Origin of the sequence: Paucibacter sp. TC2R-5 (assembly GCF_025717605.1) — a bacterium.
GTDB lineage: Bacteria > Pseudomonadota > Gammaproteobacteria > Burkholderiales > Burkholderiaceae_C > Paucibacter_A > Paucibacter_A albus.
Genome location: NZ_JAJIRQ010000003.1, coordinates 510,557 through 565,271, shown reverse-complemented (window position 1 = coordinate 565,271; position 54,715 = coordinate 510,557). Strand labels below are relative to the sequence as shown.

58 protein-coding genes and 2 tRNA genes (2 of these 60 cut by a window edge) are annotated in these 54,715 nt (G+C 61.3%); 34 read left to right on the top strand and 26 right to left on the bottom strand.

Annotated features, from left to right (window positions below):
* From LNV08_RS09550 to flgB, 8 genes are all read right to left on the bottom strand, one after another.
* Positions 1-1,030, bottom strand: partial view of a flagellar basal body P-ring protein FlgI gene (locus tag LNV08_RS09550; protein ID WP_263533457.1) — the 5' portion only. 110 nt of this gene lie to the left of the window's left edge; the window shows 1,030 of its 1,140 coding nt (coding positions 1-1,030); the start codon lies at positions 1,028-1,030; the stop codon falls past the left edge of the window.
* 43 nt (positions 1,031-1,073) lie between these two features.
* Positions 1,074-1,772 (bottom strand): flagellar basal body L-ring protein FlgH, encoded by a 699-nt coding sequence (locus tag LNV08_RS09545; RefSeq protein ID WP_263533456.1) that lies wholly within the window; start codon positions 1,770-1,772, stop codon positions 1,074-1,076.
* A gap of 8 nt (positions 1,773-1,780) precedes the next feature.
* Positions 1,781-2,563 (bottom strand): flagellar basal-body rod protein FlgG, encoded by a 783-nt coding sequence (gene flgG / locus LNV08_RS09540; protein ID WP_263533455.1) that lies wholly within the window; start codon positions 2,561-2,563, stop codon positions 1,781-1,783.
* A gap of 24 nt (positions 2,564-2,587) precedes the next feature.
* Positions 2,588-3,313, bottom strand: a complete 726-nt coding sequence (gene flgF, locus LNV08_RS09535; RefSeq protein ID WP_263533454.1) for a flagellar basal-body rod protein FlgF — start codon at positions 3,311-3,313, stop codon at positions 2,588-2,590.
* 148 nt (positions 3,314-3,461) lie between these two features.
* Positions 3,462-4,835 carry a flagellar hook protein FlgE gene (gene flgE / locus LNV08_RS09530; protein WP_263533453.1) on the bottom strand — a complete coding sequence of 458 codons (1,374 nt, stop codon included), beginning with the start codon at positions 4,833-4,835 and terminating at the stop codon, positions 3,462-3,464.
* Positions 4,836-4,871: 36 nt separating this feature from the next.
* A complete protein-coding gene (locus LNV08_RS09525; protein ID WP_263533452.1) occupies positions 4,872-5,531 on the bottom strand; it encodes a flagellar hook assembly protein FlgD in 660 nt (219 codons plus the stop codon).
* A gap of 22 nt (positions 5,532-5,553) precedes the next feature.
* Positions 5,554-5,970 (bottom strand): flagellar basal body rod protein FlgC, encoded by a 417-nt coding sequence (gene flgC, locus LNV08_RS09520; RefSeq protein WP_263533451.1) that lies wholly within the window; start codon positions 5,968-5,970, stop codon positions 5,554-5,556.
* Positions 5,971-6,008: 38 nt separating this feature from the next.
* Positions 6,009-6,422 carry a flagellar basal body rod protein FlgB gene (flgB, locus tag LNV08_RS09515; protein WP_263533450.1) on the bottom strand — a complete coding sequence of 138 codons (414 nt, stop codon included), beginning with the start codon at positions 6,420-6,422 and terminating at the stop codon, positions 6,009-6,011.
* Between the two features lie 357 nt (positions 6,423-6,779).
* On the opposite strand from flgB, the gene flgA reads away from it, so the two are divergent.
* The 3 genes from flgA to LNV08_RS09500 all read left to right on the top strand — a co-directional run bounded on the left by flgA (position 6,780) and on the right by LNV08_RS09500 (position 8,445).
* Positions 6,780-7,397: a flagellar basal body P-ring formation chaperone FlgA gene (flgA, locus tag LNV08_RS09510; RefSeq protein ID WP_263533449.1), complete on the top strand. Its 618-nt coding sequence runs from the start codon at positions 6,780-6,782 to the stop codon at positions 7,395-7,397.
* 213 nt (positions 7,398-7,610) lie between these two features.
* The gene (gene flgM / locus LNV08_RS09505; RefSeq protein WP_263533448.1) at positions 7,611-7,940 is read left to right on the top strand and encodes a flagellar biosynthesis anti-sigma factor FlgM; all 330 of its coding nucleotides are present in this window, start codon (positions 7,611-7,613) and stop codon (positions 7,938-7,940) included.
* A gap of 103 nt (positions 7,941-8,043) precedes the next feature.
* A complete protein-coding gene (locus LNV08_RS09500; protein ID WP_263533447.1) occupies positions 8,044-8,445 on the top strand; it encodes a hypothetical protein in 402 nt (133 codons plus the stop codon).
* 61 nt (positions 8,446-8,506) lie between these two features.
* Here LNV08_RS09500 and LNV08_RS09495 read toward each other — a convergent pair whose 3' ends face one another.
* A complete protein-coding gene (locus LNV08_RS09495; RefSeq protein WP_263533446.1) occupies positions 8,507-8,941 on the bottom strand; it encodes a DUF1841 family protein in 435 nt (144 codons plus the stop codon).
* Between the two features lie 129 nt (positions 8,942-9,070).
* Here LNV08_RS09495 and LNV08_RS09490 point away from each other — a divergent pair, with 129 nt between their 5' ends.
* The gene (locus tag LNV08_RS09490) at positions 9,071-9,712 is read left to right on the top strand and encodes an AAA family ATPase (protein ID WP_263533445.1); all 642 of its coding nucleotides are present in this window, start codon (positions 9,071-9,073) and stop codon (positions 9,710-9,712) included.
* A gap of 131 nt (positions 9,713-9,843) precedes the next feature.
* Positions 9,844-10,587 (top strand): response regulator, encoded by a 744-nt coding sequence (locus tag LNV08_RS09485; RefSeq protein WP_263533444.1) that lies wholly within the window; start codon positions 9,844-9,846, stop codon positions 10,585-10,587.
* Positions 10,588-10,599: 12 nt separating this feature from the next.
* Here the strand turns inward: LNV08_RS09485 and LNV08_RS09480 are convergent, their stop codons facing one another.
* The 4 genes from LNV08_RS09480 to LNV08_RS09465 form a co-directional block, all read right to left on the bottom strand.
* Positions 10,600-11,484, bottom strand: coding sequence for a segregation and condensation protein A (locus LNV08_RS09480; protein ID WP_263533443.1), 885 nt, complete (start codon positions 11,482-11,484; stop codon positions 10,600-10,602).
* A 14-nt stretch (positions 11,485-11,498) separates the two neighbouring features.
* Positions 11,499-11,702, bottom strand: coding sequence for a DUF3460 family protein (locus tag LNV08_RS09475; protein WP_263533442.1), 204 nt, complete (start codon positions 11,700-11,702; stop codon positions 11,499-11,501).
* Positions 11,703-11,771: 69 nt separating this feature from the next.
* Entirely contained in the window at positions 11,772-13,817 is a 2,046-nt protein-coding gene (gene metG, locus LNV08_RS09470; RefSeq protein ID WP_263533441.1) for a methionine--tRNA ligase, read from the bottom strand.
* Positions 13,818-13,967: 150 nt separating this feature from the next.
* On the bottom strand, positions 13,968-14,165 hold the full coding sequence (locus LNV08_RS09465; RefSeq protein WP_263533440.1) for a hypothetical protein: 198 nt from the start codon (positions 14,163-14,165) through the stop codon (positions 13,968-13,970).
* Between the two features lie 647 nt (positions 14,166-14,812).
* Here LNV08_RS09465 and minC point away from each other — a divergent pair.
* From minC to minE, 3 genes are all read left to right on the top strand, one after another.
* Positions 14,813-15,706 (top strand): septum site-determining protein MinC, encoded by an 894-nt coding sequence (gene minC, locus LNV08_RS09460; protein WP_263533439.1) that lies wholly within the window; start codon positions 14,813-14,815, stop codon positions 15,704-15,706.
* A 70-nt stretch (positions 15,707-15,776) separates the two neighbouring features.
* Positions 15,777-16,592: a septum site-determining protein MinD gene (gene minD, locus LNV08_RS09455; protein ID WP_263533438.1), complete on the top strand. Its 816-nt coding sequence runs from the start codon at positions 15,777-15,779 to the stop codon at positions 16,590-16,592.
* Positions 16,593-16,602: 10 nt separating this feature from the next.
* A complete protein-coding gene (minE, locus tag LNV08_RS09450) occupies positions 16,603-16,860 on the top strand; it encodes a cell division topological specificity factor MinE (RefSeq protein WP_263533437.1) in 258 nt (85 codons plus the stop codon).
* Between the two features lie 2 nt (positions 16,861-16,862).
* On the opposite strand, the gene LNV08_RS09445 is transcribed toward minE, so the two are convergent.
* Positions 16,863-17,114, bottom strand: a complete 252-nt coding sequence (locus tag LNV08_RS09445) for a VF530 family protein (protein ID WP_263533436.1) — start codon at positions 17,112-17,114, stop codon at positions 16,863-16,865.
* Positions 17,111-17,701 carry a 1-acyl-sn-glycerol-3-phosphate acyltransferase gene (locus tag LNV08_RS09440; protein ID WP_263533435.1) on the bottom strand — a complete coding sequence of 197 codons (591 nt, stop codon included), beginning with the start codon at positions 17,699-17,701 and terminating at the stop codon, positions 17,111-17,113. The genes LNV08_RS09445 and LNV08_RS09440 overlap by 4 nt, the downstream gene beginning before the upstream one ends.
* A gap of 253 nt (positions 17,702-17,954) precedes the next feature.
* Between LNV08_RS09440 and LNV08_RS09435 the strand changes: the two genes are divergently transcribed.
* From LNV08_RS09435 to LNV08_RS09425, 3 genes are read left to right on the top strand one after another with little or no spacing between them, the layout of a single operon-like run.
* Positions 17,955-18,488, top strand: a complete 534-nt coding sequence (locus LNV08_RS09435) for a hypothetical protein (RefSeq protein WP_263533434.1) — start codon at positions 17,955-17,957, stop codon at positions 18,486-18,488.
* A 4-nt stretch (positions 18,489-18,492) separates the two neighbouring features.
* Complete coding sequence (locus LNV08_RS09430; RefSeq protein WP_263533433.1) at positions 18,493-19,401, top strand: response regulator; 909 nt, start codon at positions 18,493-18,495, stop codon at positions 19,399-19,401.
* A gap of 17 nt (positions 19,402-19,418) precedes the next feature.
* Positions 19,419-20,588: a hypothetical protein gene (locus LNV08_RS09425; protein WP_263533432.1), complete on the top strand. Its 1,170-nt coding sequence runs from the start codon at positions 19,419-19,421 to the stop codon at positions 20,586-20,588.
* Between the two features lie 33 nt (positions 20,589-20,621).
* Here LNV08_RS09425 and LNV08_RS09420 read toward each other — a convergent pair whose 3' ends face one another.
* Entirely contained in the window at positions 20,622-20,906 is a 285-nt protein-coding gene (locus LNV08_RS09420; protein WP_263533431.1) for a 2Fe-2S iron-sulfur cluster-binding protein, read from the bottom strand.
* 94 nt (positions 20,907-21,000) lie between these two features.
* On the opposite strand from LNV08_RS09420, the gene LNV08_RS09415 reads away from it, so the two are divergent.
* From LNV08_RS09415 to LNV08_RS09385, 7 genes are all read left to right on the top strand, one after another.
* Positions 21,001-22,881, top strand: coding sequence for a M3 family metallopeptidase (locus LNV08_RS09415; protein WP_263533430.1), 1,881 nt, complete (start codon positions 21,001-21,003; stop codon positions 22,879-22,881).
* 7 nt (positions 22,882-22,888) lie between these two features.
* Positions 22,889-23,398 (top strand): M48 family metallopeptidase, encoded by a 510-nt coding sequence (locus tag LNV08_RS09410; RefSeq protein ID WP_263533429.1) that lies wholly within the window; start codon positions 22,889-22,891, stop codon positions 23,396-23,398.
* A 104-nt stretch (positions 23,399-23,502) separates the two neighbouring features.
* Entirely contained in the window at positions 23,503-24,432 is a 930-nt protein-coding gene (locus LNV08_RS09405) for a tRNA dihydrouridine synthase (protein WP_263533428.1), read from the top strand.
* Entirely contained in the window at positions 24,429-24,821 is a 393-nt protein-coding gene (locus LNV08_RS09400) for a translation initiation factor Sui1 (RefSeq protein WP_263533427.1), read from the top strand. The genes LNV08_RS09405 and LNV08_RS09400 overlap by 4 nt, the downstream gene beginning before the upstream one ends.
* A 164-nt stretch (positions 24,822-24,985) precedes the next feature.
* Positions 24,986-27,070, top strand: a complete 2,085-nt coding sequence (locus LNV08_RS09395) for a TonB-dependent receptor plug domain-containing protein (protein WP_263533426.1) — start codon at positions 24,986-24,988, stop codon at positions 27,068-27,070.
* 62 nt (positions 27,071-27,132) lie between these two features.
* Complete coding sequence (locus LNV08_RS09390) at positions 27,133-27,681, top strand: YfiR family protein (protein WP_263533425.1); 549 nt, start codon at positions 27,133-27,135, stop codon at positions 27,679-27,681.
* Positions 27,678-30,269 carry an ATP-binding protein gene (locus tag LNV08_RS09385; protein WP_263533424.1) on the top strand — a complete coding sequence of 864 codons (2,592 nt, stop codon included), beginning with the start codon at positions 27,678-27,680 and terminating at the stop codon, positions 30,267-30,269. Before LNV08_RS09390 ends, LNV08_RS09385 begins: the two co-directional genes overlap by 4 nt.
* An 11-nt stretch (positions 30,270-30,280) precedes the next feature.
* Here the strand turns inward: LNV08_RS09385 and LNV08_RS09380 are convergent, their stop codons facing one another.
* Positions 30,281-32,038 carry an ATP-binding protein gene (locus LNV08_RS09380; RefSeq protein ID WP_263533423.1) on the bottom strand — a complete coding sequence of 586 codons (1,758 nt, stop codon included), beginning with the start codon at positions 32,036-32,038 and terminating at the stop codon, positions 30,281-30,283.
* Positions 32,039-32,240: 202 nt separating this feature from the next.
* Between LNV08_RS09380 and dbpA the strand changes: the two genes are divergently transcribed.
* Positions 32,241-33,665 (top strand): ATP-dependent RNA helicase DbpA, encoded by a 1,425-nt coding sequence (gene dbpA, locus LNV08_RS09375; RefSeq protein ID WP_263533422.1) that lies wholly within the window; start codon positions 32,241-32,243, stop codon positions 33,663-33,665.
* A 187-nt stretch (positions 33,666-33,852) separates the two neighbouring features.
* Positions 33,853-34,122, top strand: a complete 270-nt coding sequence (locus LNV08_RS09370; RefSeq protein ID WP_263533421.1) for a hypothetical protein — start codon at positions 33,853-33,855, stop codon at positions 34,120-34,122.
* Between the two features lie 16 nt (positions 34,123-34,138).
* Here LNV08_RS09370 and LNV08_RS09365 read toward each other — a convergent pair whose 3' ends face one another.
* The 5 genes from LNV08_RS09365 to LNV08_RS09345 form a co-directional block, all read right to left on the bottom strand.
* Complete coding sequence (locus LNV08_RS09365; RefSeq protein ID WP_263533420.1) at positions 34,139-35,926, bottom strand: glutamine--tRNA ligase/YqeY domain fusion protein; 1,788 nt, start codon at positions 35,924-35,926, stop codon at positions 34,139-34,141.
* A gap of 88 nt (positions 35,927-36,014) precedes the next feature.
* Positions 36,015-36,845: a LytR/AlgR family response regulator transcription factor gene (locus tag LNV08_RS09360; RefSeq protein WP_263533419.1), complete on the bottom strand. Its 831-nt coding sequence runs from the start codon at positions 36,843-36,845 to the stop codon at positions 36,015-36,017.
* Positions 36,842-38,026, bottom strand: a complete 1,185-nt coding sequence (locus tag LNV08_RS09355) for a sensor histidine kinase (protein ID WP_263533418.1) — start codon at positions 38,024-38,026, stop codon at positions 36,842-36,844. Before LNV08_RS09355 ends, LNV08_RS09360 begins: the two co-directional genes overlap by 4 nt.
* Entirely contained in the window at positions 38,013-38,540 is a 528-nt protein-coding gene (locus LNV08_RS09350) for a DUF6622 family protein (protein WP_263533417.1), read from the bottom strand. Before LNV08_RS09350 ends, LNV08_RS09355 begins: the two co-directional genes overlap by 14 nt.
* A gap of 109 nt (positions 38,541-38,649) precedes the next feature.
* Positions 38,650-40,179 (bottom strand): DUF853 domain-containing protein, encoded by a 1,530-nt coding sequence (locus LNV08_RS09345; protein WP_263533416.1) that lies wholly within the window; start codon positions 40,177-40,179, stop codon positions 38,650-38,652.
* Positions 40,180-40,267: 88 nt separating this feature from the next.
* On the opposite strand from LNV08_RS09345, the gene LNV08_RS09340 reads away from it, so the two are divergent.
* From LNV08_RS09340 to rng, 8 genes are all read left to right on the top strand, one after another.
* Positions 40,268-40,993: a YebC/PmpR family DNA-binding transcriptional regulator gene (locus LNV08_RS09340; protein WP_263533415.1), complete on the top strand. Its 726-nt coding sequence runs from the start codon at positions 40,268-40,270 to the stop codon at positions 40,991-40,993.
* 16 nt (positions 40,994-41,009) lie between these two features.
* Positions 41,010-42,290: a phosphoribosylamine--glycine ligase gene (purD, locus tag LNV08_RS09335; protein ID WP_263533414.1), complete on the top strand. Its 1,281-nt coding sequence runs from the start codon at positions 41,010-41,012 to the stop codon at positions 42,288-42,290.
* Positions 42,287-43,222, top strand: a complete 936-nt coding sequence (hemF, locus tag LNV08_RS09330) for an oxygen-dependent coproporphyrinogen oxidase (protein WP_263533413.1) — start codon at positions 42,287-42,289, stop codon at positions 43,220-43,222. The genes purD and hemF overlap by 4 nt, the downstream gene beginning before the upstream one ends.
* Entirely contained in the window at positions 43,213-43,836 is a 624-nt protein-coding gene (nadD, locus tag LNV08_RS09325; RefSeq protein ID WP_263533412.1) for a nicotinate-nucleotide adenylyltransferase, read from the top strand. Before hemF ends, nadD begins: the two co-directional genes overlap by 10 nt.
* A 7-nt stretch (positions 43,837-43,843) precedes the next feature.
* Positions 43,844-44,596 (top strand): ribosome silencing factor, encoded by a 753-nt coding sequence (gene rsfS, locus LNV08_RS09320; protein ID WP_263533411.1) that lies wholly within the window; start codon positions 43,844-43,846, stop codon positions 44,594-44,596.
* 14 nt (positions 44,597-44,610) lie between these two features.
* Positions 44,611-45,078: a 23S rRNA (pseudouridine(1915)-N(3))-methyltransferase RlmH gene (gene rlmH, locus LNV08_RS09315; RefSeq protein WP_263533410.1), complete on the top strand. Its 468-nt coding sequence runs from the start codon at positions 44,611-44,613 to the stop codon at positions 45,076-45,078.
* 20 nt (positions 45,079-45,098) lie between these two features.
* A complete protein-coding gene (locus LNV08_RS09310) occupies positions 45,099-45,710 on the top strand; it encodes a Maf family protein (protein ID WP_263533409.1) in 612 nt (203 codons plus the stop codon).
* Positions 45,711-45,785: 75 nt separating this feature from the next.
* Positions 45,786-47,273: a ribonuclease G gene (gene rng, locus LNV08_RS09305; protein WP_263533408.1), complete on the top strand. Its 1,488-nt coding sequence runs from the start codon at positions 45,786-45,788 to the stop codon at positions 47,271-47,273.
* Positions 47,274-47,284: 11 nt separating this feature from the next.
* Here rng and LNV08_RS09300 read toward each other — a convergent pair whose 3' ends face one another.
* Genes LNV08_RS09300 through LNV08_RS09290 form a run of 3 tightly spaced genes read right to left on the bottom strand, consistent with a single transcriptional unit; the run spans position 47,285 to position 49,688 of the window.
* Complete coding sequence (locus LNV08_RS09300) at positions 47,285-48,661, bottom strand: GGDEF domain-containing protein (RefSeq protein ID WP_263533407.1); 1,377 nt, start codon at positions 48,659-48,661, stop codon at positions 47,285-47,287.
* A 17-nt stretch (positions 48,662-48,678) separates the two neighbouring features.
* Positions 48,679-49,329 carry a chemotaxis protein CheC gene (locus LNV08_RS09295; RefSeq protein ID WP_263533406.1) on the bottom strand — a complete coding sequence of 217 codons (651 nt, stop codon included), beginning with the start codon at positions 49,327-49,329 and terminating at the stop codon, positions 48,679-48,681.
* A complete protein-coding gene (locus tag LNV08_RS09290; protein ID WP_263533405.1) occupies positions 49,326-49,688 on the bottom strand; it encodes a response regulator transcription factor in 363 nt (120 codons plus the stop codon). The genes LNV08_RS09295 and LNV08_RS09290 overlap by 4 nt, the downstream gene beginning before the upstream one ends.
* 271 nt (positions 49,689-49,959) lie before the next feature.
* On the opposite strand from LNV08_RS09290, the gene tolB reads away from it, so the two are divergent.
* The 6 genes from tolB (at position 49,960) to LNV08_RS09260 (ending at position 53,967) form a co-directional block, all read left to right on the top strand.
* The gene (gene tolB, locus LNV08_RS09285; protein WP_263533404.1) at positions 49,960-51,297 is read left to right on the top strand and encodes a Tol-Pal system beta propeller repeat protein TolB; all 1,338 of its coding nucleotides are present in this window, start codon (positions 49,960-49,962) and stop codon (positions 51,295-51,297) included.
* A 129-nt stretch (positions 51,298-51,426) separates the two neighbouring features.
* Positions 51,427-51,957, top strand: a complete 531-nt coding sequence (pal, locus tag LNV08_RS09280; RefSeq protein ID WP_414858713.1) for a peptidoglycan-associated lipoprotein Pal — start codon at positions 51,427-51,429, stop codon at positions 51,955-51,957.
* 7 nt (positions 51,958-51,964) lie between these two features.
* On the top strand, positions 51,965-52,750 hold the full coding sequence (gene ybgF / locus LNV08_RS09275; RefSeq protein WP_276595319.1) for a tol-pal system protein YbgF: 786 nt from the start codon (positions 51,965-51,967) through the stop codon (positions 52,748-52,750).
* Between the two features lie 92 nt (positions 52,751-52,842).
* Positions 52,843-53,646, top strand: a complete 804-nt coding sequence (locus tag LNV08_RS09270; protein WP_263533401.1) for a tRNA threonylcarbamoyladenosine dehydratase — start codon at positions 52,843-52,845, stop codon at positions 53,644-53,646.
* A gap of 39 nt (positions 53,647-53,685) precedes the next feature.
* Positions 53,686-53,761: transfer RNA gene (locus LNV08_RS09265), tRNA-Lys, on the top strand.
* Between the two features lie 130 nt (positions 53,762-53,891).
* A tRNA-Lys gene (locus LNV08_RS09260) sits at positions 53,892-53,967 on the top strand.
* A 236-nt stretch (positions 53,968-54,203) separates the two neighbouring features.
* Here LNV08_RS09260 and istB read toward each other — a convergent pair.
* Positions 54,204-54,715, bottom strand: the 3' portion of a protein-coding gene (gene istB / locus LNV08_RS09255) for an IS21-like element helper ATPase IstB (protein WP_263533400.1). 232 nt of this gene lie beyond the right edge of the window; only the last 512 of its 744 coding nucleotides appear in the window; its start codon lies beyond the right edge, outside the window; it ends in the stop codon at positions 54,204-54,206.

Sequence of the window (54,715 nt, the reverse complement as noted above, 5' to 3'; positions counted from 1 at the left end):
CGGCCAATTTGGCACCGGCCGGCAGTTGGATCAAGTTGCCGGGTTCTTGTTTGATGGCGATGTCGGTCTTTTCGCTGACCACCGTCTGCCCGCCAGACAAGGCATTGGGCTGGCTGATCACCGGTGTTGAACTGATCGTCACCGACAGGCTGCCGTGGGCCACCGCGCAGGCTGCCAAAGTCACGGCCTGGTTGATGACCACCGAGCCGGTGCGGGCGTTGATGATGATGCGGGCGGCGGGCTCGGACAGCTCGAAGCTGAGGTTCTCCATATCGGCCATGAAGTTGACGCGCTCGTCCGCATCCATCGGGGCGCGCACGCGGACCACTCGGCCGTCGAGGGCTTGAGCCACACCGGCGCCTTTGGCCTTGTTGATGGCCCGTGCAACCGCGCGTGCGGTGGTGAAGTCGATGGAGTTCAGGTCGAGCTGGATGAAGTCGCTGTTTTGCAGCGGTGTGGCCACGCTTCGCTCGACCAAGGCGCCCGCCGGGATGCGGCCGGCGCTGAGGTGATTGACCTGGACCTTGGAGCCGCCGGCTGCGGCGCCGGCGCCGGCGATGATCAGATTGCCCTGAGCCATTGCATAGACCTGACCATCGGCACCGCGCAGAGGCGTCGAAATCAAAGTACCGCCGCGCAAGCTCTTGGAGTTTCCGATCGAAGCCACGGTGATGTCGATCTGCTGGCCCGGTTGTGCAAAGGCTGGCAGTTGCGCGGTCACCATCACGGCGGCCACGTTCTTGGGCTGAATCGTCACGCCCGGCGGCAGGGTCACACCAAACTGCTGCAGCATGGCCGACAGGCTCTGGCCGGTGTAGGGGGACTGGGTGGTCTGGTCGCCGGTGCCGTCCAGGCCCACCACCAAACCGTAGCCGGTCAAGGCATTGTTGCGAACGCCCTGGACGGAGGCGACCTCTTTGATGCGGGCCGCTTGGGCCGGCTGTGACCACCCAAGCACGCTGCTGAGCAGCAGGGCCGTGATGATCGGGCCAAAGGCGCTGAAAGAGGGGGTTTTTGAGGAGGTTTGCATGATGGTCGTGAAGGGGGACTTCTACGACCGATTCTGCGCAAACTTAAATCGGAGAAAGGTTCAAAAAGAAGCGTGAGAACCAGCCTATTCCATGTATGTCGGCGGTCGCTCCGCGGCCCTTTTGTTCGATCCGAACATTGGCGACCGAGGCCGACGCAATGATGTTGCCCTGCGTGATCATGTGCGGGTCAACCTGGCCTGAGAAACGTAGAACATCGACGTTATGGTTGACGCCAATTTGTTTCTCACCGCTGATCAACAAGTGGCCGTTGGGCAGCACGGCCGTCACCACCGCGGTGATGCTGCCGGAGAAATTGTTGGAGTTCTCGTTGCTGCCTTTGCCGGCCGCGACAGTGGCCGAAGTGCCGGCGGTCGAAGCGCGCGCGAAGGCCTTGGGGCTGACGAAGGGAATGGCGGTGACCTCGCCGCTGACCGTGCCGCTCTTGTTCAAGGCGCTGGTCGAACTTTGGCTGGCGCTGATTTTCTCGACGATCTGCACGATCAAGGTGTCGCCGGCGATGCGTGCGCGGTGGTCCTCAAACAGCGGGCGGTAGCTGGCTGCCTGATAAATCGACCCGTTGCTGGGGCTGTTTTGCGGCAGCGAAGGCAGCGTCACCACCGGACCGGGCTGTAGGTCGACTTGGGGCACGGGGTAGAGCGTGCCGCAAGCGCTCAGAGCAGCGCTGAGTCCGAGTGCCAGGCTGATCTTGGCCGAGCGTCGAAAGAATCGAGTGTTAGTCATGATGCGCCTCAAATTTGTGCGAGCTTTTGCAGCATCTGGTCCGAGGTCTGTATGGCCTTGGAATTCATTTCATAGGCGCGCTGGGTTTGAATCATCGCCACCAACTCTTCCACCACATTGACGTTGGACGTCTCCACATAGCCTTGCTGCAACACGCCTAAGCCGTCCGAGCTTGGCGCGCCGTTGGTCGGCGTGCCGGAAGCGGCTGTTTCGGTGAACAGGTTTTGGCCCTTTGGGTCCAGGCCGGCCGGATTGATGAAATTGGCCAGCTGAATCTGCCCGACGGTTTGCGGTGTCGGATTGCCGGGCACAGTGATGCTGACCGTGCCATCGGTGCCTACGGTCACGCTCTGCGCATTATTGGGAATGGTGATGCCCGGCAGCAGCGTGTAGCCGTTGTTGTTGACGATCTGGCCGGCCGAGCTGAGCTGAAAGGAGCCGTCGCGGGTGTAAGCGGTGGTGCCGTCCGGCTGCTGGATCTGGAACAAGCCGCTGCCCTTGATGGCAATGTCCAGATTATTGGTGGTTTGCTGCAAATTGCCTTGACTGTAGATGCGCGCAGTCGCCACCGGACGCACGCCCAGGCCAATCTGCAAGCCCGTGGGCAGCTGCGTTTGCTCGGTCGTGTTGGCCCCGCTTTGGCGCAAGTTCTGGTACATCAAGTCCTCGAAAATGGCATGCGAACGCTTGTAGCCATTGGTCGCGACGTTGGCCAGATTCTGCGAGATGGTGTCCAGCTGCGTCTGCTGGGCTTCCATGCCGGTCTTGGAGATGTAGAGGGAGCGAATCATGATGACTGTCCTTGAATATCGACGTTAGGTGGAGCCGAGCAATTTGGCCGACTGCTGGCCCTGTGTCTGGGCAATCTGCAGCAACTTCATCTGCTGCTCAAACTGACGGGCGGCGGCAATCATGCCGACCATGGTCTCGACCGGGCTGACGTTGGAGCCTTCAAGCGCGCCGTCTTGCAGGCGTGCGTCAGCATTGGCGGTCAAGTCGCCTTCTGCGGCCCTGAACAGACCATCCGGTCCACGCGTTAGCGGCGCCTCCGGTGTCACGAGCTTGAGCTTGGCGACGGTGCTGGTCTTGCCCTTGCTGTCTTTGGCGCTGATGGTGCCGTCGGTGCCGATGGCGAGTTCGGTGTTTTGCGGCACGGTGATGGGTCCGCCGTCGCCGATCACCTGCAGGCCATTGCGCATCACCAGCAGGCCTTCGGCATTGACATCGAGAGAGCCGGCGCGGGTGTAGGCCTCGGTGCCGTCCAGGCCTTGCACGGCCAACCAGGCGTTGTCCTTCATGGCCACGTCCAGATTGCGCCCGGTCGCTTGCACCGGCCCGCCGTTGGGGTTGTAGCCGACGGTGGTTTCAAGTGCATAGGCGCGTGTGCTGGCGCCGTCGCCATTGACCGGCACTGCACGGAACGCCTGCAGCTCGGCGCGAAAGCCATTGGTCGAGACATTCGCTAGGTTGTTGGCAAGCACGTCCTGGCGCTGCATCGAGGCCTTGGCGCCGGCCATCGAGAGGTAAATCATGCGGTCCATATGGGGCCTCCAGTTTGGCCAGGCAGTGCACTTGTGGCGCACCACCGGTCTGACTGCGCTGAGCCCCTGGAACCGGCTTTGCCGGGCCAGTGGGCTCTGCCCCCTTGAGGGGGTGGCGCGAAGCGACTAAGGGGGTGGGCCATGGTTATCAACGCAGGTTGACGATGGTTTGGAGAACCTGGTCCTGCGTTTTGATGGTCTGCGCGCTGGCTTGGTAGGCGCGCTGCGCCGTCACCATATTGACGAGTTCGGCGGTGAGGTCGATATTGGATTCTTCCAGCGCGCCGGATTGAATGCGTCCCAGATTGCCGTCACCGGCCACACCCACGACCGCTTCACCCGAGGTCAAGGTGCGCGCCCAGCGATTGCCGCCCAGCGGTTGCAGGCCCTGCGGGTTGATGAAATTGGCCAATTCGACTTGACCCGCAGGCTTGGATTGACCGTTCGAGTAACGCGCCGTCACGACCCCCGTTCCCTCGACCACGATGCCGGCCAACTGGGCCGGTGCATAGCCGTTTTGGGTCAAATTCGTCACGCCAAAGCTGGAGCCGTTTTCGCTGGCACCCAGCACGTTCAGCGAGATACCGAGGATCTCCAAGCTCGACCCTGTCACTGTGGAAGTGGCCGGTATTTGCATCGCCAATTCTGTCAAGGGTGAAATCGGCTTGCCCCCTTTGGGGTCGAATTCGAGCGTGGTGTATGGTGAAATCATCCGCGCCACGGTCGGCGGGATGGCGGCCGGATCTCCCGGCGTTGTGAGGATGGGATTACCGGCCGAGTCTTTGGTGAAGAACTCACCATTGGCGGTCGCAAACACATTCCATTTGGTGGTTTCCAAGGGGTCAACCGGGTCGGTCGGCGGGTCAGCCAAGGGGCCTGTGACCGGCTGAACTTTCTGGAAGTAAAAGGTCACCGCAACGTTTTGTCCCTTGGCATCAAAGGCGGTCATCGACGTGGCGTTGTTATAGGTCTTGGCGTCTTTCAGGTTGATGCCTGGGTCTGTTGTCTTGCCTGTATAGGAAGCCCGGGAGTCAAGATTGAACTCCATCTTGACTTCGGTGGTGGGCTTGGGCGCGATGCCGGCGGTCGGCAAGCGCAAGGTCTGTGCCAAGCCCGGTTGAATGACGCCGGTGGCATCGGCCGGATAGCCCAGCAATTTGAAACCTTCGCCGTTGACGATAAAGCCTTCTTGGCTGACCTTGAATTGCCCATTGCGCGAGTAAGACACCGGACTCTTGCCGTCACCGACTTGGAAAAAACCACCGCCATTGATGGCCAGATCCATGGGGTTGTCGGTGGACGTGATATTGCCCTGCGTGAACTGCTGGGAGACCGAGCCCAGTGTCACGCCGATGCCGATAGGGCTGCCCCCGGCGCCGCTGAGCGCACCGGCATAGACCTCCTTGAATTCGGCCCGCGAAGACTTGGCGCCATAAGTGCCGGCATTGGCGATATTGTTGCCAATGACATCGAGGTTCTTGGCGGCGGAGTTGAGACCGGATAGACCTTGTTGGAAACTCATGATGGTTCCTTGTTCTGTGCTGCGTTGGGAGTGAAATCAGTCGAAAGTCTTGACGCTGCTGTAGTCAACCAGGCCAGCGTTTTGGAGCTGCAACTGCAGCTTGGCGCCGCCGGTATTCACGGCAAGGACCTTGTCAAGGCTGTAAGTGGTGTTGGATACGGGGGCTGTTCCCTTGGTGGCGGTGATGCGGAAGTTGTACTTGGCGCTCGGGTCGTTTTCGCTTGGCTGCCAGTCGAAGCTATGCCGTCCGGCCCCTTGGGCACCGAGTTGCACCGTGTCGATCACATTGCCGCCGGGGCTGAGGACTTCCAGCTTGACGGCGTCTGCGGGCGCGCTGATTTCGAACACGCCGGTGCCGACGCCTTGGTCCATCTGCAGACGATTGCCTTCGACGCTGACGTCGCGGCCGACCAGCGAAACGCTTTGTAGTGCCTGCATCTGCACGAACTGCGCTGACAGCGATTTGATGCTGGTGTCCAGATTGCTGACGCCGGTGACCGTCTGGATCTGCGCCATCTGACTGGTGACCTGCGCGTTATCCATCGGGTTCATCGGGTCCTGGTTTTTCATCTGAGCGATCAGCAGCTTCATGAAACGGTCCTGCGTTTCGGCCGCATTCTTGCTGCCTTGCGGCATCAGCGAGTCCGTGGAAGCCTTGGTGGTCGTCGTGGTGTTGGAGACAGCGCTTGCAGCCATGATGAGCTTTCTGATTCAGTCCTCAGGACTGACCGAGTTGCAGGGTTTTGAGCAAGAGGCTTTTTGCCGTGCTCATCACTTCGATATTGTTTTGATAAGAGCGCGAGGCCGAAATCATGTTGACCATCTCTTCGACCGTGTTGACATTGCTATAGGTCACATAGCCTTCGGCATCGGCCTTGGGGTGTTTGGGGTCATGCACGCGCCGACCCGGTGTTTGGTCTTCGCTGATGGTGCTGACGCGCACGCCGGCGCTGGCCGGGTCATTGCCCGCACCCATCAAGGCGGTCTGAAACACCACTTGACGTGCTTTGTAGGCCTGGCCGTCAGGGCCCGCCACGGTTTCGGCATTGGCCAGGTTGCTGGCCACCACATTGAGGCGCTGGCTTTGGGCGCTGACCGCGCTGCCGGCGACATTGAAGATTTGGAACATTGACATCGAGGACTCCTGTTCTCAAGTAAGCAGATCAGGCGGCGTTATGCCGAGTTATGCGACTTCATCGCATCCAGCGCGGTGCGCACCGAGCCACTGATGAAGCGCAGCGTCGCTTCGTACTTCACGGAGTTGTCGGCGAAGTTGGCGCGTTCGCGGTCCATGTCGACGGTGTTGCTGTCCAAATTGGTTTGTGCCGCCGTGGAGTACAGCTTTTGCGACTCGCTGCGCGCACCGGCCGGCGGCGCCATATGGCCGCTTTGCGTCGTCCGCAGCGCGCCCGGTTGGGCATTCTCGGAACTTGCCTCGCGCAGAGCTCGGGCGAAATCCATGTCTTTGGCCTGGAAGCCCGGCGTATCGGCGTTGGCGATATTGCTGGCCAGCAGACGCTGCCGCTCCGACCGCAGGGTCAGGGCCTGGGTCTGGAAGTTCAGGGCATCGGTAATTCGGTTCAGCATGATCGGCTCCTAGGGGTCGCGGCCGGCACAAGTAGAGGCTTGTGCCCTGCATTCCTCGATTTGGCCGCGGGCCGAAAAGGGGGAATAGGCGATGTGAACGGATTGTGTTGGTGGCCCTTTGAAAACATTAGCGAAATAAGCAGGCGCTTTGCTGTGCATATCGCGGCAAGGTCAGGGCAGGGTGAGGTCTAAAGTCCAAACATGTTCAAGCTTCGCCCAACCCCCCTCCAATTGCGAGCCCACCGTGTGGCCCGCATGCTGGGTCGGTGCAGGCGCTTTTTGTTGGGCTTGGCTGTCTGCTCCTCAACTGGCATGGCCCAGGACATGCGTGGCCTGAGTACTGAGCTGAGCACCGAATTGAGCGCGCAGGTGCAACAAATCGCTCAAGCGGGCGCCCGGGCAGGCATGCCGGCGCAGGCTCGAGTCGATGTACAAGTCGGCCGGCTGGATCCGCGGTTGAAACTTGCACCCTGTCAGCAGGTGCAAGCCTATTTGCCACCCGGCCTGCCCATGTGGGGCCGCACGCGTATTGGCATCCGCTGCCTAGACGGGACGGTGCGCTGGAATGTCAGTCTGCCGGTGACGGTCAAGGTCTATGCGCGCGCCTTGGTTGCCGCCGACGCCTTGCCGGCCGGGGCTGTGCTGACTCAAGCTCTGCTTGGTTCAGCCGAAATAGATATAGCGGCCGAGGCGGGGGCGGTATTTTCGGATGCCACCAGCCTGGTCGGACGTACGCTCCTCCGTCCCTTGGCGGCCGGGGAAGCCGTACGCAGCAACAGTTTGAAGGTGCGTCAGTGGTTTGCCGCTGGGGACACCGTGATGGTGCGGGCCGTGGGCTCGGGCTTTGCGGTGGCCAGAGAAGGGCAAGCCATGACGGCGGGACTGGAAGGACAGAGCGTCAAGGTTCGTTTTGAAAATGGCCGGATCATTTCCGGCCGGGTGGTTGGTGAACGTCATGTGGAGATGCTGCTATGAGCACCGCAATCCCGCTACGTTGGCCGGCCGCTTGGCAGTCTCGTCGCCATGGCTTGGCCGCCATGACGCAGGGGTGTTATTTTGTCGAATGTTCTAAAGTATTCTTTGCCCGCGTCGATATACCGAAAAAGCCGCTCAGTTTCGAGAGAATCTGCGCTTGCTTGATCAAAACCTGGAAAGGCTTGGGCGTTTGCCAAGTCTGTGGAGAGCACCATGAAGATCGGTAACAGTCCTGAACTCTCGTCAACCCCGGTGGGGGTAGACAAACCCGCTGCGGCCCAAACGGGGCGGACAGCGGCCAATGGCGGCGGCGCTCCGGTCGGAGGCAAGAAAACGCCCGAGGCGAGTGCCAAGCTGGAGTTGTCCACCAACGCGACACAGCTTTTGCAAGGTGTGCCCGATGACGGCAGCTTTGACGCGGCCAAGGTCGGACGCATTTCTCAGGCGATCACGGAAGGGAAATTCACCGTGAATGCCAATGTGATTGCGGAAAAATTGATCGCCAATGCGCAAGAAATGCTTGGGCGAATGACGCCGCATTGAAGCCAGGCCGTGGTGCAAGCCGCGGCACATGGGTTGACTCGAATTTCTCTTTGACCTGAACGCTGGATCAGCGCGTTCTCAACGCCTTATGGCGGGGACTGTCATGCAAGCTTTGCCCACCTCAGACTCAAACGCCGCGGCGGTCAGCCAGCAGCTTGAACAGCCCTTGTTGGAGGTGGAGAGCTGCTTGAATTTGCTGGGCGACGCCTTGCTGCGCCGCGACACCGGCGCGATCGAACAATATGCAGCCAAGCTGCACCAGGCCCTGGCGCAAGCAATTTCGTGCTTCAGTGACGCGGCCCGCAGTGGCTCGGTGCCGCCTAATTTGCGCCATCGTTTGGCGCTGGCAGGTGGTCGTGTGGCGGCTCAGCGCGAGTCACTGGCTCGCGCCACGGCAGCGTTGGACCGAGCCATTGATGTGTTGATGCCGGGTGAAAGCACCGGCCTGTATTCGGCCTCGGGCAAGAGCGAACGCAAAGCCTTGGGAGGTTCCATCCAGGTCTGATGAGACTTGAATGGGCGCCAAACAAGAGCGCGGGAACACGCTTCCGATTCAAAAAGCCACGCTAGCGACGCGTGGCTTTTTTGCTGACGCAGTCCAGATATTGATGACCATCTGGGGGCAAGCCACTGCGCTGCGAGGCCCAAATCATTTCCCCCAAGCATTCCATTGCCGCGTGATGCGCTTCATGCAAAGAGTTGCGTCTGGCGGCGAGTAATTGGATTGCCTGCGCGATGCCGTGGGGCTGATCGATCGACTGCTGCTCACTGATGGTCAGATGCATCGACAGGTGCAAAAAGGGGTTGGTGCGGCCGTCCTCGACGCTGTAGACAGCCGCCAAGGCGGCGTCCTCATCGGCCAGCTCGGCATGGTATTCGGGATGCTGCTCTATCCATTCGGCCGCGATCGCCTCCATCGGAATCAGGGGCAACTGCTCGCGCAGCTTGCGATAAGTGGCGCAAAAAAAACGTCGAACGTCGAGTTGGGAGGGGGCAAACATGGGGCTATTGTCGCAGCATGCGCTGTGCGTCTGTGCCCAGTCCAGCTCGTCATGCCGCATGAATCACCAGTGCCGAGCGCGCGGGCGGCTAACATTGCCGGCCTGAATCGGAAGCTAGGAGTACTTGTCATGCCTGTGATCTTGATCGCCAATCCCAAGGGCGGTGTGGGTAAAAGCACGGTCGCCACCAACACGGCCGGGTATTTGGCGCGGCGCGGTCATGCGGTGATGTTGGGTGATGTGGATAAGCAGCAGTCGGCGCGCCGCTGGCTGGCGCTTCGCTCGGCCGATTTGCCCACTATCCAGGGCTGGGACTTCGACGGCGAGCAAACTGTCAAACCTCCCAAGGGCGTCAGCCATGTGGTGATGGACAGTCCCGCGGGCCTAAGCGGCAAAAAGCTGCGCGCGCTCTATAAGCTGGCGGACAAGATTTTGATCCCCTTGCAGCCGAGCTTGTTTGATATCCAGGCTACCTACGATTTTGTGAACAGGCTGCAGGAGCTGCGTGCCGAAAGCGCTGGGGCGGACCGACATCCGCAACTCGCCATCGTCGGCATGCGCGCCAAGGAAGGCACTTTGTCGGTACAACAGTTGCAAGATTTTTTGCCCGAGCTGGCGGTGCCGGTGTTGGGCCTGCTGCGTGACACACAAAACTATGTGCAGTTGGCGGCGCGTGGGCTGACGATCTGGGACGTCGCGCCCAGCCGCGTCGAGCGTGATCTGCAGCAATGGCAGGCTTTGACTGCTTGGCTGGAGGGCGCTTCTGCCTGAGTTGACGAGCGCCCCATCTCACTCAAGATCAGCTCAAATCACACAAGAGGGCGAGGCCCAAAGTGAGCGGCCTGACCTATCATTTGCACCCATATGAATACACAGACACAAAGCCAGCAAAAGGGGAGAGCATGAAGGTCTTGCTCATTGATGATCACCCCTTGATCTTGTCGGCGCTGAAGACCGTCATTGAGGGACTGGACGAAAGCGTCGAGGTGATAGGCGCGGACAGCGCCGCCGCCGCAAGGCTGGAGCTCGGCAAGCACGCAGATTTTGATTTGGTGTTGCTGGATTTGCAGTTGGGGGACGCCAGTGGCTTTGACGTGCTGGATGAATTCCGGGCCGCCTATCCGGCCCTGCCCGTGGTGGTTATTTCGGCCTCGGACCGTGCCAGCGATGTGATTCGCGCCATCGACCAAGGCGCCATGGGTTTTGTGCCCAAACGCGCCGGCACCGAGCTGCTTTCCCAGGCGCTGAAATTGGTGATGGCCGGCGGTATTTATGTGCCACCGATGAATTTGGGAGCCGAGCCCAGTGTTGCGGCTAGCGGCAAAGCGGGCAGCACGCAAGCCAAGCTGGCGCAAATTCAGCAGCAGGCGATGGCCTCGAATTACCAGGCGTCAACCGGGCTTGAAAGCCTGGCCCTGACGCCTCGCCAGACCGATGTGTTGGCACTGCTGTTACAGGGCAAGCCCAATAAAATCATTGCGCGCGAATTGGGCATTACCGTTGAAACGGTCAAAGATCATGTCGCTGCCGTGTTGAAAGCCCTTGGTGTGGGATCGCGCACCCAGGCGGTGCTGGCGGTAGGTCAAATGGTTCAGCACCAACCCGAAACCATGTTCTCCACCTGGCGTGGTGGCACCGCGTCTTGAGGGGGCGGGCTTTCAACTAGGGCTGTAGGCCAGCCGCACATAGATGGGCGCAAAGGCCTCGGCCTGGGTAATTTCCAGCAGGCGCTCACGTGCCAATTCCAGCATTGCAATGAAGGTCACCACCAGCACCGCCTGGCCGCGGCTGACGTCGAACAGGTGTTCGAATTCCAGAAACTTCTGACCCTGCAGGCGGCGCAGCACGATGCTCATATGCTCGCGAACAGACAGCTGCTCGCGGGTAATTTTGTGATGTTGGTTGAGCTTGGCACGGCGCAAGATATCGGCCCAGGCATCGCGCAAATCATTGGCGTTGACGTCCGGGAAGCGCGGCTGCAGCGACTGTTCAATATGCACTTGCGCGAGCTGAAAATCGCGCCCGGCCACCGGCAATGCGCCCAAGCGGGCAGCAGCCAGCTTGATCTGCTCATACTCCAGCAAGCGTCGCACCAACTCGGCCCGGGGGTCTTCCGGCTCTGAGCCGTCGTCGGTCTTTTTGGGCGGCAGCAACATGCGAGACTTGATCTCGATCAGCATCGCCGCCATCAGCAAATACTCGCTCGCCAACTCCAGATTGTGCTTGCGCAACTGGTCGACATAGCTCAGATATTGCCGCGTCACATCGGCCATCGGGATGTCCAGAATATTGAAATTCTGGCGCCGAATCAGGTAGATCAGCAGATCCAGCGGGCCCTGGAACGCTTCTAGAAACACCTCCAGCGCGTCCGGCGGGATGTACAGATCCAGCGGCATCTGGAACAGGGGCTCGCCGTACAGTCGCGCGACGGCCACGCTGTCCACCGTCTCGGGCAAGCCGGTCAAGGCGGGCGCCAAGGGGTCGAGCTCGGGCAAGCTCAGCAGGGCTGCATGGGCTGCCGTGCTGTCGGGGGCGGCGCTCATTCGCCGGACAACACTTACTTGGCGCTGGTCTGGTAGACGTAGGCCTGTTGTGCGACCCGCGCGGCGCGGAAGTCCGCTTGCTCGGCGCGGTCCACCTGCTTTTCCCACAGCAGCGCACGACCGGCGCGCTGTTCTTGCTCCAGCGTTGGCTTCTTGGCCTTCAATTCATCGATGAAGCTGCTGACTTCGGACTTGTAGGGTTTCCAGAACAATGGCATGGCGGTGGCTCAAAAGCGTTAGTGGTTGTTGGGAGTTTAGCCTTGCGAAGGCTTGGCCAGCCGTGCGCCTTAGCGCACACGCATACCGGGTTGCGCGCCAGGGAAGGGCTCCAGCACAAAGATGCCGGGGTTGACCTTCTCGTCGGCATGCGATGCGGCCAGCACCATGCCTTCGCTGATGCCGAACTTCATCTTGCGCGGCGCCAGATTGGCCACCAGCACGGTCAGCTTGCCTTCCAACTGCTCGGGCTTGTAGGCACTCTTGATGCCGCTGAAGACATTTCTCATGCGGCCTTCGCCGGCGTCCAACGTCAGGCGCAGCAACTTGTCCGAACCCTCCACATGCTCGGCCTTGACGATTTTGGCTATGCGCAGATCGACCTTGGAGAAATCATCGATCTTGATCTCGGGTGCGAGTTCCTCACCACCTGGCACGACCTTGGGCGCTTCGGGCGCCTCAAACAAGGCGTCCAGCAACTTGGCATCGACGCGCTGCATCAGGTGCTGATAGCTGCCGATCTGGTGCGGGCCCATCGCACGCGCCGCGTCGGCGAACTGCAAGGGCTCGATGCGCAGAAAGGCCTCGACCTTGGCCGCCAGTTCCGGCAAGACCGGCTTCAAGTAAATCGTCAGCAGGCGGAAGGCCTCGATGCAGACGCTGCAGACATCGTGCAGCACCGCGTCCATGCCTTCTTTCTTGGCCAAATCCCAAGGCTTGTTCTGGTCCACATACTCGTTGACCCGGTCGGCCAGCAACATGATCTCGCGCAGTGCCTTGCCGAACTCGCGTTCCTCGTACAACTCGGCGATCGTATCGGCTTGAGCGCGCAGGCCGTCCAGCAGCGTGCGGCCCTCGACGCCGAGGTCGCCCGACAGATGCCCGTCAAAACGCTTGGCCAGGAAGCCGGCCGCGCGGCTGGCGATATTGATGTACTTGCCGACCAGATCGCTGTTGATGCGGGCGCAGAAATCTTCCGGGTTGAAGTCGATGTCCTCGACCTTGGCGTTCAGCTTGGCCGCGATGTAGTAGCGCAGCCATTCGGCGTTCAAGCCCAAGCCCAGATATTTCAAGGGGTCGAGGCCGGTGCCGCGGCTCTTGCTCATCTTCTCGCCGTTGTTGACGGTCATGAAGCCATGGACATAGACATGGTTGGGCGTTTTGCGGCCGCTGAAATGCAGCATCGCGGGCCAGAACAGCGTGTGGAAATAGGTGATGTCTTTACCGATGAAGTGGATCTGCTCCACCGTCTCGTCGGCCATATAGGCGTCAAAGTCGCCACCGGTCTTGGCGAAATAGTTTTTCAGCGAGGCCAGATAGCCGATCGGCGCGTCCAGCCAGACGTAGAAATACTTGCCCGGAGCGTCCGGAATCTCGATGCCGAAGTAGGGGGCATCACGGCTGATGTCCCAGTCGCCCAGGCCGCCTTTGCCCTCTTCATCTTTGGCAAACCATTCCTTGATCTTGTTGAAGACCTCGGGCTGCAAGCGGCCCGGGGTTTGCGTCCACTCTTCCAGGAAGGCGACGCAGCGTGGGTCGCTGAGCTTGAAGAAGTAATGCTCGGAGCTCTTCATCACCGGCGTCGCACCGGACAGTACCGAGAACGGGTTCTTCACCTCGGTCGGCGTGTAGACCGCGCCGCAGACCTCACAGGAGTCGCCGTACTGATCCTTGGCGCCGCATTTCGGGCATTCGCCCTTGATGAAGCGGTCGGGCAGAAACATCTGCTTCTCGGGGTCGAAGAACTGATCGATGGTCTTCACATCGATCAATTCGTTGCGACGCAGCGCGCGGTAGACGTCGCGGCTCAGCTCGTGATTCTCCGGCCCGTCGGTCGAGTGCCAGTTGTCGAAGCTGATGTGAAAGCCGTCGATATAGGTCTTGCGGCCCGCGGCGATATTGGCGACGAAGGCTTGTGGCGTGATGCCGGCTTTTTCGGCCGCGATCATGATGGGTGCGCCATGCGCGTCGTCGGCGCAAACAAAATTCACTTGCTGGCCGCGCATGCGCTGGAAACGAACCCAGATATCGGCCTGGGTCCACTCCATGATGTGGCCAATATGGCAGTTGCCGTTGGCGTAGGGCAGGGCGGTCGTGACGAAGAGCTTACGGGTCATGGTGTCTTTGCGGTCCCGACAGCAGTGCCGGGCAGGCCGGCATTTTAGGGCCTGCGCGAGCCAGGTCTTGGCTTCACCGCGTTAAAACACCGGGCCTAGCTTTGCGACCGGGTGATCAAGACCCGGCCAAGTCTCACCCAGGATTGATGCTCAGGTGGCAGCGGGAGGGGTGTCCGGGTTCGCAGTGGCTTCGCCTGCTGCGTCGCCTTCAGCGGTCTCGCTGCCCTCGGCAGGCTGGCCATCGCCGTCAACCTTGCCGCCGATCTTGCGCTGGCGCTTTTCTTCAACCTTGCGCTTCTTGGCCAATTCGCGCTGGCGTTTTTCGTATGAGTAGTTGGGTGTTGCCAATGCTGTGCTCCTGCAAGAGTCCGCGAGGCGCGGATTTGCCTTCACTGTAACCGCTGCGAGCGCTTATTCCCGCTGTCGATGTTTGCGCAGCGCCTCCTTTTGGCCTTGTTGACTTAGCGTCGAATGCTCCATTTGAGTTGAGACACGCGGCTTAAGTCTATGATTTTTAAGGGCTTCAAAGGCTATCCACCTTTGCTGTGGATAACTTTGTGGACAAGCCTTGTCTGCCGGCGTCAAGCCCTTGAAATGACGCGCTTGGGCTTAGCCTGCCTCATTTCGAAGCACTGTGCCCAGTCTTATATAAATCAAGCACTTAGCGTGCTCGCCTCGCTCCACTTCGGGCTGTTACAAAAATCCCTCCCCGGCGCTTGACCTTGGCGTGAAATGGGGATAAGTCAAGGCTGCAGTGGCAAATGTCACGAAAAACGGTGACACATGGTGTGCAAAGGCGACTGTTTTTTCCACATTGCCTGTGGATATTTATGTGGGTTGCTTCCGCAAAGGCGCGCTAAGTGCTTGATAGCGTTGGAACTTTGTTGCCTTGCCTGATTTTGTCGCAAATGTATGACGCGGCTTGGGGGCAACGCCTAGGGATGCTGGCGTGCGGCGCGGCTAAAATCGCGCCCTTTGCACAACAGCAGCACTCGATGTCTCAGGCACAGCAAGGTACACAGCAAGGTCGGACGGCGTCAAAAATAGCCGATGTATTCGAGTTGAAGAGCGCTTCTTTGAGCCTGCTCTCCTTGGTTCTGAAGTCGGCCGATTTGAGCGTGCTGGCAGCTGCCCTGCATGCGCGCTTGGGCGACACGCCGGATATGTTCAACCACGAACCTTTGCTGATCGATCTGACCCACCTCGTGCGGGCAGACGCTGCGGTGGCGGGCGATGCTGCGACGCCGACGCAAATGAATCTTGACGACGCGACGCAAGGCGGCGGGCTCGACCTCGCCGGCTTGCTGGATTTGCTGCGTGGCTACAAGATGCAGCCGGTGGCGGTGCTCGGCGCCAATGCGGCAGAACTGGCGCAGGCGCTGGCGCTGGGCCTGGCGGATTCGCCGGAAGCCGACTTCGTTCAAGGCAACGCTGCGCTTTCAATGGCTGAGCTTGAGCCGACTGAGGCGGGTGAGCAGGTGAGGGAAGTGCGGGAGGTTCGGGTCGAGGTGATCCGCGAAGTGATCCGTGAAGTTGCGGTGCCGGCTGAGGCGGCCAAGACCATGATCATCGACAAGCCCTTGCGCTCGGGCCAGCAGATCTACGCCAAGGGCGGTGATCTGGTGGTGTTGGCGCTGGTCAATCATGGCGCCGAGGTCATTGCCGATGGCAGCATCCATGTTTACGCACCGCTGCGCGGCAAGGCGATTGCCGGCGCCAAAGGCAATACCGATGCGCGCATTTTTGCCACCAGCATGGAGGCCGAGCTGATCGCGATTGCGGGCACCTACCGCACGACCGAGAACCCTTTGCCTGATACGGTGTTTGGCAAGCCGGCGCAAATTCGCCTGGAAGGCGAGAAGCTGGTGATGGAGCCGCTCAAGCTTTGAAATGAATGCAAGCAGGTCGCCGAACTTTTTGGCGGCGCATGGAACTATCAATTTTTAAGGATTTGATTCGATGACAAAAATCGTCGTAGTGACTTCGGGCAAGGGCGGCGTAGGCAAGACCACCACCAGTGCCAGCTTCGCAACTGGCCTGGCCCTGCGCGGCCACAAAACCTGCGTGATCGACTTTGACGTCGGTCTGCGCAACCTGGACCTGATCATGGGCTGCGAGCGCCGTGTGGTCTATGACCTGATCAACGTCATCAATGACGAGATCAAACTCAACCAGGCGCTGATCAAGGACAAGCAACTGGACAAGCTGTTTATCCTGGCCGCTTCGCAAACGCGCGACAAAGACGCGCTATCGGTCGAAGGCGTCGAGCGGGTGCTGGAAGAACTCAAGGCGATGGACTTCGAGTTCATCGTCTGCGACTCACCGGCCGGCATCGAGACCGGTGCTTTGATGGCCATGCATTTCGCCGACGAGGCGATCGTCGTGACCAACCCCGAGGTCTCCTCGGTGCGCGACTCGGACCGCATCCTGGGCATGCTCAATAGCAAGACCAAGCGTGCCATCGAAGGCAAGGAGCCCGTCAAGGAGCATCTGCTGATCACGCGTTACAACCCCAACCGGGTTGAGGGCGGCCATATGCTGTCGCTGGAAGACATTCATGAGATTTTGCGCACGCCGCTGATCGGCGTGATTCCTGAGTCCGAGATCGTGCTGCAGGCGTCCAACCAGGGCTCACCAGCCATCCATATGGCGGGCAGTGATGTGTCCGAGGCCTATAAGGACGTGGTGCGCCGCTTCCTGGGCGAGGAGCGTCCGATGCGCTTTGTCGAGGCGATCAAGCCGAGCTTGTTCAAGCGCTTGTTTGGCGGCAAGTGAGGAGTTTGAGATGGGATTTCTGAGCTACTTCCTGGGCGAGAAGAAGACCACCGCCAATGTCGCGAAAGAGCGTTTGCAGCTGATCTTGGCGCATGAGCGCAATGGCCGCACCGCCAGCCCCGACTACCTGCCGCAATTGAAGAACGAGTTGCTGGTGGTGATCTCCAAATACATGAAGATCGACCCGGATGACATCAAGGTGAGCCTTGAGCATCAGGGCGATTTGGATGTGCTGGAGCTGAAGATCGAGCTGCCCGACGGGCGTTGAATTTAGTTGCGTTGCTCGCGAGCTTGCTCGCGCAGCATGAACAAGTACAAGCTCTCCACCTTGGTGCGGGCCCAAGGTGTTTTGCGCAAGAACTTCAGGCTCGAGGCCACGCTTGGGTCGATCACAAACGACCTGATCTCGATGCGCTGCCCCAGCTCTTCCCAGCCGAAATAGTCGACCAAAGCGGTCACGATGGCCTCCAGCGTCAGGCCGTGCAGCGGGTCTTTGGACTTGATGGGGTTGTTCTGGTTCATTGATGGTCGAACTGTTGCCAGTTCTTGCCCTTGAATTGCGCGTAATAGGCCTTGATGCGGACCATGTCTGCCTCGATGTCACCGGTCGGGGTAAACACGGGCCCGAGGCCGCTGAGTTTGCGAGGGTAGTCCATGTACGCCATCACGATCGGGACTTGCGCGGTGTGGGCGATCCAATAAAAACCGGTCTTCCAGTAGCGGGTCTTGCTGCGCGTGCCCTCGGGTGGCACGATCAGCTGCACTTGGCCATCAGCGGCCACCAAGGCGGCGGCGGAGGCGGCGACTAGATTTGTCGACTGCTCCCGGTTCACCGCAATACCGCCCAGCCAGCGCATCAAGCCACCAAAGGGCCAGCGAAAAATCTGGCTCTTGCCCATCCAATACGGCGTTAGCCGCAGCGCGAAGGCCACCATCAAGGTGTAGGGCAAATCCCAGTTGCTGGTGTGCGGCGCGGCGATCAACACGCATTTGGCTTGGCCAGGCTGCAGGCTGCCTTCGATCTTCCAGCCCTTTAGCTTGAGGAAGGCCAGCGAGGCGCCGCGCAGCAAGCTGTTGATGACAGGCGTGGTGAAAATGGTTCGGTGCATGGGGCGAGCCGGTTGGCGATCAAATCAACGGGGCCATCAACAAATTGCGCCGGCCACGCAAGAGGCAGGGATTATCCAGTGCCCGCCGCACCCGCTGCGCAGTTTTCGGGTGCTCGATTCATATCCCTGGATAGCGAGTATTGGTGAGCAAGGGCGCAGTGAAAGCCCAAACAGCCTGCCTAGCCCGCAACTCCTCGGCGTTTGCGGCGCGCCGGAATCGGTGCACACTGCGCATTCGCCACGGAGTGTTCGCGTGCAAGCAGCGGTCGTCGCAACAAAATTAACCGATGTATGGGCGGGCTTGAGCGGCAAGACCTGCCCTTTTGTCGCGGCCGCTTGCTTGCCGAGTTTGCGGGCCGACGACGCCTGTTTTTCTCTGCCCATTGCCGATTGCATCACCGGTTTTTCCAGCCACCCACATGCCTTGGTTTTGCTGATGCTGGGCGCGGCCGATGCGCAAGCACTTGCCGCGGCCATGTTTGGCTTGCCCAGCGAGCAATTGCAGCCCGCCGACGTGCAAGATGCCGGGATGGAACTGTGCAATATTCTCAGCGCCTGTTTGCTGCAATGCCTGGAGGACAACAGTCTGACCAGCTTGGGTCTGCCCGAAATGCTCAGCCAGCCGCAATGGCAGGCCTTCAGTCATTCGGGCGAAACGCGCGCTTTGTTTGTTTCCGCTGACCAGGCCCAAAGGCTGGCGGTGATGCTGACCGATATTCATGCCCAAAGGGACGACGCATCCGCCAGCGATGCGAGTCAAGCGGGCGGCCTTTCTAGCGAGAACTAAAACCATGCAAACAGCCACACATGCTCCGCTGCGTGTCCTGATTGTTGATGACAGTCGGGCCATTCAAGCCATCATCCAGCGGGTCTTGCAAACCGGGGGGCTGGGGCCCTTGATGATCGAGTTGGCCATGGACGGGGAACAAGCGCTGCGTCTGGTGAGTGCATTTGAGCCCGACCTGGTGATCTCCGATTGGCATATGCCCAAGATCGGCGGCCTGGAATTGCTGCAGACGCTGCGCCAAATTGGCCGGCATGAAATCAAGGTCGGTTTCGTCACCACCGAAACTGCCACCCGTCACCTCGATCAGGCGCGCAGCAACGGCGCGCTGTTCGTGATCAACAAGCCCTTCAAGGACGAAGATTTGCTGCGCGAGGTGAAGAGCGCCTTGGCGCCGCGCTTGGCCGAGTTGCAAGCGCCGCCCGGTCCAGCGCCGGCCCTGGCTTCGGCCGAAGCGCTGAGCGGCTTGGTCAAGTCTTTTTTGCATGACATTCCGTTTCGGCTGATCCCCGCCCCGGGCCAGCAAATGAGCGATCTCAAGCTGCCCCACAACTTGGCTATGTATGTGGCGGCCGGTCACAAAACGCCGCATGCGCTGGGCGTGCTGGACGTCAACTGCTGCTGCATCCTGGGCGGCGGCGGGGCACAGATGCAGCCCGCGCCGGTGCGGGCGTCCATGCAGGTGGGCGCGCCCACGGCCGAGATGATGAAGTTCGCCGATCAGTTCATGCATTCCGCTGCGGGCCTGTTGGTCAAGTCCAAGGGCTCGCCCGAGGTGGCGCTGAAGGTGGCCAATTTGATGAGCAAACCGTTCGAGAAGATGGGGGCTTTGATGGCGCGCGGCCATGGGCGCAGCGACTACCGGCTTTCGGTGCCGGGTTACGGCGAAGGCCGGCTCGCTTTTGTGTTGATCTGACCCCGGAGACTTGCGAAATGGCGCTCACGCTTGAAAACCTCGCGGCCTTGTCGCTATTCCTGGCCAATGTGATTGTGATCATCGTGGTCATTGGCACTTATTGGCGCATGACCCGCTACGAGGAAAGCAATCACATCCATATCGTCAATGCGCTGCGGGAAACCCGCGAAGCCGGCCGAGCGATGAAGTCGGCCTCGAATGAATTGATGCGGGTGGCAGAGCGCGGTTTGGGCGGGGGCTCAGGGGGCGCCGGTGGAGGCGATTATTTTTCCCCGGCAGACATGCGTGGCTTGACCGAGCTGCCCTTGCTGATGCGGCAGTTGCTCAATACCTTCGGCGTGGACGGCAGTACGGATGCAGCCGGGGCCGACAAGGACGGGGTGGACCGTCTGCCCTGGCCCGAACATGCCAGCGATATGAATGAAGAGGGTTTGGAGGCGCTCAAGCGCAGCCACCGCAATGAGGTCGAGCGTATGCTGGCGCAGCGCCGCCGCGTGCAGCTGGAGTTGGCGCAGGCCCGCGAGCGGCTGGAGGAAAGCTCGCGGCTGCTCAACAACTTTCGTTCCCGGACCAGCCAGACACTCAATGATCAGGCTGAGATCAACGCGGCCCGCCAACGCGCCGAACAAGCGCGCGCGCAGATGCAGCAGTGGCAGGAGAAGCACGGCATGGCGGAAACCCGCGCCGAGCGGGCCGAGCGGACTGCCGCGCGCTTGCAGCGCGAGTTGGAGACTCTGGCCCTGAACCCCGACGCGACTGCGGCCAGCCCAAGCGTGGCAGCCGCAGCGGTGGACCCTGGTGCCTTGAAAAAGCTTGAGCGCGAAGCCAAGGCGCAGCGCGAGCAACTGGCGCAGGCCGGGGAGACGATCGAAAAACTGCGGCGCGATCTGGCCGTTTTGTCGGCCGACCCACCGCAGCACGATGGGGAAGAGCCCGATCAAAACCAACCGAGCGATCTCGACGATGCCCGCAAGCATTTGGAGAAGGAGATCGAGAAATTGAACGGCCGGGTCGAGGAGCTTGAAGACTCCTTGCGCCGCAATTTGGTGGAGAAGAACTTCATCGAAGAACATTACCTGGCGGAAACCCGCAAACAGCGCGAGGAAGAAGCCGCCGCCATGGAGGCTGCTACCTTGGCCGCGCCTGCCGCCGCGCAAGACGCACCGACTTCGCAAGCTCAAACCTGATGGCCTGAGCATGAGCCTGGGCCTGCGGCTGGATCAGGCTTCGGTAGGCCGCAGCAAAATCAGGTCGCTGCGGGCCTGCGCGACGCAGGGCAGAAACCAGCCCTCGGCCTTTTCTTCGGCGCTCAGCCCTGGCCAGTCGATCACATAGGCGATCTCGCCTTCCAAGAGCCGGCAGCGGCAGGCGCGGCAAGTGCCGTTGCGGCAGGAGCTCAGCAGCCCACCGCCACCTCTGAGCGAAGCGCGCAAGACCGTCAGGCCGGGCTCGGCCCAGAAGACGGTGGATTCGCCCGCCAGCGTGATTTTGAAACCTTTTGCCATTGCCGTCATCATCCCAGAAATGCCGAAAATGCCGGAAATGGCCGGCAGGCGCTATGCTCTCGGCCCTCGCAGACTCCACAAGAGCATCGCCTTCATGCAGACCGCCCAAGCAACAGCCCGTGCATTCTTCCAACAACTGAACAGCGACTACAACGCGGTCCACAAGACCAAGGAAGACCTGTTTTGGGCCACCTATATGGCCACCAGCGACGACCAGGCCGGTTTTGCCGTGGCCGAAGGCGCTTACAAGGATTTCATCTCCGATCCGGCCAAACTGAGCCGTACGCGGGACCATATCGCGGCGCTGCAAGCCTTGCCTGCGGCGGAGCAAGACGCGCCACTGCTGCACGGGCTGAAGGGCTGGCTGGCGCTGTTCGAGGCCAATATCATCGACAACGACGCCGCACGCGCGCTGATGAGCGAGATCATTCAAGCTGAGGCGGCTCTGTTTGCCAAAAAGCGCGATTTGCAGCCCACGCACCTGAACCAGCAAGGGCAAACGGAAGTTGCCTCGCTGACGATGCTGGCCACCAATTTGGCGACCAATCCGGTTGAGGCCAGCCGGCGCAGCTCGTTTGCGGCTTTTCAGGCGATCGAGAATTGGGTCTTGGCCAACGGCTTTTTGGACTTGGTCAAGCTGCGCAACCGCTTCGCGCGTGCCCTTGGCTTCGACAACTATTTCGAGCTCAAGCTGCGTAAGAACGAGCGCATGACGCCGGCGCAGCTGAGCGCCATCCTGGATGACTTTGTCGCCCGCACCGATGAAGCGCATGCGCGCACGCTGGGCGATCTGCAGGCCAGCCACGGCGCGGACGCGTTGGCGCCCTGGAATCTGCGTTTTTATTCCAGCGGCGACGTCGTGCGCCGCATGGACGAGTACATGCCTTTCGGGCCGGCCTTGCGGCGCTGGGTCGAATCGTTTCGGCGCCTGGGCATTCAGTACCGGGGGGCGACCATGCAGTTGGATCTGCTGGAGCGCAAGGGCAAGTATCAAAACGGCTTTTGCCACGGGCCTGTGCCCAGCTATGTGAATGAGCAGGGCGAGTGGGTGCCGGGGCAGATCAACTTCACCGCCGAGGCCAAGCCCGACCAGATGGGCAGCGGCCTGCGCGCCATCAACACCTTGTTCCACGAGGGCGGCCACGCCGCGCATTTCGCCAATGTGGCGCAAAACTCGCCTTGCTTCTCTCAGGAGTTCGCTCCGACCTCGATGGCTTATGCCGAAACGCAGTCGATGTTCTGCGACAGCCTGCTCGGTGATGCCGATTGGCTCAAGCGTTATGCCAAGAATGCGGCCGGTGAGGTCATCCCTGATCAGCTGATCCATGACCGCATCGCCAGCAGCCAGCCCATGCGAGCTTTTGATGAACGTTCGATTGCGGTCGTGCCCTATTTTGAAGCCGCGCTCTATGCCATGGCTGATGAGGAACTGACGGCGGAGGCTGTGCTGGCCTTGGCCCGCGCGACCGAGCACCGGGTGCTGGGTGTGGTCAGCCCACGCCCATTGCTGGCGATCCCGCATCTGCTCAATCAAGAGTCGGCGGCCAGCTACCAGGGCTATTTGCTTGCCCATATGGCGGTCTATCAAACCCGAGCCTTCTTTTTGCGTGAGCATGGCTTTCTGACCGACAACGGGGCGATTGGCCCTCAATTGGCCGAGCATTACTGGCAGCCCGGCAACAGCATTGACCACGACGCAACACTACGCAGCTTGACCGGTGAGGGCTTCTCGGCCCGCTATCTGGCCGAGGCTTGCAACCAGTCGGTTGACTCTTGCTGGGTTCAGGCGCAGGCCAGCTTGGCTGCAGCGGCAACGCGCGCCTATTCCGAGGCGGTGCCGGCCACGCTCGATGCGCATATCCGCATCGTCCACGGCGAACAGTTGCTGGCCGACAGCAGCGCCGGCGAAGCCGCCATGTGTGAGCGTTTTGAGTCCTGGATCGGCGAAAACTACGAAGTCCCCGCAAAACCCTAAGGTCGCAGTGAAGTCATTGAAGTATCTGGTCGGCTATCCGGCCGAAACGCTGCAGCAAGTTCAAGCCCTGATCGACGCCGGGCGGCTCGGTGAGCTGCTGGCGCGTCGCTACCCGCTTGGGCACGAGGTCCGCAGCGACAAGGCCTTGTTCGACTACACGCAGGACTTAAAGCTGCGCTATTTGCGCAATGCCGAGCCGCTGAACAAGGTCTGTTTTGATGCCAAGCTCAAGGTCATTCAGCATGCGCTGGGCACGCACACGCGGGCCTCCCGCGTGCAGGGCAACAAGCTCAAGGCCAAGCGCGAAATTCGCATCGCCGGCCTGTTCAAAGAGGCGCCGGCCGAGTTCCTGAAGATGATCGTCGTGCACGAATTGGCGCATCTGAAGGAACTTGATCACAACAAGGCTTTTTATCAGCTCTGCCAGCATATGGAGCCCAGCTACGGGCAGCTGGAGTTCGACTTGCGCCTGTATCTGACCCAGCAAGACATTGCCGCTGCGCAGGAGCAGGCATGATGGGGTCGAGCGCCGGGCCGCCCCAAGCCGACCCTCATCCCCTCGGGGGATCGCCCGCCCTTCCTGACGTCCGCGGTGGGCGAGGGGTCATTCTTCTAGCACCTATGGAAGGGCTGCTCGATCACATGCTGCGCGATGTGCTCACACGCGTCGGCGGCATTGACCGCTGCGTGTCCGAATTCATCCGCATCACCGATCGCTTGATGCCTAACCGTGTATTCACGCGCATCGTGCCTGAGCTCCTCAACGGCGGATTGACGCCTGCCGGTGTGCCCGTGCGCGCGCAGCTGCTGGGCTCGGACCCGGTCTGTATGGCGGAGAACGCCGCAAAATTGGCGGCGCTCAAGCCCGCCGGGATTGATTTGAACTTTGGCTGCCCGGCCAAGAACGTCAATCGGCACCGCGGCGGGGCGGTGCTTTTGGATGAGCCCGAGTTGATTTTGCAGATCGTCAGCGCCGTCAAGCGCGCGATGCCGCATGGCATGCCGCTGTCGGCCAAGATGCGGCTGGGCTATATGGACGACTCGCGCACGCTCGAATGTGCGCAGGCCATGGTGGACGGCGGCGCCGAGGAGTTGGTGATCCATGCTCGCACCAAGGCTGACGGCTACAAACCGCCCGCCTACTGGGAGCGTATTGACGCGGTCAGAACGAAGGTAGAGGTGAGCGTGGTCGCCAATGGCGAGGTCTGGACGGCTGCCGATGCACGCGCTTGTTTGCAGCAGTCCGGCTGCAGCGCCCTGATGCTGGGGCGCGGCATGGTGGCCGACCCAGGCTTGGCGCTGGCCATCTGCAGGCCCGCTGCTGCCGCCTTGAGCTGGCAGGAGCTCTTGCCTTTGATGCGGCTGTTTTGGGGCCAGGTGATGGTGCATATGCCGGCCAAACACCAGGCCGGGCGGCTCAAGCAATGGTTGCACTATCTGCGTCGCCGTTACCCCGAGGCCGAGGAAGCCTATTTGCGCGTGCGCACCATCAATTCGCCGTTTGAGTTGCACCTGCAACTGTTCGGCATGCCAGCGGAGGCCCCGATATGAAATCCAACAAACCCTTGAACGGTCTGGGCGCATTGGGCGCTTTGAGCGGCCTGGTCTATTCCACCGAAACGGGCCGCACCTGCCCCGACTGCCGCCAAGCCAAGGCCGACTGCCGCTGCGGCCGCCCGGTGTTACCCAAGGGTGACGGCGTTGTGCGCGTCTCCCGCGAAACCAAGGGCCGGGCCGGCAAAGGCGTCACTCTGGTCAAGGGCGTTCCGCTGGATGCCGAAGGGCTGGTCGCGCTGGGCAAGGAGCTGAAGACCGCATGCGGCTCGGGCGGCACGGTCAAGGACGGCGTGATCGAGGTGCAGGGCGACCACTGCGAGCGAGTGGTCGAGCTCTTGAAGAAAAAAGAGCCCAAGTGGCAGGTCAAGCGCGCCGGCGGCTGAGCCGGCAAAGAATGGGCTGACTCTGGGGATACACCACCGGCAAATAGCTGGCAAATAGCTGGAAAACGCCCCCTATATCGCCGATTCCCTGTAATGGTATTTTTACCCCTTTGCGGGTCGGCGCTATAGACTTGAATCCTGCTCATTCGCGGGGTCGGTCCATCATGAAGCACCAAGGATTGCTGCGGTCGTTCACCTTGCTCAGCTTGGGAGCCCTCGGTGCACTTCAGGGGCGTGCGGCCTCTTTGTTGGACCTGGACATTGACGCCTTGTCGCAGCTGGACGTGCGCAGTGCGACCGGCTTCAAGATGCCCGCACGCGAAGCGCCGGCGATCGTCGCCATCGTCACCGCCTCTCAAATCGAGGCTATGGGCGCGCGTACGCTCGAAGAGGCCCTGACCGGCGTGGCCGGCTTGCACATCTCGCCAAAGAATCGGCAGCCGCTGTTCGTCATCCGCGGTATGTATACGTTTGACAACCCGCAGGTCTTGGTGACGCTGAACGATGTGCCGATCAACCAGGTGTTTACCGGCGCTTTGGGGGCTGGCGTGCGCTTGCCTCTTGCCGGTGTAGAACGTATCGAAGTGGTGCGCGGGCCCGGTTCCGCCGTCTTTGGGGCCGATGCCTTTGCGGGCGTCATCAATATCGTGACGCGCGACCCCATGCGCGAACCCGAGACGGCCGCAGGTGTCAGCGCCGGCGCCTTCAACTCGGCCGGGCTGTGGGCGCGCAAGACGAGCAAGTTCGCCGACTGGGGCTTGATGCTTTCGGCCGAGGTGCAACGCAGTGACGGTGACCGCGCACGCCGCATCCCGGCCGATCAGCAGACCGAGTTTGACGGTATTTTTGGCAGTCAGGCCTCACTCGCCCCGGGGGCGCTGGATACCCAGTACCGCTTGAGTAATGTGCATGTCGAGCTGGCCCGTGCGGACCTGCAGCTGCGCCTTTGGCATTACCGCGCCGACAAAATGGGCGCCGCCTGGGGTATTGCCGGCGCATTGGATCCCAGCTCGCAATCCGAGGCGCGGCAGTCCTTGGCCGAGCTGCGCTGGCAGTTGCCGGGTGGCAGCGACGCGCTGCGCTCGGTGCTGAGGGCGTCTTGGGGCCAGCATTGGTTCGACGCAAACTACCGCGTCTTCCCGGCCGGTGCGGTGTTGCCGGTGAATACGCGTGGCGAGCTGTTCGGCGCGGGCGAGTCAAGCCTGTTCACCTTCAAGGACGGCGCAATCGGCAACCCCGGCTCAGAAGAGAACAGCTACCGCTTGGACTGGGAGTCGCAGTATTTGGGCTGGGATGGCCATCGACTGAGGTTGGCTTTCGGGGTCAACCGGCAAGATTTCCATGCCTGGGAGAGCAAGAATTTCAGCAATGGCGGGCCTGTCGGCATCCTGGTGGATGTGACCGGCACGCCAGCTGTTTATGCGCCCGATCTGTCGCGCAGCACGCGTTATATGTCGCTGCAAGATGTGTGGCGGCTGAATGACGCCGCTGAGGTGACGCTGGGCCTGCGCGCCGACCGTTTCAGTGACTTTGGCACGACCATCAACCCGCGTGCCTCGCTGGTGTGGCGACATGCGCCCGAGTTGGTCAGCAAATGGTTGTATGGCAGTGCTTTTCGCGCGCCGTCCATGAAGGAGCAGTTCGTCGCGTCCAACCCGGTGAACATCGGCTCAAAGACCTTGCGCCCGGAAAAGGTCGACACCCTGGAGTGGCAAATCGACTGGACGGCGGGGCCAAGCTTCAATCCGCGCCTGGCCTTGTTTTATTACGAAATGAAGGACTTGATTCGACTCGTCCAGGGCACTTACAAGAACGTGGGCGAGTTGTCGGCGCCCGGCGCCGAGTTGGAGCTGGATTGGCGCGCGACGGAGAGTTCGCGCTTGGCATTCAACTACGCTTATCAGCGGGCCAAAGACGGCAATGGCGACCCCGCGCCTTTTGCGCCGCGTCACAGCCTGAGTTTGAGTCTGGATCAGCGTTTGCTGCCTTCCTTGACCGCGAATGGTCAGGCACGCTGGGTGGGGGAGCGGCCGCGACCCGCGGGCGTGACAAAGTCGCCTTTGCCGGCCTATGCCTTGCTCGATCTGGGGCTGCGTTGGCAGGCGCCGGGCGAGCCCTGGTCTTGTTCAATGGGCCTGAAGAATGCGCTGAATGCCCGTGCCACCGAGCCACTGGACTCGCAGGCCATACCGGGGGACGCACCGATGCCGGGTCGGGAGTGGCGACTTGATTTCAGGATGGCGTTTTGAGCTGGGCCAAGCCAAGTTGCAAGCAAACATGTAAAGCGAATGCGCGTCGCTTGCATCTGGGTGTGTTGTGGCTGTTCGCTTGGATCGGCGCAGCCCTGCAGGGTCAGGCTGCCTATGCCGCGCCCGATGAATTGCCCAGCGAATATCGCCTGAAGGCAGCGTTTCTTTACCGCATCGGGCAGTTCGTGGAGTGGCCCGAGACCCCGCAGCGCGCTGGGGACTCGGCATTCACCATCTGCGTGCTGGGCAGCAACCCCTTCGGAGAAAGTCTGCGCGAGCTCAGCACCCGTTCCTTGGGCGCGCGCCCGATAGCTTTGCTCTACCCCAGCTCGGCCTCCGAAGCGCGCCTGTGCCAGATTGTCTACACCGATCTCCCGACCAAGAAGACCGTGCTTGAACTCAGTGCCCTGTTGGCCGACTCGCCCGTGCTGACCGTGGGAGGGGCGGCCCAGTTTGTCGACGCGGGCGGCGGTATTGGGTTTGTGGTGGTTGACGGCAAGCTGCGTCTGGAGATCAATCTGGACGTGCTCAAACGCGCCAATTTGAAGCCCAGTGCCAAGCTGGTCGAGGTTGCGGTGCGCACCGTTGGCGGCGCGAAAGGGCGGCCATGAAGCGGCTGGCGAATATGCCGATTCGCAGCCTCAGCGTCATGCTGATCATGGCGGTTTGCGTGGGCACCTTGCTCTTGTCCAGCCTCATTCACATTGCCTACGAGTCGCGCAATGCAAAGCAGGCCTTGGGGCTTGAGCTCACCACGGTGGCTACATTGCTGGGCAACCGCAGCACGGCGGCGATTGCCTTTGATGACCGCAAGACCGCCAACGAAAACCTGGCCAGCTTGCGCGACGTGCGGCATGTGGTGCTGGCCTGCCTTTACGGCGATCAGGGCGAGTTGTTTGCGCAGTACCAACGTGATGACCCATTGGTGGCGCCGAATAAGCGCTCTATGTGCCAGCCAGCACCGCCGCCGGAACAAGATTTATTGCAGATTCAAGCCGAGGCTATCCGGGTGCGCTTCCCCGTGAGCATTGACCAGCAAAGGCTGGCGCAGCTGTTCATTGATTCCTCGCTCGAAACGGTCAACGCGAGCATCCTGAGGCAGTTGAAGTTGCAGATCGGCGTGGTGCTGCTGGCTGCGGTGTTGGCCCTGTTGGCGGCCTTGCGCATGCAGCGTTTGATTTCTCACCCGATTCAAGACCTTAGCGGCGTGGCCAGAGCGATCGTCAGCACACACGATTATTCCTTGCGGGCAAGCCCGGCGGGTCCTGTCGAATTGATCGCGCTGGCGAGTGCTTTCAATCGTTTGATCGCCACCATCGAGCAGCAAAACGCGGAGCTTGAATCCGGGCGCATCGCCGCGCTGGGTCGCTTCGAGCGTTTGCGTGCCGACCAGGCGGTGCTGTCCGAACTGGCCAAATCTTCGGCCGCTACGGGCGCCGATGTGGCCTTGTTGGCGGGTCTGATGTGTCGGCGTTTGCTGGGCTTTTTTCAGCTGGGGCGCGTCAGCGTAGGCGTGCATAGCGAGGCCGATGGCTATGACTGCTTCGAGACGGCCAGCAAAGCAGCAGGCAGCGTCGCCCCGCAAAAGGCGGGTGAGGGCGTTTTGCGCCTCGGGATTGCTCACTGGGCTGCCAGTGGCGAGCGCTATTTGGCCGTGTCTGACTGCGGCTCGGAGTCGCGTCTTGGTCCGAATGAGCAGCTGCTGCTGGGCGCCTCGGGGCCGGCGAGCTTTTTGTGGGCGGCTGCGGGCAGCAGCCAATCGGGGCAGTTGAGCTATGTCTGCTTTGAGGTGTTCGGCCCTGAAGCACGCAGTTGGAGCAGCGACGACATCGCCCTGGCCTGCGAACTGGCCGACCTGATTGCCTTGGTCGAGCGAGACAGTCGCCGTCGCCGTGCCGAACGCTCTTTGCGCGCCAGCGACGCCTACAACAAATTGCTGTTTCGAGAGTCTTGTATGCCGCAAGGCATTTTGGATCCGACGGCGATGCGCTTTGTGGATTGCAACCGGGCCGCTTTGGCCGTGTTCGGGTTCTCGCGGCCTGCGCAGCTGTTGGGTTTGTCGCCCGCCGAGGTTGCGCCGGCCTTGCAGGCCGATGGCGGGGCTTCTGCCGACTTGTTGGTGGCGCATATTCGCGCGGCCTTGCATGGCGAGCTCAGTGTTTTTGAGATGCAACTCTTGCGCGCCGGGCAGCCGCCCTGGGAGGCGGAAGTGCATCTTGACCGCTTTGAGTCCGAGACGGCCACGCTGGTCCAGTTCAGCTTGATCGATATCTCGACCCGGGTGCAGGCGCAGCGCGCGATGGCCTCGCTCAATCAGGAGTTGGAGCTGCGGGTGGAGCGGCGCACTGCCGCCTTGTCCGACGCCAACCAACAGCTCTCCGACACCTTGGAAACCTTGCAAGAAACCAAGGACGAGTTGGTCCGCAATGAGCGGCTGGGCTCGCTGGGTGCCTTGGTGGCCGGCGTTGCGCATGAGCTCAATACACCGATAGGCAACAGCCTGGTGGTGGCCTCGACGCTGCAAGACGGGGCCGGCACACTGGCCGCAGAGGTGGCCGCAGGTACGGTGCGCCGCTCCAGCATGGCGAGCTATCTCGACATGGCCAAGGAGAGCAGTGCCCTGCTGATGCGCAATCTGCAAAGGGCGGCCGAGTTGGTGTCGCGTTTCAAGCAGATGGCGGCGGACCAAACCAGCGGTCAGCGCAGGCAATTCGAGCTGCGATCGACGGTGGAGGACATGGTCAATGCCCTGCAATCGCAGTTTGCAGCCACACCCCACAAGCTGCTTGCCGACATACCTGTTGGCATCCACATGGACAGCTGGCCCGGTGATCTGGAGCGCGTGTTGACGCAACTGGTGGGCAACACCTTGGTGCACGCGCATCAGGGTGAGAAAGAGGGCTGCACTCGAATCAGCGCCAGCTTGCATGACAAGGGGCAGCGTGTGCGTTTGATCGTTGCCGACGATGGCCGGGGCATTGACCCCAAAAGCCTGCCGCGCATTTTTGATCCTTTCTTCACCACGCGCTTGGGCTCGGGCGGCAATGGCCTGGGCTTGCACACGGTGTTTAGCTTGGTCACCAAGTCCTTGGGCGGGCGTATCTCGGTCGAGAGTGAGCTGGGCCAAGGCAGCCGCTTTATTGTGGATGTGCCCTGCGTCGCGCCCCAAGCCTCGCAGTACCGAGACTTCCCACATTGAAACGGCCAAATTCAGGCGCTTAGCAAGGGCACGGTCAAGGTGAATCTGGCGCCATGGCCGAGTTCGGACTTGACCACCAGGCTGCCATGCATCGCCTCGGCCAAGCCGCGTGACAGGGCCAGCCCAAGGCCCGTGCCGCCATGCTCGCTGCTGATTTGCGCATTGGCCTGGCGGAATTTCTCGAAGATATGCTCCTGCACTGCCAGTGGGATGCCGGGCCCGGTGTCATCGATATGAAAGGCCAGCAAGCCGTCCGAGATGCGCTCCACCGATAGCGTGACGGCGCCGCTAGCAGTGAATTTGATCGCGTTGGAGAGCAGGTTGTTGAGGATTTGCTTCAGGCGCAAACCGTCGCAGCGCAAATGGCTTGGCGCGTTTTCATCCACCCGTACCTCCATGGCCAGACCCTTGTTGCTGGCGCTGAGGGTGAAGAAGTCGGCACAGCCCTGCACCAGGGGACGCAGCTCATGCTCTTCCAGCGCCAGTTTCAGGCCTCCGGCCTCGACCTTGGAGAGATCGAGAATTTCGGTCAGCAAGGTGTTCAGGTGCTCGGCGCCTTTGCGGATCAGCCCTGCTTGCTTGCGAAATTTGGGGTCCTCCAGGCGCTGTTCCATCAACTCTGCAAAACCGCGAATGCTGGTCAAGGGGGTTCGCAGCTCATGTGACATCGCAGCCAAGAATTCACTCTTGGTTTGATTGGCGGCTTGCGCCTTGGCTTCGCTCGCACGCAGCGCTGCCATGCTGTCGTGCTGGCGGCGCAGGCCGGTCAACAGAGTGGCGGCGGCGCCTATGATGGCGGCCGACAGCAGCAGGGTCAGACCGAGGGCGGCATTGCGGAAGTGGCGCCATTCGTTCAGCGCTTCGTCCAGTCCGGTCGCTACCAGCAGGTAGAGCGGGTAGTTGCTGATCTGGCGTGAGGCAATGATGCGGTTGGTGCCGTCCACCGAGCCGACCCCCATGAACAGACTCTCGGGCTTGCCCAAGCCTTCGCGGGCAAAGGCCGAACTGGCGTCCAGGGTGGCTCCCGGCTTGGCGCTCACGCCGCCGATCACGCGGGCGCGGATGTTCAGGTCGGCGCCAATCAAGGTCATTGCACCGGCGCTGCCGAGATCAACCCGGCGGTAAACCTCCTCGAGATAGGCCGGGTCCAACGAGGCGACCACCACGCCCAGAAAGCTGCCGTCGGCGGCGATGATGCGGCGGGATAGTTGAATCGTCCATTTGTTGGACACCTTGCCGAGCACCGGTTTGCCAATGAAGAGCTGATCCGGGTCGGCCAGGCGCGGTACTTCTGGCGGTGTCTGTTTGGGCAGATGGATCTTGATGTGCTCTCTATCGGAGAGATTGACGGCCGCGCCTTTGCTGCCGTCGGGATCGAGATTGCTGGCCAATGGCCGCCCCGCCTCATTGACCCAGGCGAGTTGAACCAAGATTTTCGGCGCCAGCCCGGTTTCGTTGGCGTAGCGGATCAGATCCTCACTTGATGCCTTGCCCACCGCCACTTGATCGCGCCAGCGTATCGTTGCCTGGTCTATGGTGGCCAGCAGCCGTTCGGTTTGCGCGTCGAAGACCCTTGCCAAGTTGGTATTGGCCTTGATTTCATTGTCGAGTTCACCCCGACGCAAAACCAGCAGCAAGGCGATGACGATGGTCCAAGCCAAGATCAGCCCCAAGACGCAGCCGCCGATGATGACCCGGCGCAGCTTGGTGCCTGCTTCTGGGCCTTGGCCTTCCGGCCGCGATGCGGCTGCGGGGTCTGCTTGGCGCATGGGCACTTCCCTATGAAGACTTGGGGCTTGAACTTGGCCAAGCCTGCGGCTGGGAGCCAATTTTTTCGTTCTTGATAATAGTTATCTTGACCTTTGCTTGGCCAGCAAACTGGCTGGTGATTCGAGGCTAGATGTTTGGTTGCCGCATCGCCGGGCGCGACCGGCAGGTACTCGCGGCGGGCGGTGCAGGGATAATCGGTCGATGAATGCACCCCTCAACGACAAGCTATCCTTCGCTCAACTCCCCTTGAGCGCCGCCATGCAGGCCAATTTGGCTCAGCTTGGCTACACCGAAATGACGCCCATCCAGGCCGCCAGCCTGCCGCTGGCGCTGGCGGGGCAGGATCTGATCGCGCAGGCCCAAACCGGCAGCGGCAAGACCGCCGCCTTTGCCCTGGCGCTGCTGCACAAGCTCGATGCGGCGCGCTTTGACGTGCAGGCCTTGGTGCTGTGCCCGACCCGCGAGTTGGCCGATCAGGTCACGCAAGAGATCCGTCGTTTGGCGCGCGCCGCCGACAACGTCAAGATCCTGACCCTGTGTGGTGGCTCGCCGATGAAACCGCAAATGGACAGCTTGGGCTTCGGTTGCCATATCGCCGTGGGCACGCCGGGTCGGGTGATGGACCATCTGGAGCGCGGCAGCCTTAACTTGAGCGCGCTGAACACGCTGGTGCTCGATGAAGCCGACCGCATGCTGGACATGGGTTTTTTCGATGACATCGTCACCGTCGCCAAGCAGGCGCCCAAGAAGCGCCAAACCCTGCTGTTTTCGGCCACCTACCCTGAAGGTATCGCCAAGCTGAGCGCCCAGTTCATGCGCGAGCCCAAGGAAGTCAAACTCAATGCGTCTGCGCTGCAAGCGCCGACCAGCATTCGGCAACTCGCTTTTGAAGTGACGGAAGGCGAGCGCCTGCATGCGGTGTCGCTGCTCTTGAATCATTTCCGCCCGGCCAGCACGATCGCGTTTTGCAATACCAAGGCGCAATGCCGCGATCTGGTTGATGTATTGGTGGGCCAGGGCTTTGTGGCCATGGCCTTGCACGGCGACCTGGAGCAGCGGGACCGCGATCAGGTGCTGATCCAATTTGCTAACCGCAGCTGCTCAGTCTTGGTGGCGACCGATGTGGCCGCGCGAGGCCTGGACATTGCCCAGCTGGAATGTGTGATCAACGTCGAGGTAACGCCGGACATGGAGGTGCACACCCACCGCATCGGCCGCACCGGTCGTGCCGGTGCCGATGGCTTGGCGCTGAGCCTGGCCAGTCTGGACGAGATGGGCCGCATTGGCCGCATCGAGCAGATGCAAGGCTATGCCTTTGTCTGGCAAAAGCTTGAAACCCTGATCCCCGCTCCCGGCAATGTGATGCAGCCGCCTATGGACACGCTGCAGATTCTGGGTGGGCGCAAAGAAAAGATCCGCCCCGGCGACATCTTGGGCGCGCTGACCGGCGAGGCCGGCTTCAAGTTCGAGCAGGTCGGCAAGATCAATATCACCGAATTTCACAGTTATGTGGCGGTGGAGCGCAGCATTGCCCGCGAGGCCGTCAAGCGGCTGTCCGAGGGCAAGATCAAGGGCCGCAAGGCCAAGGTGAGGCGCATGGCCGATTTGGCCGATCTGGCCGACTGATGCCCGACTGATGGGCGCAAGCCATAGCCTGTTTGTGTGACATTTTCTTGTCAGTAAAAGTCTTAGTCCACCGCGAGTGTTCTTCCGACGTTATTTCGAGACGTATGCACATGGCCTCCCCCTCAGATGGGGTCTAGTCTTCAAACATGCGGACCGAGATCATGGTGACAGCTCAGGAGTACTCAAGATGGACACCACCCAATTCATGCAAACCAGTTTTAAACCCAAGCTTGCCCAAGTCGCTCAAGGGGACCAAGCGGATCAAACTAACGATCAATTCGAGCTGCGTTTCCAGTCGCTCTTCCATTCGGGCAAGGCCTTGGCCTTCCCCTGCGACTCGCAGGGCGACGTGATGCTGGACCTGTTGAGTGCCAGGGCGTTGGAGAACTATTTGTTCGCCCGCGCCGTGGTCGGTCATGAATACGCGAACCCGGTGATCCAGGTTCGCGAGGACTAAAGCCGCTGACGCCGTTCTACTTCGACCAGCCGTCCTTCAGCCCGGTGATCTTGTTGAAGACCGGTTTGGCAGCTTGATGGTCAATGCGGTCGGCGACGAAATAGCCATGCCGCTCAAATTGGAAGTGAGCACCGGCGGCAACCTGCGCCAATGAGGGCTCCAGATAGGCGGTCACGACGCGCCGACTCTGCGGGTTGATGAAGCTCAGGAAGTCGGCGTCCCCGCTGTCCGGCTGCTCCACGGTGAACAAACGGTCGTAGAGCCGCACCTCGGCCTCGACCGCCTCGTGCACACTGACCCAGGTGATCGCACTCTTGACCTTGACCGCGTCGGCGCCCGGTGTGCCGCTCTTGGTGTCGGGCACCACGGTGGCCAGCACGGCGGTGATCTTGCCCTCGGCGTCTTTCTCGCAGCCGGTGCACTCGATCACATAGCCATATTTCAGCCGCGTCTTGTTGCCGGGGTAAAGGCGGTGATAGCCCTTGACCGGTACTTCCATGAAGTCATCGCGCTCGATCCAGACCTCATGCCCGAGGCTGAATTCGCGCTGGCCCAGTTCAGGGATATGCGGATGTGCCGGTGCGCTGCTGTGCTCCACATGGGCGCTGCTGCCGAATAACTCGGCCCAGTTCGTCAACTTCAATTTGAGCGGGTCCAGCACCGCGCAGGCGCGCGCCGCCTTGCCTTCCAGGTCGGTGCGCAGGCAGCCGTCCAGCACCGAATAGTCAAGCCAGGCATTGCTCTTGGTCACGCCAGTGGCCTCGACCATCGCTCTGATGCTACTGGGTGTGTAGCCGCGCCGGCGCATGCCCACCAGGGTCGGCAGGCGCGGGTCGTCCCAGCCGTCGACATGGCCTTCGTCCACCAATTGACGCAGCTTGCGCTTGGAGGTGACGACATAGGTCAGGTTGAGTCGGCCAAACTCGTACTGATGCGGCAGCGGATGGGCCAACAAGCCCCCATCGGCCAAATGGCCGAGCAGCCAGTCATAAAACGGCCGCTGATCTTCGAACTCGAGCGTGCACAGGCTGTGCGTGATGCGCTCCAGCGCATCCTCGATCGGATGCGCGAAGGTGTACATCGGGTAGATGCACCAGGTATCGCCGGTGTTGTGGTGGGTGGCGCGGCGGATGCGGTAGAGCGCCGGGTCGCGCAGATTGATGTTGGGCGCGGCCATATCGATCTTGGCGCGCAAGACCATGGCGCCGTCCGCATGCTTGCCATCACGCATTTCTTGAAAACGGGCGAGGTTTTCGGCCGGGCTGCGGTCGCGGAACGGGCTGTTGACGCCGGGGCGGCCGAAGTCGCCGCGGTTCGCGCGCATTTCTTCGGGCGTTTGCTCATCCACATAAGCCAGGCCGGCTGTCACCAGGTACTCGGCGGCGCGGTACATGAAGTCGAAATAATTGCTGGCGAAGAACAGGTGCGAGTTGCCGCCCGCGTTCCAGTCCCAGCCCAGCCAGGCCACCATCTCCTGGATCGCGTCGACATATTCCTGCTCTTCTTTTTCCGGGTTGGTGTCATCAAAGCGCAGATGGCAGATGCCGCCGTAATCCCGCGCCATGCCGAAATTCAGGCAGATGCTTTTGGCGTGACCGATGTGCAGATAGCCGTTCGGCTCGGGCGGGAAACGGGTGCGGATCTTGGCCGCATCCAGCGGACCGGCCGCATGGTGGGCGGCATCGCCGGGCGTGCCGGCGAAGTGGCGCTCGGGCTGCCCAGTCTGTGCCAAGTCCCGCTCGATGATGCTGCGCAGGAAGTTGTTGCTGAGGGCGGGCTTGTTGTCGTCGGACGGATGAGACATCGGGTAGGGGCAGGGCAGCGGGGCTGCGCCGTCAAAGTGGCAGGTTTGCACCGATTTTATCGGTCTAAGCGTCAAGCCCCGTCCAGGGCTACATGCCTTTGAACAAATGCGTGTACATGCGGCTGACGCTCAAGCGGTCATTGCTGCCATGCAGGTGCAGGCTTAGCTTGCCGGCTTCGTCGCGCACGGCCCGGTCAATCGCGTCGGCGCGAACGACCACGCTGCGGTGGACTTGCCAGAAACGAGTGGTGTCGAGCTGGGGCAATAGCTCGCGCAGAGATATGCGCACCAAATGCTCTTTCTCTGCGGTCAAGACGCGCACATATTTGTCCGCCGCTTCGAAGTACAGCACCTCTTCGACCGGCAGCATTTTGATGACGCTGCCCTGCGCTATTTGCAGCAAGCGCAAGGGCGGTTGCGGCGCTGCTGCAGCAGCAGGCGCTGTGGCGCCGAGCAGCAGGCGCAATTGCTCGACGGCTTGATTGATCTTGTCATCAGCTTGCTGCGCCGGCTGCTCCGCGTTGTGGGCCGACCGCAGAGCCAGGGCCGCCTGCAGACGCTGGCAGGTCAGCGCGAGGCGCTCGGGCTGCACCGGTTTGAGTACATAGTCGACAGCGGCACGCTCGAAGGCCTGCAGCGCATATTGGTCATAGGCGGTGACGAAAACCAGCAAGGGAAATGGCTGCTCTTGCGGCCAGTCCTCCGCCATTGCCTGCGCCGCTTCCAGGCCGCTCAAGCCGGGCATGCGGATGTCGAGGAAGCAGATGTCGGGCAAAAGTCGCAGTGCGGCGTCCAATGCCGCCTGGCCATGCGGGGCCATCGCGACGATATGCAGCTCCGGCCACAGGCGCGCCAATTCCTGGCGCAGGCCTTCGGCCAGCAGGGATTCGTCTTCGGCAATCAGGGCGGTGGGTTTCATGCGGCTTGAATGGGAATTTGAATGGTGACGATGGTGCCGCCGTCGGCGGCTGAGGCAAGCTCCAAACTGGCTGCGGCGCCATATTGGGTCGCGAGTCGTTCGCGCACTTGGTGCAGGCCGAACTGCGTGCCTTCGTTTGATCTGCTGGCGCTGGCCGCCTGGCTCAAGCCCACGCCGCTGTCTTGCACCACCAGCAGCAACACCTGACCCTCACGCCGCGCCGAGACGCGCAGCTCGCCGCCGTCGACCGCCGGCTCCAGCCCATGTTTGATCGCGTTTTCAACCAGCGGCTGCAAGAGCAGCGGCGCGATGGCCAGATCACCTAGCTCGGCCGGCAAATCCAGCACCGGCCGCAGCCGGCTCCCCATGCGGATTTGCATCAGGGCCAGATAGTCGCGCAGGCGAGCGAACTCGTCGCGCAAGGGGTGGCTGCTGCTGCGCGACGCGTTCAGGGTGGCTCGCAAAAAACCAATCAGCTGGTCCAGCATCGCTTGCGCACGCACCGGGTCCAGACCGATCAGCACGCGCAGATTGGCCAGGGTGTTGAACAGCATATGTGGCTCGAGCTGGGATTCCAGCAGGCGCAGCTTGTTCTCGGCTGCCAGGCGCTGGGCGGTCTGTGCGCGCAAATTGGCTTCGTCCAAGTGACCGCGGGCGACGAAGTAGATCGTGATCAATATGCCCGGAATCAGGGCGATCAGCAGCATGACCGTCCCGCGACGCAGCCCGGCGGTGAGTGGGTTTTTGTAGTTATTGCCCAGCAGCCAGTTGCCGGCCTCCATGCCGATGCTGAAGCCGGCCAGCGTGCCGAGCAAAAGGATGCACATCATCAGAGGCCAGCCTATCCATTTCTTGGCGGGCTTGCCGCTGCGCGCACGCAGACGGTTGCTCAGCATGGAGGCGATGTGGGTCAGCGTCTGAATAATGCTCGAGCAGCCCGCGCTGATCAGCAGTGTGTAGACGAACTCGGATTTGAACGTGGCGCTAAATTTGGCCCAACTCGCGCCAGAGATCAGCAAGAAGATGAGGTTGACAATCAGCGCAATCGCCAGCACCAACAAGGCTTGCCTGAGCAACCATAGCCAACGTTTGCCGGCGTAATTTTGGAAGTTGAAGATCGAGCCGCCGGGCGCGACAGGCTTGGGCGCGAACGGCTCAGGGGGCGGATCAGGAAGCTTCAAGTTGGCCTTCAATCATTGAGTTGCTGCAGTTCAGAATATTGCGCGAACGACCCAAGAAGGCGCCGCCGAACGCGCCGAACAAAGCGCTGAAGCTGCTGGCGAAGGCGCTGGAGGCTAGCAGCTCGGGCTGCAGTGCCGCGCTCATGCCAACCGCAAACTTGGCCATGAATATGCCCAGCATCAGCGCCAAGGGCAGCCAGCTGCCGGGCACAAAGAACTGGCCGCGGGCGCTGTCGAAGCGGCAGCCGCCCGACCAGCCGCTGCGGCGCACCAGCGACAGGCTGGCGAGCAGGCCGAACACCCAGGGCAGAACAGCGCCGGCCGAATAACCGAAGCTGCTGACGACGCCCCAAACACCATAGGCCAGCCAGATCGTCGGCACCAGCATCAAGCGGCGCCTGGTCATCCATTGATCGCGGCTTTGCAGCAAGCCCACCATCAAGATCAAGGCCAAGATGGCCCAGACAAAGGTGGGAATGTGGCCGAAGATGTCACTGATGGCGGGCGTTTGCATGCTTGAGCTGGGCGTTGGTTTGAATTGTCAATGCCCGCATTCTTGAGGCAGCGGCAACGCAAGGGCAGCCGCTTGCGATCAAACGCTGCCCTCTGGTGCGAAACGCCGCTCAGCGGCGCCGACTGCTGCTCCCACCCAACAAACTACCCAGCACGCCCCGCACAATTTCGCGGCCGACCGAGCTGCCCATGGTGCGCATCGCTGACTTGGCGGCCGTCTCAGCAAGCCCCGGGTGATGGCCGCCGCGCGGGCCGGTGGTGCCAAAGAGCAAGTCCTTCAGGCCGCCCAGCATGCCGCCGTCGTCCGCTTCGCTTGTGGGGCTCGTGCTGCCGGTCGGTAAGCTGGCCGTGCCCGCAGGCGCTGGCGGCGATCCGCCCTTGAGTTTCTCGAACGCAGACTCGCGGTCGACCAAGGCCTCGTACACGCCTGCGACCAAGGAGTTCTTGATCAAGGCCTGGCGCTGTTCCGGTGTGATCGGCCCGATCTGGCTGCCCGGCGGCAGCACGTACACGCGCTCGGTCACGCTGGGGCGACCCTTTTCGTCCAGCAAGCTGACCAGTGCTTCGCCGACGCCGAGTTCGGTGATGGCCGTCGCGATGTCCAGCCCCGGCTTGGCTCGCATGGTGTCGGCCGCCGCCTTGACGGCCTTCTGGTCACGCGGCGTGAAGGCACGCAGCGCATGCTGGACCCGGTTGCCGAGTTGGCCCAAGACGGCGTCCGGAATGTCGAGCGGGTTTTGTGTCACGAAATAGACGCCGACGCCTTTGGAGCGAACCAGGCGCACGACCAGCTCGATACGTTCTACCAGCGCCTCAGGCGCGTCCTTGAAGAGCAGATGCGCCTCGTCGAAGAAGAACACCAGCTTCGGCTTATCCAGGTCTCCGACCTCGGGCAGGGTTTCGAACAGCTCGGACAACATCCACAGCAGGAGGCTGCCGTACAGTCGCGGCGCATTCATCAGCTTGTCGGCGGCCAGCACATTGATGACGCCCAGGCCCGCTTCGGTCTGCATGAAGTCGGCGATATTGAGCATAGGCTCGCCGAAAAATTTGTCGCCGCCCTGAGCCTCGATCTGCAGCAGACCGCGCTGGATCGCGCCTATGCTGGCGGCTGAGACATTGCCGTACTGGGTGGTGAACTGCGCGGCGTTGTCGCCGACATGCTGCAGCATCGCGCGCAGATCCTTCATGTCGATCAACAAGAGGCCGGCGTCATCGGCGATCTTGAAGACCATCTGCAAGACGCCTTGCTGGGTCTCGTTCAAGGCCAGCATGCGAGCCAGCAAGAGCGGGCCCATATCGGAGATGGTGGCGCGCACCGGGTGGCCTTGCTCGCCGAACACATCCCACAGCGTGGTCGGGCAGGCCAGCGGGGCAGGGGCCTCGATGCCGCGCTCTTTGAGCGTTGCCAAGAGCTTGGGACTGGGTGCGCCCACCTGCGAAATGCCGGTCAGGTCACCCTTCACATCGGCCATGAAAACCGGCACGCCGATGCGGCTGAAACTCTCGGCCAGGGTTTGCAGGCTGATGGTCTTGCCGGTGCCGGTGGCGCCGGTGATCAAACCGTGCCGATTTGCTAACGCTGGCAGCAGATGACATTCAATTTGACCTTGTTGGGCCAGCAAAATCGGATCGGACATGAGGGTTCCCTGAGCTCAAGACTAAAATCGCAGTCTATCCAACTAATGTGGGTCGCAAATTTGCAGACCCAGCAGGAGCAAAAGCCACATGGCTGGTCATTCCAAATGGGCCAATATTCAGCATCGCAAAGGCCGCCAAGACGAAAAGCGCGGCAAGATCTGGACCCGCATCATCCGTGAAATCACCGTCGCTGCTCGCTTGGGTGGCGGCGATATCAAGGAGAACCCACGCCTGCGTTTGGCGGTGGAAAAGGCCAAGGGCGCCAATATGCCGGCCGACCGCATCAAGTACAACGTCGACAAGGCCACCGGCAATCTCGACGGCATCCATTACGACGAAATCCGCTATGAGGGCTACGGCATCGGTGGCGCGGCGGTGATTATCGACACGATGACCGACAACAAGGTGCGTACCGTCGCCGAGGTGCGGCATTGCTTCAGCAAATGCGGCGGCAATATGGGCACCGAGGGCGCCGTGGCCTTCCAGTTCAAGCATTGCGGACAGCTGGTGTTTGCGCCCGGCAGCTCGGAAGACAAGATCATGGAAGTGGCACTGGAAGCCGGCGCCGAGGATGTCATCACCGATGATGACGGCGCGATCGAAGTGCTGACCGCGCCGACTGACTTCGAGACCGTCAAGAACGCGCTCGAAGCTGCCGGCCTGAAGGCCGAAGTGGCCGAGGTGACGATGCGGGCCGAAAACACCGTCGAGTTGAGCGGTGACGACGCGGCGCGGATGCAAAAGCTGCTGGATATGCTGGAAGACCTGGACGATGCTCAGGCCGTCTACAGCAATGCCAACATCAACGAATAAAAAGGGAAGTCTGCGCATGAAGGTTTTGGTAATTGGCAATGGCGGTCGCGAACATGCGCTGGCCTGGAAGCTGGCACAGGGTGAGCGGGTCAGTCAGGTCTATGTGGCGCCCGGCAACGGCGGCACCGCGCGTGATTCGCGCCTGACGAATATCGCCATCACCGATGTCAAGGCGCTGGCCGACTTTGCTATCGAGCAAAAGGTGTCGCTGACCGTGGTTGGCCCGGAGGCTTATCTGGCCGCCGGCGTCGTCGACGAGTTCCGCGCCCGTGGCCTACGCATCTTTGGGCCGACCAAGGCCGCCGCGCAGCTGGAGTCCTCCAAGGCCTTCGCCAAAGACTTCATGAAGCGCCACAACATCCCGACTGCGGCCTACGAGGTCTTCAGCGATGTGGCTGCAGCCCATGCCTATGTGGATGCCCAGGGCGTGCCCATCGTCATCAAGGCTGATGGCTTGGCGGCCGGCAAGGGCGTCGTCGTCGCGATGACGCTGGCCGAGGCGCATGAGGCGATCGACTGGATTCTGGAAGACAACAAGCTCGGTGTCGTGCACAACGAGGGCGTGGCGCGGGTCGTGATCGAGCAGTTCCTGCAAGGCGAAGAAGCCAGCTTCATCGTTTTGTGTGACGGCAAGAACGTGGTCTCGCTGGCCACCAGCCAGGACCACAAACGCCTCAAGGATGGCGACGAAGGCCCCAACACCGGCGGCATGGGCGCTTATTCGCCCGCTCCGGTAGTGACGCCCAATGTCCACGCCAAGGCTATGCATGAAATCATCATGCCGACCATCCAAGGCATGGCGCGCGACGGCATCCCCTTCACCGGTTTTCTCTATGCCGGCTTGATGATTGACGCTCAGGGACAGCCGCACACGGTCGAGTTCAATACCCGCATGGGTGACCCCGAAACGCAGCCCATCATGATGCGGCTCAAAAGCGACCTGCTCGAAGTGCTGCTGCACGCCACCGACGGCACGCTCGACCAGGTCGAACTGCAGTGGGACCGGCGCGTGGCGCTCGGCGTGGTGATGGCCGCTAGCGGCTACCCACTGAGCCCCCGCAAAGGCGATGCGATCAGCGGCCTGCCGGCCGATGCGGAGGACCATATGGTCTTCCACGCCGGCACCGCAGAAGTAGACGGTCAGCTGCAGACCTCGGGCGGGCGCGTGCTTTGCGTCACTGCTTTGGGCGAGTCGGTGCGCAAGGCGCAAGCGCTGGCTTACGAGAGCCTGGTCAATATCCAGTTCGAAGGCAAGCAGTATCGCCAAGACATCGGTTATCGGGCGGTGAAGCGTTGAATACGCAACTCGTACGTGACTATCTGCTTGACCTGCAGTCGCGCATTGTCGCGGCCTTGCAGGCGGCCGATGGCGGCGAATTTATCAGCGACGGCTGGACCCGTGAGCCGGGCAGCCGCCTGGAGGGCGACGGCCTGTCGCGCCTGATCGAGGGCGGCGCGGTTTTCGAGCGCGGCGGCGTCAATTTCTCCCATGTGCGGGGTCGGGTCTTGCCTCCTTCGGCGACCCAGCACCGCCCCGAGCTGGCCGGTGCGCCGTTCGAGGCGATGGGTGTGTCGCTGGTGATCCATCCGCACAATCCGTTTGTGCCGACGGTGCACATGAATGTGCGCATGTTCGCGGCCTTCCCGGTCGATGCCGAGCCGGTCGTGTGGTTTGGCGGCGGCATGGACCTGACGCCTTATTACGGGTTCGAGCGTGATGCGCAGCATTTCCACCGCACCTGCGAAGCGGCGCTGATGCCGCATGGCGACGAGCTGTATGGGCGCTTCAAGCCCTGGTGTGATGAGTATTTCTATCTGAAGCACCGCGACGAGCCGCGAGGCATCGGCGGCATCTTCTTTGATGATTACGCCGAAGGTGGCTTCGAGGCCGCGTTTGCGATGTTGCGTTCGGTCGGTGACGCTTTTGTGCCGGCCTATCTGCCCATCGTCGAGCGCCGTCATGGCCTGGCGTACACCGAGCGCGAGCGTGACTTCCAAGCCTATCGGCGCGGGCGTTACGTCGAGTTCAATCTGGTCTTTGACCGGGGCACCTTGTTTGGCCTGCAATCGGGTGGGCGCACCGAGGCGATTTTGATGTCGATGCCGCCCATCGTAAAATGGCGTTATCAGTGGGCGCCCGAAGACGGTACGCAAGAGGCCAAGCTGTACAGCGACTTCTTGCGGCCACGCGATTGGGCGCATGAAACTGCCACCCATCTATGGCTGTAAAGCTCGGCGGAACGGGCCGGACCGGCCTGTTTGGCGGGAGTTTTGATCCTCCTCATCTGGGGCATTTGAGCTTGGCGCATTGCGCCTTGACTCAGCTGAGTTTGGATCAATTGCTGTGGATGCCGGCCGGCAGGCCCTGGCAAAAAACCGGCCGAGGTTTGGCTGCGCCCTTGCACCGGCGCGCGATGGCCGAGCTGATGGTGGCGGGCGAGCCGAGGTTTTTGGTCGACGACAGCGAGCTGGAACGCGATGGGGCGAGCTACACCATCGACACCGTGCGGGCCCGCCAGACCGCGCATCCAGCTGAGCAATTGTTCCTGGTGATAGGCCAGGATCAGTTCGAGCGCTTTCACACCTGGCGCGACTGGCGGGCTTTGATAAGCCTGGTGACGCTGGCGGTAGCGGCACGCGCGGGTCAAGAAGTTCAGGGTTCGGCCGAAGTCATGGAAGTCGTCCACGCCGAACCCAACAAAATGCTGAAACTGGCGATGCCGGCGATGCAGGTTTCATCCACCCAAGTGCGCGAGTTGGCCTCGCGCAACGAGGAACTAAGCCCCTTGGTGGGCGACGCGGTGGCGGGGTATATTGCCCTCCACCGTCTTTACAGTGAGTAGGTACTGAATGGACATTCGTAAGCTGCAACGCGCCATCGTCGATGGTTTGGAAGATGTGAAGGCCCAAAATATTTTGGTCTTCAACACCGAGCACCTGACCCCGCTGTTTGAGCGCGTGATCATCGCGTCCGGCACCAGCAACCGGCAGACCAAGGCTTTGGCTTCGGCCGTGCGGGTCACGGTCAAGGAGCGCGGCATGGATGTGCTGCGCTGCGAAGGCGAGGAAAACGGCGAGTGGATCATCGTTGACTGCGGCGCCGCCGTTGTACACGTGATGCAGCCGGCCATTCGTGACTACTACCACCTCGAAGAGTTGTGGGGCGACAAGCCGGTCAAGATGGCGCTGGGCGACGGCAAGACCAAGCTGGTCAAGGCCTCGGAAGAAGACGACGAGGAAGAGGTCGCACCTAAGAAGGCAGCCAAGAAGACCGCCGCTAAAAAGGTGGTTGCAGCCTCGCTGCCGGGCAAGCCAGGCGTGGGCAAGAAGGTCGCTGCCAAGGCTGCGGCCGAAAAGCCCGCCGTCAAGAAGCCTGCGGCAAAGAAGCCGGTGGACCGTTCGTCCACCAGCAGCCGTGAGGTGGATCACAAGACGCCTGCTACCAGCACGCTCAAGGTCGGCGCGGCCAAGCCTGCGGTGAAGAAGGCTGCGGCCAAGAAGTCTGCCGTGACCAAGACCGTCGGCGTCAAGCGGGCAGCACCGAAGCCGGCCGTCAAGGCTGCGGTCAAGAAGGCCGCCAGCAAGAAGAGCAGCGACGCCTAAGCTTCGGTTCCGGCATGCGTTTGCTTTTGGTGGCCGTGGGCCAGCGCCAACCGGCCTGGGCCGATACGGCCTATGAAGACTTCGCCAAGCGCTTTCCGCCCGAAATGCGCTTGGAGTTGAAGGCCGTCAAGGCGGAGACGCGAGGCAGCAAAACGGCCGAGCAATTGATGGCGGCCGAGGCGCTGCGCATCGAGGCCGCCCTGCCACGCGGTGTGCGCCGGCTGATCTTGGATGAACGCGGCGAGCGCCGCACCAGCATGCAGTTGGCCGAGCGGATGAAGCTGTGGATGGGGGACGGCCGCGATGTGGCGCTGATCATTGGCGGCCCGGATGGTTTGGCGCCGTCCTTGAAAGCCACTGCCGACGAAACACTGCGTCTGTCCGACCTGACCTTGCCGCATGCTTTCGCTCGCGTGCTGCTGGCCGAGGGCTTGTACCGCGCTTGGACGGTGATGACGGGGCACCCCTATCACCGAGAATGATTTGTCCGTGATTTGAGCCCATGAGCGCAGCTTTCGACTTCATCTATCTTGCTTCACAAAGCCCGCGCCGGAGCCAGCTTTTGCAGCAGCTCGGCGTGCGCCATGACTTGCTGTTGCCGGGCGCGGAAGAAGATGCTGAAAGCTTGGAAGCGGAGATCGCCGGGGAGTCGCCTGAAACTTATGTGGAGCGAGTCACCGAGGCCAAGTTGGATGCCGCCTTGGCTCGCCTGGCGGCGCGCGGCCTGCCCGCAGCGCCGGTCTTGTGCTCGGACACGACGGTGGCGGTCGATCAACAAATCCTCGGTAAACCGCTGGATAGCGCCGATGCTTTTCGGACCTTGCGCTTGTTGGCGGGGCGCAGCCACCGTGTGATCACCGCCGTTGCCGTGGGGCTGGGTGAGCGGCGCAGCGTTGCGTTGAATGTGTCCCTGGTTGACTTTGCGCCGCTCAGCGATGAGCAGATCCAACAGTACATCGACAGCGGCGAGCCTTACGGCAAGGCCGGCGCTTATGCGATTCAAAGTCAGGCGGCGGCATGGATTTCTCGCATCGAAGGCAGCTATTCAGGCATCATGGGCTTGCCCTTGTTTGAGACTGCGCATTTGCTGAGGCAGTGGGGTGTACGTTTCTGATGCCTAACGTTTGAATCGTGTCTTGACGCATGTCGGCGAGTTTGCCCGCATGCGTCAACATTCGAGATTAGGGCCATGGAAGATATTCTGATCAACTGGTCTCCCCAGGAAACGCGTGTGGCCGTGGTTGAAAACGGCTCGGTCCAGGAGTTGCATGTCGAGCGCGCGCTCGAGCGCGGCTTGGTCGGCAATGTGTACCTGGGTAAGGTCGCCCGCGTGCTGCCGGGCATGCAGTCTGCCTTCATCGACATCGGCTTGGAGCGCGCGGCGTTCTTGCATGTGGCCGACCTGCATGTGAACGGCGCGCCCAGCCATATCCGAAGCCAGCATGCCGAGGGTGGCGTGGCGACGCCGATCGAACGTTTGGTCTTCGAGGGTCAGACCTTGACCGTGCAAGTCATCAAGGACCCTATCGGCAGCAAGGGGGCTAGGCTGTCGACGCAGATCAGCATCGCCGGGCGCATGTTGGTGTTCTTGCCGCAGGACGATCACATCGGCATCTCGCAAAAAATTGGCTCGCCCGAAGCGCGTGAGTTGCTGCGCACTCGCATGCAGACCTTGGTGGGCAAGCCCGAGGATGGCGGCGGCGGAGGCTTTATCTTGCGCACCAATGCGGAGGACGCCAGCGACGAAGAGTTGGCGTCCGACATCGCCTACCTGCGCAAGGCCTGGGCCGCGATCCGCGAGAAGGGCTTCAACTCCCCACCCGGCAGCCTGCTGCATCAGGACCTGAGCTTGGTCGAGCGCGTGCTGCGCGATTTGGCCAACGAGCGGACCGGCTCGATTCGCATCGACTCCAAGCTGCAGTACGACGTGCTGCACAGCTTTGGCGAGCTCTTCATGCCGGCGGCGACCGCCAAGCTGGAGCATTACAAGGGCGAGCGGCCGATTTTTGATTTGAACAATATCGACGCCGAACTGAGCCGGGCGCTGGCGCGGCGCGTCGACTTGAAATCCGGCGGCTATCTGATTTTCGATCAGACCGAGGCAATGACGACGGTCGACGTCAACACCGGTGGCTTTGTCGGTGCGCGCAATTTCGACGATACGATTTTCAAGACCAATCTGGAGGCGGCCGGTGCCATCACCCGCCAGCTGCGCCTGCGCAATCTGGGCGGCATCATCATCGTCGACTTCATCGACATGACGCGCGAGGAGCACAAATCAGCGGTGCTGACCGAGTTCCGCAAGCAACTCAGCAAAGATCGCACCAAGGTCACGCTGGGTGGCTTTACCCAGCTCGGCCTGGTCGAGATGACACGCAAGCGCACGCGTGAATCACTGTCCAGAATGCTGTGCGAGCCTTGCCCGACCTGCGAGGGCAGGGCGCAGGTCAAGACCGCTCGAACGGTCTGTTATGACATCATGCGCGAGATCCTGCGCGAGGCGCGCCAGTTCTCGCCCAAGGAGTTCCGCATCGTCGCCGCCGCCAACGTGGTGGAGATGCTCTTGGATGAGGAAAGCCAGCATCTGGCGGGGCTGTCGGACTTCATCGGCAAGCCGATCTCCTTGACTGCGGAACCCAGCAATCAGACCGAACATTACGATATCGTGCTGCTCTGATTGCCTGAAAATCAGGCGTGGCGGCCCTTCATGCCATTGAGCTGATCGATCAAACCGGAGATATCGTCGTCGGTACGTTTGCGGCTCAGTTTGTGCTCGTACATGGCACGATCTGCCTGGGCCAGCAAGGCTTCAATCCCCTCGCCTTGGCGCGGGAAGCGTGCCACTCCCATGGAGCAACCCACTTGAACGCTGGCGTGAGTGCCGTTGAGGGCCAAAGTCATGGGGCGGCTGATTGACTGCGATAACTTGCTCAGCAAATGGTTCACGTCCTTTTCAGGCGGAGCCTCCGGAAATAGTATTGCGAACTCGTCACCACCCAGGCGCGCCACCAAGTCCTCTGCCCGCAGCAGCTTGCGCAGGCGCGAGCCGACTTGTTGAAGCACTTGGTCACCCGCTGCGTGACCATGCTCGTCATTGATGGCCTTGAAGCCGTCCAGATCCAGGTAGACGATGGCCAACTCGCCGCTCAAGCTTTGCGCGCCGGCCAATGCCGCGCGCAGGCGCTGCTCAAAGCGGCCCCGGTTGGGCAGGCCGGTCAAGTTGTCATGATTGGCTCGGTGCTCGTGTCTCTGAGCGCGTTGCTGCAATTCGGTGACGTCCATCAAGGTGCAAATAAAGCCTACCGGCACCTGATTTGTATCCCGAATTGGCCCCGCCTCCAGTCGCAGCCAACGCTCGTCCCGACCCTTGCTGATTTGGAATTCCTCGGTCAAGCGTGTCGCTGATTCCGTGGCCGCTTTCCATCGACGGTGGAAGGCTTCGGCCTCCTCGGCTGCCAACGCGCTGGTCCAATTGCTGCCCAAATCCGCAGGGAAGTTCAAGCCCAACAGTTCCTGGCCACGGTCATTGCAATAGGTCAAGCGGCCCTGCATATCGGTCTCGAACAAGCCCACCGGCGCCAAGCGGGCCATCTCGCGAAAGCGCAGGCTGTGACGTGCCAAATCCTCTTGCGCTTGCTTGAGCCGCGCCAGTTCTTCGGCCAATTGGCGGGCTTGCAGCTTCAGCAGGGCTTCGCGCCGGATGGTCTCGCTCATGTCGCGAATCTGTAGCAGGCATTGCCGGCCTGCGCTGGAGCTCAAGGCGCTGACGTCGATCGACTGATGAATGCGCTCGGTGGCCGCACCGCGTAGCGGGTAGAGCGGCAAGGGCATTGGGTGAAAGGCATGCGAGAGCCGGTTCGAGCGGCCGCGGTTCAAGGCATCGTCGACCACCTGCAATAAGCGCGGATCAATGGCGTCACCAAATGCTTCGACCAAGCTCATGCCCATGACCGATGGGCTTAAGCGGCCATGCGAGCTGATCCAGCGATTGACGATCTCGATCTTGCCTTCGGCGTTGAGCAGCACGACACCGAGGTCAAGCACTTGGACGGCGGCGTCATGCATGGTTGGTGGTGCCGGCTTCAGTTGGGGGCAGCCGCATCGTCGGCGAGGCCGAAGAAGCGCTGTATGAGGCTGATGACGGTTTCCAGCGAGGGCAAGTCCATCAGGAACAAGACAAAACCGGTCACATCTTGGCTGCTCATGCGCATGCCTATGCGCGCCACCAGCACGATATCGCCCTGGCTTTGCTGGCCAAACAATTCCAGCGGCAATACCCGCTCGACGCTGGGTAAGGTGCCAATCATCTCGGTTTTGAAGATGCCGGCCAGACTGCTCATGCAGCTGTTGATGATGATGTTGCCGATCTCTCCAAGAGCGTCTTGCTCCAACTCGCTGACATGCTCAAGTGGCGTGCCAGTGTCGCCCAGCATGCGACGGACGATCTCGAGGCCGCCGCGCTCAGGGAAGAGCAACAGGGTTTCGGTGGCAAGTTGGGTGTCGGCGCTGTGAAACGACTGCGAGATGCTGCACAGCGCCGGGTTGCTGTCGGCCGAGGGCAGGCCGGCCAGTCGCTCCACCAATTGCTGACGCGTGAGGATTTCTACCTCGGGCACGCTGACATGGACCTCCTCGTTGACGATGTCGGCAAAGGAAGACGCCGCTTCGCCCAAGGCCAGGTTGAAGGCCTCGGCCAGCGCGTCTCGCTCCAATTCACCCAGCTGCGTTCTCATGCGGGCCCCAGCAAGGCCAGGATCTGATCGATGACTTCTGCCTTGGCGGGCTTCTTGAAAATGGGCACACCAAGCGCCTCGGCCTTGTTGCGCATCGCGTCCTGCACATTGGCAGTCAGCAAGGCGATGCGAAGCTGGGGTGCTTGCGCTCGCAGCACCTCGGCCACTTCGATGCCACTCATATCGGGCATATTGATGTCCAGCACCACCAGGTCGGGCAGCGCTTCCAGGGCCATGGCGAGGGCGCTGCGCCCATCTCCGGCCTCGGAGATCGCAGCTTGCGGCAAGCGGTTGCGGATCAGGCCGCCGACCACCGTGCGCGAAACCTTGCTGTCATCAACCACCAAAATGTTTGTCATAGTGGGCATCAAGAACCGCCTTTTGATTGGGCTTAGAGGGCTTCTGCTTCGATTCGTACGCTGTGGATGCAGCGACGTAGGGCTTGAGCGGATTCTGCGTCAAAGACGATGTCGACTTGAAAAAATGTGGCCCTCAGTAGCTGCCTATTTCCTTGCTTTGGCTTCTTTGCTTTGGCGGGCGAGGGTTGGCTGAATCTGCGAAAAATGCCATTCAGGCAGAATAGACAGCAGTTTGAATCCGTACCGATTGGTGCATTTGATTGCGAGCCCCATGCCCGAGCAACCCAACCTGAATCGATCTTCGTGCTGCATCAGCCGCCGTACGGCCTTGCTGCATTCAAGTGGCCTTTTTGTCGGGGCCTTGGCCGCGAGCAGCTTCAGTCTGACGGCGCAAGCTCAGTTCCGGGTCGATATTTCCGGTGTTGGCGGCACGCAGATGCCAATCGCTTTGCCGGATTTTCGTGATGAGGCGCGCGCCGGTCAGCCGGTCGCGGCCATCATCCGCTCCAATTTGGAGCGCAGCGGGCAGTTCCGCATCATTGACGCGCCTGCCGGCATGTTTGAGGGCAGTCAGCCGGTTTGGTCGGAGTGGCGGGCGCGCAATGCCGATGCGTTGGCGGCCGGTTCTGCGGCCCGCTTGGCCGATGGCCGGGTTGATTTGCGCTACAAACTCTGGGATGTGGTCAAGGGCCAAGACCTCGGCGGCGAGGCGCATGCCGTGGCGCCCGAGGATGTGCGCCTGGGCGCGCACCGCATTTCGGACACCATTTACCAAAAGTTGACCGGCGAGCGCGGCATTTTCGCCACCCGCATGGCCTATGTCACCAAGGCCGGCGGGCGCTACAGCCTGCGCATCACCGACGCCGACGGCGAAGGCGGCCAAGTCGCGCTGGCAAGCCCTGACCCCATCATCTCGCCGGCTTGGTCACCAAGCGGCAAAGAGTTGGCCTATGTGTCGTTTGAGTCGCGCAAGGCGGTGGTGTGGATTCAGGATGTTCAGACCGGTCGCCGCCGCGTGTTGGCGGACTTCCGTGGCACCAATAGCGCGCCGGCGTTCTCGCCCGATGGGCAGCAAGTCGCGCTGACACTGTCACGCGAAGGCGGCTCGCAGCTCTTCATCATGAACCGGGACGGCAGCGGCTTGCGGCGGCTGACGCAGAGCTCGGCGATCGATACCGAGTCGGTGTTCTCACCCGATGGGCGCTCGATCTATTTCGTCAGCGACCGAGGCGGCGGCCCGCAGATCTACCGCATGGCGGTGGGCGGGCAAAGCGGCACGGCCGAGCGGGTGACGTTTAACGGCGCTTACAACATCAGCCCGGCCATCAGCCCGGACGGACGCACCATGGCTTTTATCACGCGGCAGGGCGGCAATAGCTTTCGCCTGAGCGTGATGGACTTGGCCTCCGGCGCGGTGCAGCAGATCAGTGATAGCCACGATGACGAAAGCCCAAGCTTTGCGCCGAATGGGCGCTTGCTGGTCTACGCCTCGCGGGCGGGCGGCAAAGACGTGCTGATGACCAGCACCTTGGACGGCAAGATCAAGGCCAAATTGATCTCGACCTTGGCCGATGTGCGCGAGCCTACTTGGGGCCCCTTTGGCCGTTGAGGGCGGGCTGTCAAGCCTTGATGCTAACTTGTTGGATAATCGCCACTGTAGTCCGCTGAGTGCTTGGCGCGCGGTGGGCCATATGGGTATGGATCTGTGATCGTTTTTGAAGGAGTGACCCGAATGAAGATGACTCGTTTTGCGATGAGCTTGGTGGTGTTGGCCGTGATGGCCGGATGCAGTTCGCCTGTCAAGCTGGATGAGCCGGCGCCTGTGGAAACACGCCCTGTGGCACCCAATAGCTCGGCAACCAGCGGTGCCAGCAGCATGCCTATGGCCGAGTCCAAGGTCGCGACCGTTGATTTGGGCGCTCAGCTGACTGCTGCTGTTGCCAACCAGCGCGTGGTCTTGTTCGACTTCGACAGCTATGTGGTCAAGGACGAATATCGTGGCTTGGTCGAAACCCATGCCAAGCGTCTCGCCAATGACCGCAAACTGGCCCTCAGCCTGGAAGGCCACACCGACGAGCGCGGTGGACGCGAGTACAACCTGGCCTTGGGTCAGCGCCGTGCCGAGGCCGTCGCCAAGTCCTTGAGCCTGCTGGGCGTGGGCGCGGCGCAGGTCGAGCCGGTCAGTTTCGGCAAAGAAAAACCTGCAGCGCAAGGCAGCGACGAAGCCGCTTGGGCCAAAAATCGCCGCGTTGAGCTGAAGGACAAGTGAAGTGAGGCTGCAGCGTCAGCAACTTTGCCGGAGCTTGACGGCGCTGGCCGCCAGTGCGCTGTTCAGTTTGTCGGCGCAGGCAGCTCTGTTCGATGACGACGAGGCGCGCAAGGCCATTCTGGAACTGCGCAATCGAGTTCAGCAAAGCGAAGATGCTCAGCGACTGCGTGTCGAGCAGCTTGCTGCGCAGTCGCAGGAGCAGCTCAGCCCTTTGCGCCGCAGCATGCTGGATCTGAATGCGCAGATTGACACCTTGCGTCTTGAGATAGCCAAGTTGCGCGGCCAAAACGAACAATTGGCCCGCGACCTGTCGGAAACCCAGCGCAAGCTGAATGACCAGGCGCAGTCCTTGGATTCTCGCTTGAAGCCGCTGGAGCCGCAAAAAGTGCAGCTGGACGGCAAAGAATTTCAGATCGAACCCGAGGAGCGCCGGCAGTATGAAGCCGCGATGGGGCTGATTCGGCGAGGAGACTTTGCCGAGGCTGCGACCGCGATGGCGGGCTTTTTACGTCGCTTCCCGGCCAGTGGTTACGTCGACTCTGTGCGCTTTTGGCTCGGCAATGCCCAGTATGGCAAACGCGACTACAAAGACGCGATAGCGACCTTCAAGACTTTCATCTCCGGCAATCCGCAGCACCCCCGTGCCGCTGAGGCTTTGTTGGCCCTGGCGAACAGCCAAATCGAGTTGAAGGACGTCAAGTCGGCGCGCCGCAGTCTGGAAGACTTGATCAAAGCCTACCCCGGCACCGAGGCCGCGCAGGCGGGCAAGGAACGGCTGGCGGCTTTGAAGTAAAAAGCGAAACAAACCTGCTTGACGAGGCCCTGCTTGCGGGGCCTTTTTTCTTCAAGCTCTTCATCCTCACTCGACCTGCTCAGATTCCAGCTATGCAAGACAGTTTTCACATCAAGGCGGATACCGAGCGGCGCTTCGGTGGCCTGCGCCGCCTCTACGGCGACGCTGACTACCAGCGCCTGCGCGGCGCACACTTTGCTGTCGTGGGACTGGGCGGCGTTGGGTCTTGGGTGGTCGAGGCCTTGGCGCGCAGCGGGGTTGCGGGCCTGACCCTGATCGACTTTGACCAAGTGGCCGAATCGAATGTCAACCGCCAGGTGCAGGCTTTGGGCTCAACTCTAGGCATGGCTAAGGCGGAAGCGCTGCGCTTGCGGATTCAGGACATTCATCCCGAATGCCGGGTCAGAGTGATTGAGGAGTTTGTCGACGAGCAGAACTGGCCCGGTTTGCTGGACGGCGCGGAGGCGCCCTTGGACGGTCTGGTGGATGCCTGTGACCAAGTTCGAGCCAAGGCTCAGCTGGCGGCTTGGGCGCTGCAGCAGCGCCTGCCTTTTGTCGCGGTGGGTGCGGCCGGCGGCAAACGAGAGCCGCATCTGATGAGCATCGAGGACTTGGCCGACACCAGCCATGACCCCCTGCTGGCCAGCTTGCGGCAGCGCTTGAGGCAGCATCATGCGGTGCCGCGCAAGGGCAAGATGGGGCTGGCCTGCGTGTTCTCGCGTGAACCTGTGCATCGCCCGACAGCCGGTGATGGTGACGAGACCTGCGCCGTCGACGGTAGCCTCAACTGCCATGGTTATGGCTCAAGCGTCGCCGTCACGGCGAGCTTCGGCATGGCTGCTGCGGCAGAGTTGATCAAGATTCTTTTGAAGAATTCGCATAAGTCTATTGCGTGACACCGGGAATTAAGATTAGAATAGTGAGCTTCGCTTGATGGGTCGTTAGCTCAGTTGGTAGAGCAGCGGACTTTTAATCCGTAGGTCGCAGGTTCGAGTCCCGCACGACCCACCAAATCTAGCAAGCCTGGAAATTGAGTATGTGTTGGCTGAAAAGTTAATATGTACAAAAAATAGGTTATACTGCGAAGCTGAGTGAACTGAGGTGAATTAATACTATTCACCGATGGTTTGCGCAAAGCGTAGGGCTCTTAGCTCAGTTGGTAGAGCAGCGGACTCTTAATCCGTAGGTCGAGTGTTCGAGTCACTCAGGGCCCACCAAAAATAAGAATGAAATCAAGCACTTAGCGCCGAAAGGTTCTAGGTGCTTTTTTCATTGTCGAATCTGGTGCCAGTTTGGTGCCAGTTTTTGGCTGGATGGTGTTGGAATGCTCTGGACCAAGAGTAAGGGGTGCGATTCCGCCAACGAGGCAGCCCTCGTTGAACTTCTTTCGACTAGCTCTGTCAAGTAGCGTCCAATAGTTTCCAGCTGTCAGCGTCCAATACTTTCCAGTTGGTCAGTCGGTTTTGATGTCCTTTTTGCGTTGCTTGAAGCGGTAAGAGTCGTTGCCGGTTTCCAAGATGTCGCAGTGGTGCGTGATGCGGTCCAGCAGGGCCGTCGTGAGCTTCGCATCGCCGAACACGGTGACCCATTCGCCAAACGACAAGTTGGTGGTGATGATCAGCGAAGTCTTTTCGTAGAGCTGGCTGATCAGGTGGAAGAGCAAGGCGCCACCCGAGGCGGGGAACGGCAAATAGCCCAGCTCATCCAGAATGACGGCGTCAATCTGCACCAGTTGCTTGGCCAAGCTATCGGTCTTGCCCTGCTGTTTTTCCTTCTCCAACGCATCCACCAAATCGACTGCATTGAAGAAGCGGACCCGTTTGCCTTGATGAACGGCGGCCACGCCGAGCGCTGTGGCCAGGTGTGTCTTGCCCGTGCCGGTGCCGCCAACCAAGATCAAGTTGTGCGCCTGCTCCATGAAGGCGCATGTGGCCAGTGGCTCCACCCGGGCTTTGGCCAAGGGCG

Coding starts and splice junctions, on each gene's coding strand:
- LNV08_RS09545 (WP_263533456.1), bottom strand. CDS start 1,772: ATGACTAACACTCGATTCTTTCGACGCTCGGCCAAGATCAGCCTGGCA.
- flgG (WP_263533455.1), bottom strand. CDS start 2,563: ATGATTCGCTCCCTCTACATCTCCAAGACCGGCATGGAAGCCCAGCAG.
- flgF (WP_263533454.1), bottom strand. CDS start 3,313: ATGGACCGCATGATTTACCTCTCGATGGCCGGCGCCAAGGCCTCGATG.
- flgE (WP_263533453.1), bottom strand. CDS start 4,835: ATGAGTTTCCAACAAGGTCTATCCGGTCTCAACTCCGCCGCCAAGAAC.
- LNV08_RS09525 (WP_263533452.1), bottom strand. CDS start 5,531: ATGGCTGCAAGCGCTGTCTCCAACACCACGACGACCACCAAGGCTTCC.
- flgC (WP_263533451.1), bottom strand. CDS start 5,970: ATGTCAATGTTCCAAATCTTCAATGTCGCCGGCAGCGCGGTCAGCGCC.
- flgB (WP_263533450.1), bottom strand. CDS start 6,422: ATGCTGAACCGAATTACCGATGCCCTGAACTTCCAGACCCAGGCCCTG.
- flgM (WP_263533448.1), top strand. CDS start 7,611: ATGAAGATCGGTAACAGTCCTGAACTCTCGTCAACCCCGGTGGGGGTA.
- LNV08_RS09500 (WP_263533447.1), top strand. CDS start 8,044: ATGCAAGCTTTGCCCACCTCAGACTCAAACGCCGCGGCGGTCAGCCAG.
- LNV08_RS09495 (WP_263533446.1), bottom strand. CDS start 8,941: ATGTTTGCCCCCTCCCAACTCGACGTTCGACGTTTTTTTTGCGCCACT.
- LNV08_RS09490 (WP_263533445.1), top strand. CDS start 9,071: ATGCCTGTGATCTTGATCGCCAATCCCAAGGGCGGTGTGGGTAAAAGC.
- LNV08_RS09485 (WP_263533444.1), top strand. CDS start 9,844: ATGAAGGTCTTGCTCATTGATGATCACCCCTTGATCTTGTCGGCGCTG.
- LNV08_RS09480 (WP_263533443.1), bottom strand. CDS start 11,484: ATGAGCGCCGCCCCCGACAGCACGGCAGCCCATGCAGCCCTGCTGAGC.
- LNV08_RS09475 (WP_263533442.1), bottom strand. CDS start 11,702: ATGCCATTGTTCTGGAAACCCTACAAGTCCGAAGTCAGCAGCTTCATC.
- metG (WP_263533441.1), bottom strand. CDS start 13,817: ATGACCCGTAAGCTCTTCGTCACGACCGCCCTGCCCTACGCCAACGGC.
- minC (WP_263533439.1), top strand. CDS start 14,813: ATGTCTCAGGCACAGCAAGGTACACAGCAAGGTCGGACGGCGTCAAAA.
- minD (WP_263533438.1), top strand. CDS start 15,777: ATGACAAAAATCGTCGTAGTGACTTCGGGCAAGGGCGGCGTAGGCAAG.
- minE (WP_263533437.1), top strand. CDS start 16,603: ATGGGATTTCTGAGCTACTTCCTGGGCGAGAAGAAGACCACCGCCAAT.
- LNV08_RS09445 (WP_263533436.1), bottom strand. CDS start 17,114: ATGAACCAGAACAACCCCATCAAGTCCAAAGACCCGCTGCACGGCCTG.
- LNV08_RS09440 (WP_263533435.1), bottom strand. CDS start 17,701: ATGCACCGAACCATTTTCACCACGCCTGTCATCAACAGCTTGCTGCGC.
- LNV08_RS09430 (WP_263533433.1), top strand. CDS start 18,493: ATGCAAACAGCCACACATGCTCCGCTGCGTGTCCTGATTGTTGATGAC.
- LNV08_RS09425 (WP_263533432.1), top strand. CDS start 19,419: ATGGCGCTCACGCTTGAAAACCTCGCGGCCTTGTCGCTATTCCTGGCC.
- LNV08_RS09420 (WP_263533431.1), bottom strand. CDS start 20,906: ATGGCAAAAGGTTTCAAAATCACGCTGGCGGGCGAATCCACCGTCTTC.
- LNV08_RS09415 (WP_263533430.1), top strand. CDS start 21,001: ATGCAGACCGCCCAAGCAACAGCCCGTGCATTCTTCCAACAACTGAAC.
- LNV08_RS09405 (WP_263533428.1), top strand. CDS start 23,503: ATGGAAGGGCTGCTCGATCACATGCTGCGCGATGTGCTCACACGCGTC.
- LNV08_RS09400 (WP_263533427.1), top strand. CDS start 24,429: ATGAAATCCAACAAACCCTTGAACGGTCTGGGCGCATTGGGCGCTTTG.
- LNV08_RS09395 (WP_263533426.1), top strand. CDS start 24,986: ATGAAGCACCAAGGATTGCTGCGGTCGTTCACCTTGCTCAGCTTGGGA.
- LNV08_RS09385 (WP_263533424.1), top strand. CDS start 27,678: ATGAAGCGGCTGGCGAATATGCCGATTCGCAGCCTCAGCGTCATGCTG.
- LNV08_RS09380 (WP_263533423.1), bottom strand. CDS start 32,038: ATGCGCCAAGCAGACCCCGCAGCCGCATCGCGGCCGGAAGGCCAAGGC.
- dbpA (WP_263533422.1), top strand. CDS start 32,241: ATGAATGCACCCCTCAACGACAAGCTATCCTTCGCTCAACTCCCCTTG.
- LNV08_RS09370 (WP_263533421.1), top strand. CDS start 33,853: ATGGACACCACCCAATTCATGCAAACCAGTTTTAAACCCAAGCTTGCC.
- LNV08_RS09365 (WP_263533420.1), bottom strand. CDS start 35,926: ATGTCTCATCCGTCCGACGACAACAAGCCCGCCCTCAGCAACAACTTC.
- LNV08_RS09360 (WP_263533419.1), bottom strand. CDS start 36,845: ATGAAACCCACCGCCCTGATTGCCGAAGACGAATCCCTGCTGGCCGAA.
- LNV08_RS09350 (WP_263533417.1), bottom strand. CDS start 38,540: ATGCAAACGCCCGCCATCAGTGACATCTTCGGCCACATTCCCACCTTT.
- LNV08_RS09345 (WP_263533416.1), bottom strand. CDS start 40,179: ATGTCCGATCCGATTTTGCTGGCCCAACAAGGTCAAATTGAATGTCAT.
- LNV08_RS09340 (WP_263533415.1), top strand. CDS start 40,268: ATGGCTGGTCATTCCAAATGGGCCAATATTCAGCATCGCAAAGGCCGC.
- purD (WP_263533414.1), top strand. CDS start 41,010: ATGAAGGTTTTGGTAATTGGCAATGGCGGTCGCGAACATGCGCTGGCC.
- nadD (WP_263533412.1), top strand. CDS start 43,213: ATGGCTGTAAAGCTCGGCGGAACGGGCCGGACCGGCCTGTTTGGCGGG.
- rsfS (WP_263533411.1), top strand. CDS start 43,844: ATGGACATTCGTAAGCTGCAACGCGCCATCGTCGATGGTTTGGAAGAT.
- rlmH (WP_263533410.1), top strand. CDS start 44,611: ATGCGTTTGCTTTTGGTGGCCGTGGGCCAGCGCCAACCGGCCTGGGCC.
- LNV08_RS09310 (WP_263533409.1), top strand. CDS start 45,099: ATGAGCGCAGCTTTCGACTTCATCTATCTTGCTTCACAAAGCCCGCGC.
- rng (WP_263533408.1), top strand. CDS start 45,786: ATGGAAGATATTCTGATCAACTGGTCTCCCCAGGAAACGCGTGTGGCC.
- LNV08_RS09300 (WP_263533407.1), bottom strand. CDS start 48,661: ATGCATGACGCCGCCGTCCAAGTGCTTGACCTCGGTGTCGTGCTGCTC.
- LNV08_RS09295 (WP_263533406.1), bottom strand. CDS start 49,329: ATGAGAACGCAGCTGGGTGAATTGGAGCGAGACGCGCTGGCCGAGGCC.
- LNV08_RS09290 (WP_263533405.1), bottom strand. CDS start 49,688: ATGACAAACATTTTGGTGGTTGATGACAGCAAGGTTTCGCGCACGGTG.
- tolB (WP_263533404.1), top strand. CDS start 49,960: ATGCCCGAGCAACCCAACCTGAATCGATCTTCGTGCTGCATCAGCCGC.
- pal (WP_414858713.1), top strand. CDS start 51,427: ATGACTCGTTTTGCGATGAGCTTGGTGGTGTTGGCCGTGATGGCCGGA.
- LNV08_RS09270 (WP_263533401.1), top strand. CDS start 52,843: ATGCAAGACAGTTTTCACATCAAGGCGGATACCGAGCGGCGCTTCGGT.